This window comes from Streptomyces sp. NPDC110618, from assembly GCF_055657065.1.
Window position 1 is genome coordinate 118,770 of record NZ_JBVKBN010000020.1, and the last position, 42,233, is coordinate 161,002.

Annotated in this window: 42 protein-coding genes and 1 pseudogene (1 of these 43 only partly in view); 23 read left to right on the top strand and 20 right to left on the bottom strand. The window is 69.4% G+C overall.

What is annotated here, in order from left to right; all coding sequences use genetic code 11:
- Both ppgK and ACZ7L7_RS29240 read right to left on the bottom strand, forming a co-directional pair.
- On the bottom strand, positions 1–433 hold the 5' portion of the coding sequence (ppgK, locus tag ACZ7L7_RS29235; RefSeq protein WP_285510331.1) for a polyphosphate--glucose phosphotransferase. 311 nt of this gene lie to the left of the window's left edge; only the first 433 of its 744 coding nucleotides appear in the window; it begins with the start codon at positions 431–433; the stop codon falls past the left edge of the window.
- 29 nt (positions 434–462) lie between these two features.
- Complete coding sequence (locus tag ACZ7L7_RS29240; protein WP_471427808.1) at positions 463–1,464, bottom strand: 4-hydroxy-3-methylbut-2-enyl diphosphate reductase; 1,002 nt, start codon at positions 1,462–1,464, stop codon at positions 463–465.
- A 155-nt stretch (positions 1,465–1,619) separates the two neighbouring features.
- On the opposite strand from ACZ7L7_RS29240, the gene xseA reads away from it, so the two are divergent.
- The 3 genes from xseA to ACZ7L7_RS29255 all read left to right on the top strand — a co-directional run bounded on the left by xseA (position 1,620) and on the right by ACZ7L7_RS29255 (position 3,806).
- The gene (gene xseA, locus ACZ7L7_RS29245; protein ID WP_285510333.1) at positions 1,620–2,828 is read left to right on the top strand and encodes an exodeoxyribonuclease VII large subunit; all 1,209 of its coding nucleotides are present in this window, start codon (positions 1,620–1,622) and stop codon (positions 2,826–2,828) included.
- A 9-nt stretch (positions 2,829–2,837) separates the two neighbouring features.
- A complete protein-coding gene (locus tag ACZ7L7_RS29250; RefSeq protein WP_285510334.1) occupies positions 2,838–3,068 on the top strand; it encodes an exodeoxyribonuclease VII small subunit in 231 nt (76 codons plus the stop codon).
- A 147-nt stretch (positions 3,069–3,215) separates the two neighbouring features.
- Positions 3,216–3,806, top strand: a complete 591-nt coding sequence (locus ACZ7L7_RS29255; RefSeq protein ID WP_285510335.1) for a malonic semialdehyde reductase — start codon at positions 3,216–3,218, stop codon at positions 3,804–3,806.
- 152 nt (positions 3,807–3,958) lie between these two features.
- On the opposite strand, the gene ACZ7L7_RS29260 is transcribed toward ACZ7L7_RS29255, so the two are convergent.
- Positions 3,959–4,480 (bottom strand): DUF4245 domain-containing protein, encoded by a 522-nt coding sequence (locus tag ACZ7L7_RS29260; RefSeq protein WP_285510336.1) that lies wholly within the window; start codon positions 4,478–4,480, stop codon positions 3,959–3,961.
- 128 nt (positions 4,481–4,608) lie between these two features.
- Between ACZ7L7_RS29260 and glpX the strand changes: the two genes are divergently transcribed.
- Entirely contained in the window at positions 4,609–5,643 is a 1,035-nt protein-coding gene (gene glpX / locus ACZ7L7_RS29265; RefSeq protein WP_285510337.1) for a class II fructose-bisphosphatase, read from the top strand.
- A 99-nt stretch (positions 5,644–5,742) separates the two neighbouring features.
- Here glpX and ACZ7L7_RS29270 read toward each other — a convergent pair whose 3' ends face one another.
- On the bottom strand, positions 5,743–6,120 hold the full coding sequence (locus ACZ7L7_RS29270) for a WhiB family transcriptional regulator (protein ID WP_093721263.1): 378 nt from the start codon (positions 6,118–6,120) through the stop codon (positions 5,743–5,745).
- 170 nt (positions 6,121–6,290) lie between these two features.
- Positions 6,291–7,013 carry a DUF1707 SHOCT-like domain-containing protein gene (locus ACZ7L7_RS29275; RefSeq protein ID WP_472077620.1) on the bottom strand — a complete coding sequence of 241 codons (723 nt, stop codon included), beginning with the start codon at positions 7,011–7,013 and terminating at the stop codon, positions 6,291–6,293.
- Positions 7,014–7,181: 168 nt separating this feature from the next.
- Between ACZ7L7_RS29275 and ACZ7L7_RS29280 the strand changes: the two genes are divergently transcribed.
- Positions 7,182–8,861 carry a fumarate hydratase gene (locus tag ACZ7L7_RS29280; protein WP_285510339.1) on the top strand — a complete coding sequence of 560 codons (1,680 nt, stop codon included), beginning with the start codon at positions 7,182–7,184 and terminating at the stop codon, positions 8,859–8,861.
- Positions 8,862–9,432: 571 nt separating this feature from the next.
- Here the strand turns inward: ACZ7L7_RS29280 and ACZ7L7_RS29285 are convergent.
- Positions 9,433–9,909, bottom strand: a complete 477-nt coding sequence (locus ACZ7L7_RS29285; protein WP_285510340.1) for an allene oxide cyclase barrel-like domain-containing protein — start codon at positions 9,907–9,909, stop codon at positions 9,433–9,435.
- Positions 9,910–10,054: 145 nt separating this feature from the next.
- Between ACZ7L7_RS29285 and ACZ7L7_RS29290 the strand changes: the two genes are divergently transcribed.
- The 3 genes from ACZ7L7_RS29290 (at position 10,055) to ACZ7L7_RS29300 (ending at position 14,580) form a co-directional block, all read left to right on the top strand.
- Positions 10,055–11,452, top strand: coding sequence for a class II fumarate hydratase (locus ACZ7L7_RS29290; RefSeq protein WP_285510341.1), 1,398 nt, complete (start codon positions 10,055–10,057; stop codon positions 11,450–11,452).
- Positions 11,453–11,542: 90 nt separating this feature from the next.
- The gene (gene fomD, locus ACZ7L7_RS29295; protein ID WP_285510342.1) at positions 11,543–12,217 is read left to right on the top strand and encodes a cytidylyl-2-hydroxypropylphosphonate hydrolase; all 675 of its coding nucleotides are present in this window, start codon (positions 11,543–11,545) and stop codon (positions 12,215–12,217) included.
- A gap of 269 nt (positions 12,218–12,486) precedes the next feature.
- Positions 12,487–14,580 (top strand): SpoIIE family protein phosphatase, encoded by a 2,094-nt coding sequence (locus tag ACZ7L7_RS29300; RefSeq protein ID WP_285510343.1) that lies wholly within the window; start codon positions 12,487–12,489, stop codon positions 14,578–14,580.
- Between the two features lie 108 nt (positions 14,581–14,688).
- Here the strand turns inward: ACZ7L7_RS29300 and ACZ7L7_RS29305 are convergent, their stop codons facing one another.
- Positions 14,689–16,980, bottom strand: coding sequence for a transglycosylase domain-containing protein (locus ACZ7L7_RS29305; RefSeq protein ID WP_285510344.1), 2,292 nt, complete (start codon positions 16,978–16,980; stop codon positions 14,689–14,691).
- Positions 16,981–17,255: 275 nt separating this feature from the next.
- Between ACZ7L7_RS29305 and ACZ7L7_RS29310 the strand changes: the two genes are divergently transcribed.
- The 4 genes from ACZ7L7_RS29310 to ACZ7L7_RS29325 all read left to right on the top strand — a co-directional run bounded on the left by ACZ7L7_RS29310 (position 17,256) and on the right by ACZ7L7_RS29325 (position 21,652).
- On the top strand, positions 17,256–17,909 hold the full coding sequence (locus ACZ7L7_RS29310) for a Uma2 family endonuclease (protein ID WP_285510345.1): 654 nt from the start codon (positions 17,256–17,258) through the stop codon (positions 17,907–17,909).
- A gap of 208 nt (positions 17,910–18,117) precedes the next feature.
- The gene (locus tag ACZ7L7_RS29315; protein ID WP_471591960.1) at positions 18,118–18,642 is read left to right on the top strand and encodes a PadR family transcriptional regulator; all 525 of its coding nucleotides are present in this window, start codon (positions 18,118–18,120) and stop codon (positions 18,640–18,642) included.
- A 29-nt stretch (positions 18,643–18,671) separates the two neighbouring features.
- Positions 18,672–19,328 carry an ABC transporter ATP-binding protein gene (locus ACZ7L7_RS29320; RefSeq protein ID WP_471427866.1) on the top strand — a complete coding sequence of 219 codons (657 nt, stop codon included), beginning with the start codon at positions 18,672–18,674 and terminating at the stop codon, positions 19,326–19,328.
- Entirely contained in the window at positions 19,325–21,652 is a 2,328-nt protein-coding gene (locus ACZ7L7_RS29325; protein WP_472077621.1) for an ABC transporter permease, read from the top strand. Before ACZ7L7_RS29320 ends, ACZ7L7_RS29325 begins: the two co-directional genes overlap by 4 nt.
- Positions 21,653–21,709: 57 nt before the next feature.
- Here ACZ7L7_RS29325 and ACZ7L7_RS29330 read toward each other — a convergent pair whose 3' ends face one another.
- The 4 genes from ACZ7L7_RS29330 to ACZ7L7_RS29345 all read right to left on the bottom strand — a co-directional run bounded on the left by ACZ7L7_RS29330 (position 21,710) and on the right by ACZ7L7_RS29345 (position 24,681).
- The gene (locus tag ACZ7L7_RS29330; protein WP_261719352.1) at positions 21,710–22,138 is read right to left on the bottom strand and encodes a hypothetical protein; all 429 of its coding nucleotides are present in this window, start codon (positions 22,136–22,138) and stop codon (positions 21,710–21,712) included.
- Entirely contained in the window at positions 22,138–22,530 is a 393-nt protein-coding gene (locus tag ACZ7L7_RS29335) for a roadblock/LC7 domain-containing protein (protein ID WP_261720647.1), read from the bottom strand. The genes ACZ7L7_RS29330 and ACZ7L7_RS29335 overlap by 1 nt, the downstream gene beginning before the upstream one ends.
- A gap of 88 nt (positions 22,531–22,618) precedes the next feature.
- Positions 22,619–23,524: a MarR family transcriptional regulator gene (locus ACZ7L7_RS29340; protein ID WP_472077622.1), complete on the bottom strand. Its 906-nt coding sequence runs from the start codon at positions 23,522–23,524 to the stop codon at positions 22,619–22,621.
- 197 nt (positions 23,525–23,721) lie between these two features.
- Positions 23,722–24,681, bottom strand: coding sequence for a LysR substrate-binding domain-containing protein (locus ACZ7L7_RS29345; protein WP_453607210.1), 960 nt, complete (start codon positions 24,679–24,681; stop codon positions 23,722–23,724).
- Positions 24,682–24,814: 133 nt separating this feature from the next.
- Between ACZ7L7_RS29345 and ACZ7L7_RS29350 the strand changes: the two genes are divergently transcribed.
- Positions 24,815–25,369, top strand: a complete 555-nt coding sequence (locus tag ACZ7L7_RS29350; RefSeq protein WP_471427819.1) for a peroxiredoxin — start codon at positions 24,815–24,817, stop codon at positions 25,367–25,369.
- Between the two features lie 6 nt (positions 25,370–25,375).
- Positions 25,376–25,909 (top strand): alkyl hydroperoxide reductase, encoded by a 534-nt coding sequence (locus tag ACZ7L7_RS29355; RefSeq protein WP_093721278.1) that lies wholly within the window; start codon positions 25,376–25,378, stop codon positions 25,907–25,909.
- Between the two features lie 36 nt (positions 25,910–25,945).
- Here ACZ7L7_RS29355 and ACZ7L7_RS29360 read toward each other — a convergent pair whose 3' ends face one another.
- The 5 genes from ACZ7L7_RS29360 to ACZ7L7_RS29380 all read right to left on the bottom strand — a co-directional run bounded on the left by ACZ7L7_RS29360 (position 25,946) and on the right by ACZ7L7_RS29380 (position 31,621).
- A complete protein-coding gene (locus ACZ7L7_RS29360) occupies positions 25,946–27,259 on the bottom strand; it encodes an AI-2E family transporter (RefSeq protein WP_472077623.1) in 1,314 nt (437 codons plus the stop codon).
- A 129-nt stretch (positions 27,260–27,388) separates the two neighbouring features.
- Complete coding sequence (locus tag ACZ7L7_RS29365; protein ID WP_176711837.1) at positions 27,389–28,081, bottom strand: aggregation-promoting factor C-terminal-like domain-containing protein; 693 nt, start codon at positions 28,079–28,081, stop codon at positions 27,389–27,391.
- A 418-nt stretch (positions 28,082–28,499) separates the two neighbouring features.
- Positions 28,500–29,825, bottom strand: coding sequence for a PhoH family protein (locus tag ACZ7L7_RS29370; protein WP_453607217.1), 1,326 nt, complete (start codon positions 29,823–29,825; stop codon positions 28,500–28,502).
- Positions 29,826–30,150: 325 nt separating this feature from the next.
- Positions 30,151–30,924: an isoprenyl transferase gene (locus ACZ7L7_RS29375; RefSeq protein ID WP_472077624.1), complete on the bottom strand. Its 774-nt coding sequence runs from the start codon at positions 30,922–30,924 to the stop codon at positions 30,151–30,153.
- 121 nt (positions 30,925–31,045) lie between these two features.
- Positions 31,046–31,621 carry a hypothetical protein gene (locus ACZ7L7_RS29380; protein WP_472077625.1) on the bottom strand — a complete coding sequence of 192 codons (576 nt, stop codon included), beginning with the start codon at positions 31,619–31,621 and terminating at the stop codon, positions 31,046–31,048.
- A gap of 619 nt (positions 31,622–32,240) precedes the next feature.
- Here ACZ7L7_RS29380 and ACZ7L7_RS29385 point away from each other — a divergent pair.
- Entirely contained in the window at positions 32,241–33,383 is a 1,143-nt protein-coding gene (locus ACZ7L7_RS29385; RefSeq protein WP_471591964.1) for a winged helix DNA-binding domain-containing protein, read from the top strand.
- A gap of 12 nt (positions 33,384–33,395) precedes the next feature.
- Here ACZ7L7_RS29385 and ACZ7L7_RS29390 read toward each other — a convergent pair whose 3' ends face one another.
- A complete protein-coding gene (locus ACZ7L7_RS29390; RefSeq protein ID WP_261719346.1) occupies positions 33,396–34,184 on the bottom strand; it encodes a class I SAM-dependent methyltransferase in 789 nt (262 codons plus the stop codon).
- A 50-nt stretch (positions 34,185–34,234) separates the two neighbouring features.
- On the opposite strand from ACZ7L7_RS29390, the gene ACZ7L7_RS29395 reads away from it, so the two are divergent.
- On the top strand, positions 34,235–34,738 hold the full coding sequence (locus ACZ7L7_RS29395) for a DinB family protein (RefSeq protein WP_471591965.1): 504 nt from the start codon (positions 34,235–34,237) through the stop codon (positions 34,736–34,738).
- Positions 34,739–34,757: 19 nt separating this feature from the next.
- On the opposite strand, the gene ACZ7L7_RS29400 is transcribed toward ACZ7L7_RS29395, so the two are convergent.
- A complete protein-coding gene (locus ACZ7L7_RS29400; protein WP_471591966.1) occupies positions 34,758–35,636 on the bottom strand; it encodes an LLM class flavin-dependent oxidoreductase in 879 nt (292 codons plus the stop codon).
- Positions 35,637–35,861: 225 nt separating this feature from the next.
- On the opposite strand from ACZ7L7_RS29400, the gene ACZ7L7_RS29405 reads away from it, so the two are divergent.
- The 6 genes from ACZ7L7_RS29405 (at position 35,862) to ACZ7L7_RS29430 (ending at position 40,037) form a co-directional block, all read left to right on the top strand.
- Entirely contained in the window at positions 35,862–36,176 is a 315-nt protein-coding gene (locus tag ACZ7L7_RS29405) for a hypothetical protein (RefSeq protein ID WP_471427832.1), read from the top strand.
- 3 nt (positions 36,177–36,179) lie between these two features.
- On the top strand, positions 36,180–37,478 hold the full coding sequence (locus tag ACZ7L7_RS29410) for a putative T7SS-secreted protein (protein WP_471591967.1): 1,299 nt from the start codon (positions 36,180–36,182) through the stop codon (positions 37,476–37,478).
- Positions 37,479–37,580: 102 nt separating this feature from the next.
- The gene (locus tag ACZ7L7_RS29415; protein WP_471427836.1) at positions 37,581–37,928 is read left to right on the top strand and encodes a hypothetical protein; all 348 of its coding nucleotides are present in this window, start codon (positions 37,581–37,583) and stop codon (positions 37,926–37,928) included.
- Positions 37,925–38,587: a hypothetical protein gene (locus ACZ7L7_RS29420; RefSeq protein ID WP_471427837.1), complete on the top strand. Its 663-nt coding sequence runs from the start codon at positions 37,925–37,927 to the stop codon at positions 38,585–38,587. Before ACZ7L7_RS29415 ends, ACZ7L7_RS29420 begins: the two co-directional genes overlap by 4 nt.
- Positions 38,584–39,237, top strand: coding sequence for a hypothetical protein (locus ACZ7L7_RS29425; RefSeq protein WP_472077626.1), 654 nt, complete (start codon positions 38,584–38,586; stop codon positions 39,235–39,237). Before ACZ7L7_RS29420 ends, ACZ7L7_RS29425 begins: the two co-directional genes overlap by 4 nt.
- 14 nt (positions 39,238–39,251) lie before the next feature.
- Complete coding sequence (locus tag ACZ7L7_RS29430; protein WP_472077627.1) at positions 39,252–40,037, top strand: hypothetical protein; 786 nt, start codon at positions 39,252–39,254, stop codon at positions 40,035–40,037.
- Positions 40,038–40,095: 58 nt separating this feature from the next.
- Here ACZ7L7_RS29430 and ACZ7L7_RS29435 read toward each other — a convergent pair whose 3' ends face one another.
- A complete protein-coding gene (locus tag ACZ7L7_RS29435) occupies positions 40,096–40,668 on the bottom strand; it encodes a hypothetical protein (protein ID WP_472077628.1) in 573 nt (190 codons plus the stop codon).
- Between the two features lie 392 nt (positions 40,669–41,060).
- Positions 41,061–41,462 (bottom strand): hypothetical protein, encoded by a 402-nt coding sequence (locus ACZ7L7_RS29440; RefSeq protein ID WP_472077629.1) that lies wholly within the window; start codon positions 41,460–41,462, stop codon positions 41,061–41,063.
- A 417-nt stretch (positions 41,463–41,879) separates the two neighbouring features.
- On the opposite strand from ACZ7L7_RS29440, the pseudogene ACZ7L7_RS29445 reads away from it, so the two are divergent.
- Positions 41,880–42,233 (top strand): annotated as a pseudogene (locus tag ACZ7L7_RS29445) (hypothetical protein); the annotation flags it as partial.

Consider the following 42,233-nt stretch of genomic DNA (forward strand, 5'->3'; position numbering starts at 1 on the left):
CGTCGACGAACAGGGCGCTGCCGATGCCGGTGCCGAAGGTGAGCAGGATGACGGTGCCCTGCCGGTCCCGGCCGGCGCCGAAGGCCATCTCGGCGACTCCGGCGGCGTCGGCGTCGTTGACCACCGTCACCGGCAGGCCGCCCAGGCGCTCGCCGAACAGGGCGCGGGCGTCGGTGTCGATCCAGCCCTTGTCGACGTTGGCCGCCGTACGCACCGTGGAGCCGCCGGTCACCACGCCCGGGAAGGTCAGCCCGACCGGTCCCGTCCAGCCGAAGTGGTCGACGACCTCTTTGACGCCGTCGGCCACCGCGTCCGGCGTCGCCGGGTGCGGGGTGAGCACCTTCAGGCGCTCCTCGGCCAGGTCGCCCCTGTCCAGGTCCACAGGGGCGCCCTTGATTCCCGAGCCGCCGATGTCCACACCGAAGATCTGCATGGCTCTACGTTACGACGGACGACTGACCGTCACTCCCCGGAGCCGCCGGTACGCTCCGCGATCAGCGCGGCGGCCTCCTCGCGCAGGTCCCGGCGCAGCTCCTTGGGCAGCGAGAAGGTGATCGACTCCTCGGCGGCCTTGACCAGCTCCACGTCGCCGTAGCCCCGCTGGGCCAGCCACTCCAGGACCTCCTCGACGAGGACCTCGGGGACGGAGGCGCCGGAGGTGACGCCGACCGTGGTCACGCCCTCCAGCCAGGCCTCGTCGATCTCGCGGGCGAAGTCGACGAGGTGGGCGTCGCGGGCGCCGGCCAGCTTGGCGACCTCGACGAGGCGCTTGGAGTTGGAGGAGTTGCGCGAGCCGACGACGATCACCAGGTCGGCCTCGGCGCCCATCTGCTTCACGGCGAGCTGGCGGTTCTGCGTGGCGTAGCAGATGTCGTCGCTCGGGGGGGAGATGAGCTGCGGGAACTTCTCCTTCAGCGCGTCGACGGTCTCCATGGTCTCGTCGACGCTGAGGGTGGTCTGGGAGAGCCAGACGACCTTGGACTCGTCGCGGACCTCGACCTTGGCGACGTCCTCGGGGCCGTCGACGAGGGTGATGTGGTCGGGGGCCTCGCCGGAGGTGCCGATGACCTCCTCGTGGCCCTCGTGGCCGATCAGGAGGATGTCGTAGTCCTCCTTGGCGAAGCGGACGGCTTCCTTGTGCACCTTGGTGACCAGGGGGCAGGTCGCGTCGATGGTGGCCAGCTTGCCGCGGGCGGCCTCCTCGTGGACGACCGGGGCGACGCCGTGCGCGGAGAACATGACGATGTTGCCCGGCGGGACCTCTTCGGTCCGCTCGACGAAGATCGCGCCCTTCTTCTCCAGGGTCTGCACGACGTACTTGTTGTGCACGATCTCGTGGCGGACGTAGATCGGGGCCCCGTACTGCTCCAGGGCCTTCTCGACGGCGATCACGGCGCGGTCCACACCCGCGCAGTAGCCACGGGGGGCGGCGAGCAGGACACGGCGGCCAGACGAAGCAGTCATGCGTCCCATCGTAAGGCCGCGTCCACCGGCCCAATGATCGCGGCACTTGGGCTGGTTCCGGACAACTGGGGCAAGTCCGCCATTGGTACGGGGCGGTCTACGACCGGCCCCGGCGACACGGTTGGTTGTCAGTGGCTGTGGATACCCTCACCGGCATGGCTCTCAACACGTCCGCGGAAACGCCCCTGCCCGTCGGTGAGGTGTCGCGGCTCATCGGGGGGTGGATCGACCGGCTCGGGGCCGTGTGGGTGGAGGGGCAGATCACCCAGCTGTCGCGGCGGCCGGGGGCCGGGGTGGTGTTCCTGACGCTGCGGGATCCCTCGTACGACATCTCCGTGAGCGTCACCTGCTACCGGCAGGTCTTCGACGCCGTCGCGGACGTGGTCAGCGAGGGCGCGCGGGTGGTCGTACTGGCCAAGCCCGAGTGGTACGCCCCGCGCGGGCAGCTGTCGCTGCGGGCCGCCGAGATAAGGCCCGTCGGCGTCGGCGAGCTGCTCGCCCGGCTGGAGCGGCTGAAGAAGGCCCTCGCGAGCGAGGGGCTGTTCGCGCCCGAGCGCAAGAAGCCCCTGCCGTTCCTGCCCCAGCTCATCGGGCTGGTCTGCGGGCGCGCCTCCGCGGCCGAGCGGGACGTGCTGGAGAACGCCCGGCACCGCTGGCCCGCCGTCCGCTTCGAGGTGCGCAATGTCGCCGTGCAGGGCGTCCACGCGGTGTCGCAGGTCGTGCAGGCGGTGAAGGAGCTGGACGCGATCGACGACGTGGACGTGATCGTCGTGGCCCGCGGCGGCGGCAGCGTGGAGGACCTGCTGCCCTTCTCCGACGAGCAACTGGTGCGCACGGTCGCCGAGTGCCGTACGCCGGTGGTCTCCGCTATCGGCCACGAGCCCGACAACCCGCTGCTGGACCACGTCGCCGACCTGCGCGCCTCCACCCCCACCGACGCCGCCAAGAAGGTCGTGCCGGACGTGGGCGAGGAGTACGAGCGGGTGCGGATGCTGCGCGACCGTGCCCGGCGCTGTGTGCGGGCGATCGTCGACCGGGAGGAGCGCGGACTCGCCCACGCCCTGGCCCGGCCGGCGATGGAGGACCCGCACCGCATGATCGACGAGCGCGCCGACCATGTCGCCTCCCTGCTGGACCGCAGCCGCCGCACCCTCGGTCATCTCCTCGACCGAGCCGACTCGGAGCTGACGCACACGCACGCACGCGTGGTGGCCCTCTCCCCGGCGGCCACCCTGAAGCGCGGGTACGCCGTGCTGCAGAAGGCGGACGGGCATGTCGTCCGGGACCCGGACGAGGTCGGCGGCGACGAGGTGCTGCGGGCACGCGTGGCCGAGGGTGAGTTCACTGTCAGAGTCGATGCTTAGGGTGAGTGCATGACCAGCAAGGTGGATGAGGCGCTCGGCTACGAGCAGGCGCGGGACGAGCTGATCGAGGTCGTACGGCGCCTGGAGGCGGGCGGTACGACGCTGGAGGAGTCTCTGGCGCTGTGGGAGCGCGGGGAGGAGCTGGCCAAGGTGTGCCGCCGCTGGCTGGACGGCGCACGGGCCCGGCTGGACGCGGCCCTGGCGGAGGAGTCCGAGGCGGAGGAGCCCGAGGAGGACTAGCCCGACGGGCCGGTTCAGCGGTGTGAAGCGGGTCACCAAACCCCTTCTTTTGTTGAAGGTTGAACCTCTCTCCCCATATAGTTGACATGTCAGCTGATCCGGCGCACGGACCCGGATCCGACGTCACCCCCCGAGAAGGTTCACCGAATGTCTCTCGTTCTTGACCCCGCCGCCCAGGACCTGCTGTTCCGCGAGGCCCGCACCGCGAACACCTTCACCGACGAGCCGGTGACCGACGAGCAGGTCCAGGCGATCTACGACCTGGTCAAGTACGGCCCCACCGCCTTCAACCAGACCCCGCTGCGCATCACCCTGGTCCGCTCCCCCGAGGCCCGCGAGCGCCTGGTCCAGCACATGGCCGAGGGCAACCAGGCCAAGACCGCCACCGCCCCGCTGGTCGCGATCCTCTCCGCGGACAACGAGTTCCACGAGGAGCTGCCGCAGCTCTTCCCGGCCTTCCCGCAGGCGAAGGACGCCTTCTTCGGCGAGCGCCCGGTCCGCGAGCGCTCCGCCACCATGAACGCCGCCCTGCAGGCCGCGTACTTCATCATCGGCGTGCGTGCCGCGGGTCTGGCCGCGGGCCCGATGACCGGCCTGGACTTCGAGGGCGTCCGCAAGGAGTTCCTGGACGACGACCACACCCCGCTGATGGTGGTCAACATCGGCAAGCCGGGCGAGAACGCCTGGTACCCGCGCTCCCCGCGCCTGTCCTACGACGAGGTCGTCACCACCGTCTGAGCGATCCCGATCGCATGAGGAAGGCCCCCGGCATCATCCGCGCCGGGGGCCTTTCCTGTACGTCCTGAGCCCTTGTACGTCCCTGAGCCCCGTACGCCCCTGAGCCCTGTACATCCCTGAGCCCCGTACAGCGCCCTGTACGCCCTGAGCGCTCACTCGGTCTTCAGCGCGCCCGCCATCTCCCGGAGCCGGTCGAAGGAGCCGGTGCCCGCGACGACCGTCGTCGCGCCGTCCTCCCGCAGCACCAGGGCGTCGTAGCGGCCGCCCGTCCAGCGGGTCCACGTGCGGCCGGCGACCTCGTCGGTGGCCTTGGTCTCCTTCGCGCCCTGGGTGGCGTCGGCGATGAAGGTCTTCGGCTTCTGGGTCGACTGGCGGACCTGCACATACTCACCGTCGTCCGTGTGGAAGCCGAGGTGCCAGGCATCGCCCTGGTCGCCGCGGAACCACACCGAGGTCGGCTTCCACTCCTTGGCCAGCCCCTCGGGCGCGGCCACGGGGTACGAGGCGGCGCGGCGCGCGGTGAGCAGCTCGACGCGGTAGTCGACCCGCTTGAGGTCCGGAGTGGACTCCTCGTGCGGGATGAAGAGGTACACCACTCCCGCCGCGAGGATGGTCACCGCGAGGGAGTAGACCATGTTCCGGACCGACTTCTGCTTAGCGCTCGTACCTGCCACGCCCCCTATCGTCGCAGGTGCCCCGGTCCGCTCATCCGTGGGGGCCACTGCTCATTTTGTCGGCCTGACGATAGAGTCGACGGCATCACCCTCACCCGGCCGTCGCCGTATCAGAAAGGTGCGCTCCGATGACCGAACATCATCAGTTGCCGACCGAGCTCGATGTCCCGTCCGAGGCTCCCGACCGCAACCTCGCCCTGGAACTCGTCCGGGTGACCGAAGCAGCCGCGATGGCCGCGGGCCGCTGGGTCGGGCGCGGCGACAAGAACGGCGCCGACGGCGCCGCGGTGCGCGCCATGCGGACCCTCGTCTCCACCGTGTCGATGAACGGCGTCGTCGTCATCGGCGAGGGCGAGAAGGACGAGGCTCCGATGCTCTTCAACGGGGAGCGGGTCGGCGACGGCACCGGCCCCGAGGTGGACATCGCGGTCGACCCGATCGACGGCACCACGCTCACCGCCAAGGGCATGCCCAACGCCATCGCCGTCCTCGCCGCCACCGAGCGCGGGGCGATGTTCGACCCGTCCGCCGTGTTCTACATGGACAAACTGGTCACCGGCCCCGAGGCCGCCGACTTCGTCGACATCAACGCGCCGATCTCGGTGAACATCCGCCGGGTCGCCAAGGCCAAGCGCTCCACCCCCGAGGACGTCACCGTCGTCATCCTGGACCGGCCCCGCCACCAGGGGATCATCAAGGAGATCCGGGAGGCCGGGGCGCGCATCAAGCTGATCTCCGACGGTGACGTCGCCGGGTCGATCTACGCGCTGCGCGAGGGCACGGGCGTCGACATGCTGCTCGGCATCGGCGGTACGCCGGAGGGGATCATCTCCGCCTGTGCCGTGAAGTGCCTCGGCGGCACCATCCAGGGCAAGCTGTGGCCGAAGGACGACGAGGAGCGGCAGCGGGCGATCGACGCCGGGCACGACCTCGACCGCGTCCTGACCACCGAGGACCTGGTCCAGGGGGAGAACGTCTTCTTCGTCGCCACCGGCATCACCGACGGCGAGCTGCTGCGCGGGGTGCGCTACCGCTCGGAGACGGCCGTCACCGAGTCGATCGTGATGCGGTCCAAGTCGGGCACGGTCCGCCGGATCGACTCCGAGCACCGGCTGAGGAAGCTGCGGGCCTACAGCGCGATCGACTTCGACCGCGCCAAGTAGGGCCTTTCACACGGCGGTTCCGTCGCATGGACGCGGCAGTTCCGCCGAACGGAATCGGGCGCCCCCGGTGCGGAGGGGGCGCCCTTTTCCGTGCTCGGTTCAGCCCGCCTGCGCTATGCGGCCCGCCGCCCTGGCCGCCTTCTTCAGCTCCAGGTCGCGCCGCCTGCGGCGGGCCAGCACCACGCGGCGCTCCGCCGCGGTGAGGCCGCCCCACACGCCGTAGGGCTCGGGCTGGAGAAGGGCGTGTTCGCGGCATTCGACCATGACCGGGCAGCGTGCGCAGACCCGCTTGGCGGCCTCCTCGCGGGAGAGCCGGGCGGCGGTGGGCTCCTTGGAGGGAGCGAAGAACAGTCCGGCCTCGTCGCGCCGGCACACCGCCTCGGTGTGCCACGGGGCGTCCTGGTCCCTGTCTCGCGCTGGCACCCGCTGGGCCGGAACGGCAGCTACCTGCAGGGACGAATGCGGCGGTTGCAGCACGGTCTACTCCTGACGACGGCTTCGCGAGCGAGAGACGATGCAGCAAGGTCTACCCGTTGTGCGCGAGCCTATGCAGGGAGTTCCGAAGCGCTGGATTCCGGGGGTTGTTGGGCGCCGAAGCGAGCGGAATCACACATTACGTTTCCCGTCCGGCTTCGCGACCGTCAACGTCACAGGTGCTTGCGCAAATGCCGCTCGACCTTGGCGTGGACCCGGTCGAGGATGTCCGTGACCAGCCTGCCCCGTCTCGGCCTGCCCTCGACGCTGCCCAGTACGGCCCACCCGTCCACGTAGATGACGGGCGCCGCCGCGTCCTCCGCGTCCATCGACTCCACCTCGAAGCTGCCGAGGACACCGCCGCCGGTGCCACGCAGCGAGACGTTCTCCGGGACGCGCACCTCGACGCTGCCGAAGACGGCGAACGCCTTGATGACGACCTGCTGGTACTCGAAGAGCGCCTCGCTGAGGTCGATCTCGACGCTGCCGAAGATCGCGTACGCGTGGATACGGCGTCCGGGGCGCCAACGGCCCTTGCGGACGGCACTGCTGAAGACCGCGACCGCGGTGTCGTCCGGCTCTGCGGGCCCGCCGGCGGGGCGGTTCGGCGCCGGGGTGTACGCGGGTGCCGCGCGGCGGGCGTGGGCCGCGGGCAGGTCCTTGATGAAGACCTCCAGCTCGCCGACGGTCCGGGCGTTCAGCACCCCCTCCACCCGCTCACTGTGCTCCTCGGCGGTGAGGCGGCCCTCGGCCAGCGCCTCGCGCAGGATGTCCGCGATCCGGTCGCGGTCGGCGTCGGAGGCGCGCAGCTCGGAGGCGGGCAGCTCGGAGGCGGGCACGTCCTTGACGCGCGGCTCGGGGGCGGCGGTGGGCGCGGTCTGCTTCTCAAGGTCCACGACAGCAGCGTACCCAAACACGATAGATCGCGATAGTCCCTCTTTCGGGTCGGCCACGGCTGCCGTACCGCTCGAACTGAGCCTTACCTCACAAGCTCGCTTCGATCCGCAGGTTTTACGCTGGTGGACGCTGCCAATGGAGGCCAGCCGCTGTCTGTCGAGTGAGGAATGGGCGAGATGCCTGAGTTCGCGTACACCGATCTGCTCCCCATGGGAGAGGACACCACCCCGTACCGGCTGGTGACCTCCGAGGGTGTCTCCACCTTCGAGGCCGACGGGCGCACGTTCCTCAAGGTCGAGCCGGAGGCGCTGCGCAAGCTCGCCGAAGAGGCCATCCACGACATCCAGCACTACCTGCGCCCCGCCCACCTCGCCCAGCTGCGCCGGATCATCGACGACCCGGAGGCGTCCAGCAACGACAAGTTCGTCGCCCTGGACCTGCTGAAGAACGCGAACATCGCGGCGGCGGGCGTGCTGCCCATGTGCCAGGACACCGGCACCGCGATCGTCATGGGCAAGCGCGGGCAGAACGTGCTGACCGAGGGCCGCGATGAGGAGGCCCTCTCGCGCGGCATCTACGACGCCTACACCAAGCTCAACCTGCGCTACTCGCAGATGGCTCCGCTCACCATGTGGGAGGAGAAGAACACCGGCTCCAACCTGCCCGCGCAGATCGAGCTGTACGCCACCGACGGCGGCGCCTACAAGTTCCTCTTCATGGCCAAGGGCGGCGGCTCAGCCAACAAGTCCTTCCTGTACCAGGAGACGAAGGCCGTTCTGAACGAGGCCTCCATGATGAAGTTCCTGGAGGAGAAGATCCGTTCGCTCGGTACGGCCGCCTGCCCGCCGTACCACCTCGCGATCGTCGTCGGCGGCACGTCGGCGGAGTACGCGCTGAAGACCGCGAAGTACGCCTCCGCGCACTACCTGGACGAGATCCCGGCCGAGGGCTCGCCGCTCGGGCACGGGTTCCGGGACAAGGAGCTGGAGGAGAAGGTCTTCGAGCTGACCCAGAAGATCGGCATCGGGGCGCAGTTCGGCGGCAAGTACTTCTGCCACGACGTGCGCGTGGTGCGGCTGCCGCGGCACGGTGCGTCGTGCCCGGTGGCCATCGCCGTGTCCTGCTCGGCCGACCGGCAGGCCGTCGCGAAGATCACCGCCGAGGGTGTGTTCCTGGAGCAGCTGGAGACGGACCCGGCGCGGTTCCTGCCGGACACGACGGACGAGCAGCTGTCCGCCGGTGACGAGGACGTCGTCAAGATCGACCTCAACCAGCCGATGGACACGATCCTCGCCGAGCTGACCAAGTACCCGGTCAAGACCCGGCTCTCGCTCACCGGTCCGCTGGTCGTGGCCCGCGACATCGCGCACGCCAAGATCAAGGAGCGGCTGGACGCGGGGGAGGAGATGCCGCAGTACCTGAAGGACCACCCGGTGTACTACGCCGGGCCCGCGAAGACGCCCGAGGGGTACGCGTCCGGGTCCTTCGGTCCCACCACCGCCGGGCGGATGGACTCCTACGTGGAGCAGTTCCAGGCGGCGGGCGGGTCCAAGGTGATGCTGGCGAAGGGGAACCGGAGCAAGCAGGTCACCGACGCGTGTGCCGCGCACGGCGGGTTCTACCTGGGGTCGATCGGTGGGCCTGCGGCCCGGCTCGCGCAGGACTGCATCAAGAAGGTCGAGGTCGTCGAGTACGAGGAGCTCGGCATGGAGGCGGTCTGGAAGATCGAGGTCGAGGACTTCCCGGCGTTCATCGTCGTCGACGACAAGGGCAACGACTTCTTCCAGGACCCGGCGCCGGCGCCTACGTTCACGTCTATTCCGGTGCGGGGGCCTGGGCTGGCGTAGCCCTTGCCGGGCGGGGGCGGCGTGGGGTTTTCTCGCCCCCGCCGCCCCTTCCCATTCCCGTCCCCTGGGGGCTTCGCCCCCAGACCCCCATCGGCCCTGGACGGGCCTCGTCCTCAAACGCCGGACGGGCTGGAAGTGGCCGCGCTCGCGCAGCCAGCGCGGGTGGGTGGGGGCTCGGGGCAGTCGTGCCTCGTCCTCGAACACCGGACGAGCTGGAAGCGGCCGCGCTCGCACAGCCCCCGCGGGTGGGTGGGGGCTCGGGGCAGTCGTGCCTCGTCCTCGAACACCGGACGAGCTGGAAGTGGCCGCGCTCGCGCAGCCAGCGCGGGTGGGTGGGGGCTCGGGGCAGTCGTGCCTCGTCCTCGAACACCGGACGGGCTGGAAGCGGCCGCGCTCGCACAGCCCCCGCGGGTGGGTGGGGGCTCGGGGCAGTCGTGCCTCGTCCTCGAACACCGGACGAGCTGAAGGTGGCCGGGCTCGCGCAGCCCCCGCGGGTGGGTGGGGGCTCGGGGCAGTCGTGCCTCGTCCTCGAACACCGGACGAGCTCAAAAGACCGCCGGGCTGGGCTGATTCAGTCGTTGAAGTCGAAGTCCAGCTTCTGGTACTCCCCCTCGTCCGAGAAGTGGATCTGGCCGCTCGCGCCGCGGTAGTCGTCCGTGCCGCCCGTGATCGACGCGTCGAAGTCCGGTTGCTCCGCCGACTCCTCCAGCGGGACCGACATGAGGACCTGGGCGGTGATCTGGCCTCCGGAGAGGACGAAGGTGCCGACGCACTGGATGTCCAGGGGGTTGCCGGTGCGGACGACCGTGCAGGTGACTCCGTCGCGGCCCACCTTGTCGCCGCCCTTGTCCTCGTAGAGGTCGTCGGCGAAGGTGAAGCTGTCGCCGACCTTGGGGAGCTGTTGCGGCCCCTCCTCGTCGGACGGGACTTCCTTGGCGTAGAGGGTGAAGTCGTCCTGGGCCGACGCCGGGGTCGCCATGACGAGGGTGGTGGCCGCCGCCAGGCCCGCGCCGAGCGCGCCGAGCGTTCTGATGCTGCTGCGGAGCATGTGCTGCCTCCCGGGGTACGGGCCCCCCTTGCAGTCCTTTCTCATTGTCCGGCGGGGGCGGGGCGGGCGCGCGGCGTGAAGATCCGTGGCCGTCAGGGAACAGGTCACCTGTGCCGGGTGCTGTGACTGGTGGAGGTGATCGGCCGTGGCCGACGAAGAGCAGAGCTATCGCATCGAGCGCGACTCCATGGGCGAGGTGCGGGTTCCCGCGCACGCCAAGTGGCGGGCCCAGACCCAGCGCGCCGTGGAGAACTTCCCGGTGTCGGGGCAGCGGATCGAGCGGGCCCACATCGAGGCGCTCGCGCGGATCAAGGGCGCCGCCGCGAAGGTCAACGCGGAGCTGGGGGTGCTCGACAAGGACATCGCCGCCGCCATTCAGGAGGCCGCTGACGAGGTCGCCGAGGGGAGGTGGGACGAGCACTTCCCTGTTGATGTCTTTCAGACCGGGTCCGGGACCTCCTCCAACATGAATACGAATGAGGTCATCGCCACGCTGGCCAGTGAGCGGCTCGGCAAGGGCGTGCATCCCAATGATCACGTCAATGCTTCCCAGTCCTCCAACGATGTCTTTCCTTCCTCCATTCACATCGCCGCCACCGCCGCCGTCACCCGGGATCTGATTCCCGCACTCCAGCACCTCGCCGACTCGCTGGCGCGGAAGGCCGAGGAGTTCGCGGACGTGGTGAAGTCGGGGCGTACGCATCTGATGGACGCCACGCCGGTCACCCTCGGGCAGGAGTTCGGCGGGTACGCCGCGCAGGTCAGGTACGGGATCGAGCGGCTTCAGGCGTCGCTGCCGCGGCTCGCCGAGCTGCCGCTGGGCGGGACGGCCGTCGGCACCGGGATCAACACCCCGCCCGGGTTCTCGTCCGCCGTGATCGAGGAGGTGGCGCGGGCCACGGGGCTGCCGCTCACCGAGGCGCGCGACCACTTCGAGGCGCAGGGCGCCCGGGACGGCATCGTGGAGACCAGCGGGCAGCTGCGGACCATCGCCGTGGGGCTGACGAAGATCGCCAACGATCTGCGGTGGATGGCGTCCGGGCCGCGCACCGGGCTCGCGGAGATCGCGCTGCCCGATCTGCAGCCCGGTTCGTCGATCATGCCGGGGAAGGTCAATCCGGTCATCCCGGAGGCCGTGCTGATGGTCGCCGCGCAGGTCACCGGGAACGACGCGACCGTGGCCACCGCCGGGGCCGCCGGGAACTTCGAGCTGAATGTGATGCTCCCGGTGATCGCCAAGAACGTCCTCGAATCGATCCGGCTGCTCGCCAACGTCTCCCGACTGCTCGCGGACCGGACCGTGGACGGCATCGTCGCCGACCGGGAGCGAGCCCGCGAGTACGCCGAGTCGTCACCCTCCGTGGTCACCCCGCTGAACAAGTACATCGGCTACGAGGAGGCCGCCAAGGTCGCCAAGAAGGCGCTCGCGGAACGCCGGACCATCCGTCAAGTCGTACTTGAGGGCGGATACGTCGAACGCGGCGACCTCACCCTCGCCGAGCTGGACGAAGCCCTGGATGTCCTGCGTATGACGCGCCCGTGACGATGGGCGCACGCGGCGCGAACCGTGACGTTCGCCGCAGCGTCGTCAGTGGGTGACACCTAATATCTGTGCATGACGGACGGTGGAGCGATGACAACAGTGGAAGCGGGCGGATCGACGGCGTACTGGGAGCCCGGAAGTCACATCCTGTGGCGGTACCGGGAGAACGCCGGAAACCGCTTCCACATCGTGCGTCCCGTCACCGTCGTCCGTGACGACGCCGAGCTGCTGGCCGTATGGCTGGCGCCCGGCACGGAATGTCTCAAACCCGCCCTCGCCGACGGCACTCCCCTGCACCGCGAGCCGCTGAGGTCGCGCTACACCAAGCCGCGCACGGTCCAGCGGGGCCGCTGGCTGGGAACCGGGGTACTGAAACTGGCCAGACCCGGCGAGCCGTGGTCGGTGTGGCTGTTCTGGGAGCAGGGCTGGCGTTTCAAGAACTGGTACGTGAACCTGGAGCAGCCGCTGGCCCGTTGGGCGGGCGGGGTGGACTCCGAGGACCACTTCCTGGACATCTGCGTGTATCCGGACCGCAGTTGGGGCTGGCGCGACGAGGACGAGTTCGCCCAGGCCCAGCTGGACGGCCTGATGGACGCCGAGGTCGCCGAAGGGGTGCGGGCGGCCGGGCGGGCCGCCGAAGAGGCGATCCGCGCCTGGGCGCCGCCGTTCTCGGACGGCTGGCAGCACTGGCGCCCGGACCCGTCCTGGGCTGTACCGTCACTGCCGGAGGACTCGGACCGTACGCCCGCGCACGTGTCCTCATGAGACCCTTGATGCGCCCCCGGGCGTGAAACGTAGGATCGTCCTCCGCAAGGGCGCGCGGCGGCAACTACGGGAGCGCACAGCGGGCTTGACCGATCGTCACCGAGGGGCGGGCAGGACGTGAGCGAGGGGTACGAGGGCAACAACGTTACGGGCGGCGCACGATCCGCCCGTGACACAGGAACAGCCTCTGGCCACGCGGGAATCCCGTTCCTGGGGCACGTATTGCGGGTATCGGGACTTCGGCGGGACGAACGACGCGCCCCGGACGGATGGATGCGACACGCGTGACGGAGCAGCCGACCTCCTTCGAGCGCCCCCTGGGCGCCGACCCCGCGGACAGCCGCGGGGCGCTCCTGCGTACCCCGACCCCGCCCCACGCACCCTGTGCCGCCGCGTTACCCGCGCAGGCACGCACCGGCGAGCCGCCCTCCACCCCGGGCACGACCGCACCGTCCGGCAACGACAAGGTCCCCGTGAGCAACGGTTCCGAGCACGCGCAGCCCTCCGCCGCCGCGGAGGCCGACACCCATCGTCCCCGGCCGGTCCCGGAGGGGATCCCGGCCCAGCCGAGCAGCGAGGCGGCTGGGGAGGAACGCCGCACCGGGCAGGGCCTGCCGGCCGGCCGCCCCACGCCCATGCGGCGGGACGGCGACCGGCTGCGGTTCGTGGGCGCCGCCACCCGGCGGATCGCCCGCGGTATCGATCTCGACGAGATCGTGATGGGGCTGTGCCGGGCCACCGTGCCGACCTTCTCCGACGCGATCCTGGTCTACCTGCGCGATCCGCTGCCGGTCGGCGACGAGCGGCCCACCGGTCCGGTGGTGCTGCGGCTGCGCCGTACCGACCGGATCCCGGAGGACCGGGACACCGAGGGCTTCCTGCCCGTGCCGGGCGTGCCCGAGCCCACCGAGCTGGCCGAACTGTCCGCGGTGACCGCCGAGTTGTGCGAGGTGCAGCCCGGCGGCGCGCTCGCGGAGGTGCTGCGCGGGGTGCGTCCCGTCTTCGCGGACTCCCCCGCCGCCCGGGCCGCGCTGCCCGAACTCCTGGGCGACGACGGCGAACTGGTGGTGCCGACCGGGCAGCGCGCGATCCTCGCCCCGCTGCGCGGCCGGCGCCGGGTGATCGGCGCGGCGCTGTTCCTGCGCCGCCCGGAGCGCCTCGCCTTCGAGGCGGACGATCTGCTGGTCGCCGCGCAGCTCGCCACGCACAGCGCGCTCGGCATCGACAAGGCGGTGCTGTACGGGCGTGAGGCGTACATCGCCGACGAGCTGCAGCGCACCATGCTCCCCGAGACGCTGCCCCGCCCGACCGGCGTGCGGCTGGCCTCCCGCTACCTCCCGGCCGCCGAGACGGCGCGCGTGGGCGGCGACTGGTACGACGCGATCCCGCTGCCCGGCAGCAGGGTGGCGCTGGTCGTGGGCGACGTCATGGGCCACTCCATGACCTCGGCGGCGATCATGGGCCAGCTGAGGACGACGGCCCAGACCCTCGCCGGGCTGGACCTGCCGCCGCAGGAGGTGCTGCACCACCTCGACGAACAGGCCCAGCGCCTCGGCACGGACCGCATGGCGACCTGTCTGTACGCCGTGTACGACCCGGTCTCGCACCGCATCACCATCGCCAACGCCGGTCATCCGCCGCCCGTGCTGCTGCACCTGGGCGGGCGCGCCGAGGTGCTGCGGGTGCCGCCGGGGGCGCCGATCGGGGTCGGCGGTGTCGACTTCGAGGCCGTGGAGCTGGACGCGCCGGCCGGGGCGACCCTGCTGCTGTACACCGACGGCCTGGTGGAGTCGCGGCTGCGGGACGTGTGGACCGGTATAGAGCAGCTGCGCGAGAAGCTCGCCGCGACCGCGCAGCTCACCGGCCCGGACCATCCGCCGCCGCTGGAGGCGCTGTGCGACGAGGTGCTCGACATGCTCGGCCCGGGCGACCGGGACGACGACATCGCGCTGCTCGCCGCCCGCTTCGACGGGATCGCGCCCAGCGATGTGGCGTACTGGTTCCTGGAGCCGGAGGACGCGGCGCCGGGCCGGGCCCGCAGGCTGGCCCGGCGGGCGCTGTCGCGCTGGGGTCTTGAGGAACTCAGCGACTCCGTCGAGCTGTTGGTGAGCGAGGTCGTCACCAACGCGGTCCGCTACGCCTCGCGTCCGGTGACGCTGCGGCTGCTGCGCACCGATGTGCTGCGCTGCGAGGTCGGCGACGACGTGCCGCAGCTGCCGCGGCTGCGGCAGGCCCGCGCCACGGACGAGGGCGGGCGCGGGCTGTACCTGGTGAACAAGCTGGCCCGGCGCTGGGGCGCCACACGGCTCAGCACCGGGAAGGTCGTGTGGTTCGAGCTGAACCGGACACCGCCGTCGGGCTGAGCCGCGGCCGGCGGCAATCGGGCTGAGCCGCGGCCGGCGGCAATCGGGCTGAGCCGCGGCCGGCGGCAACGCGAAGGGGCCGGTCCCTGGTGGGACCGGCCCCTCGCGTTATCTCTCGGCGTCCGGATCGTCCGGATCCTCCGGTACCTCGTCCGTCGGCGGTGCCGTCGTCGGCTGCTGGGTCGGCGGCTCGGTCGTCGGCGCGTCCGTCGTCGGGGTGTCGGTGGGCTCCTCGGTCGGCGTCTGCGTCGGCGGCTCGGTCGTCGGGGCCTCGGTCGTCGGCTCCTCGCTCGGCGACTCGCTGGGCTCCTCGGACTCCGTCGGCGTCCAGGACGGCTCCACCGCGGCGCCCTGGTCGGTCTCCAGGTCGAACTCGGCGTCCGTGTCGGTCACGCCGAACATGTACGTCGCCCAGATCGAGGCCGGGATGCCACCACCGTTGACCCGGCCGGTGCCCGGCAGTTGGCCGGTGGCGCCCTTCATGTCGACCTGCTTGCCGGTCTTGTCGTCCTCGCCGAACAGGCCGACCGAGGTCACCAGGTCCGGTGTGTAGCCGGTGAACCAGGCCGAGCGGCCGAAGTCGGAGGTACCGGTCTTGCCCGCGACCTCCTGGCCCCGGCGGGTCGGGTTCTCGCGCACCGAGCGGCGGGCCGTACCGTCGTCGACCACGCCGGTGAGCACGGAGGTCACGGTGTCCGCGGCCGCGCGGCTGAGGACCTCGTCGCCGATCGGGTCGGGCATGGTGACCGTGCGGTTGCGCTGCTCGGCGGACTTGATCAGGGTCGGGGTGACCTTCTTGCCGTGGTTGTCGAGGGTGGCGTACACCCCGGCCATCTGCAGCGGGCTGGCGCCCATGGTGCCGAGGGTCTGCGCGGGCACCGCCTGGAGGTCCTCCGCCATGCCGAGGTCGGCGGCGGTGTCCATGACCTCCTCCATGCCGACGTCGACGCCCATCTGCGCGAACACCGAGTTGACGGACTGGTTCATGGCGGTCTGGACGGTGATGTCGCCGTAGTCGACGTCGTCCTCGTTGGGCGGCGCGAAGCCGACCTTGTTGCCGTTGGCGTCGACCACCGGGCGCCGGCTGTCACCGTCGTAGACCGTGTCCGCGCCGATCGGCTCGCCGTCCTGCGTCTCGGCCTCGTTCTCCAGGGCCGCGGCGAGGATGACCGGCTTGAACGTGGAGGCGGGCTGGTAGTCCTCGCGGGTGGCGTTGGAACGGTAGTGCTTGAAGTAGTTCTCGCCGCCGTACAGGGCGACGATCTTCCCCGTCTTGGGGTCGACGGAGACGGCGCCGGCCTGGATGTCGGCGTCGACCTTCCGCTTCTTCTTGTCGAGCTTGTCGGTGAGCTGGGTCTTGACCGCCTTCTCCAGCTGCGCCTGCTTCTTCGGGTCGATGTTGAGGGTGATCGTCCAGCCCTGGCCCGTGACCAGCTTGTCGGCCTCCTCGCGGGAGATGCCGTCCTCCTTCATCAGCTGCCGGGCGAGCTGGTCGTTGGCCAGGTCCACCAGGTAGCCCTTCTGGCCCTCCAGACCCGCGGCGGGCTTGGGCTTCTTGGGCACCGGGAACGTCATGTCGGCCCGCTCGGAGGAGTCGAGCCAGCCCTCCTCGACCATGTTGTCCAGGACGTAGTTCCAGCGGTTCTTGACGAGCTTCTTGCCGGTCTTGGAGGCGACCTCCCAGTCGTACTGGCTCGGCGCCTGGAGCAGCGCGGCGAGGTAGGCGCCCTGCTCGACCTTCAGGTCCTCGGCGTCGACCCGGTAGTAGGCCTGAGCGGCGGCCTGGATGCCGTAGGCGTTGCGGCCGAAGTAGCTGGTGTTGAGGTAGCCCGCGAGGATCTGGTCCTTCGACATCTGGCGGTCGACCTTGAGCGAGATGATCAGCTCGCGGAGCTTGCGGGTGACCGTCTGCTCCTGGGTGAGGTAGTAGTTCTTGACGTACTGCTGGGTGATCGTCGAACCGCCCTGCGCGCCCTTGCCGCTGAGGGTATTGATCAGACCGCGGGCGGTGCCCTTGAGGTCGACGCCGGAGTCCTTGTAGAAGGACTTGTTCTCGGCGGCGACGAAGGTGTTGCGGATGTCCTCGGGCACCTTGGACAGGTCCACGATCTCGCGGTTGACCTTGCCGTCGCGGGCGAGGACCGAGCCGTCGCTGAACTTGTAGATGTTGCTCTGGAGCTTGGCCGCGTCGTTGCCCTTGGGCACCTCGACCATCATGTACAGCACGATGAAGGCGCCGATGCCGAGCAGGCACACGCCCAGGAACGCGCCGAGCATCTTCTTCCAGGTGAAGAACCGACGTATGCCGCTCTTGCCGGCCGCGGGCGACGAGCGGCGGCGGCTGGGCGCCGCGCGGCGTCCACCGCGCTGCCGTGCTCGTCTCTCGTCCGCTCTTCCCATGACTCCGATCGCTCCGCTTCGCTCTGGTGTGCTTTGGCGCCACACAGGTTCGCCGCTCAGGTCAGCTCAGAAAGCTAACACCGGGACATGTGACAAAGGGCTGCCGATCCCGTCTTTTGCGGACGTGACAATGAGCACCCGTTTCAACGGAACCGACGACCAGGGGCGCCGAAAGGTTGCTTCACCCTCGTACGGGTGAAGCATCTCGCACCCGACGCCCCACGCATTCCCGGCCTACGATGATGCTCTCGACACCAGCCCACGGGAGGCACGAGATGTCCGCAGCATCCGTCGAGCAGCCTCGCGTTCCTGAGGGGTCGGACGCCTATCCCGAGCCGCCGCGAACCCTGCTCGATCAGGCCGACCGGCTCATGCAGCAGCTCCCCGGCCACCGCGTCGAGATCCTCGCGGGAGCGCTCACCGTGACACCGCCCCCGGATGCCGCCCACGCAAGGGTCCTGGCCCGTCTCAAGCGCCCCTTCGCCACCGCAGGTCTCGACGGGGGCGAAACGGAGGTACTGGAGGGCGTCGGCCTGTGGCTGCCCGACGGTCCCGAGGACTACGCCGTGCCGGACCTGTCCGTGGTCGACGCCGACATCGAAGAGCACCTCGTCGACTACAACTGCTACGACCCCGCGGCCTTCCGGCTGGTCCTGGAGGTGACGTCCGGCAACCACGGCACCGACCTGCGGACGAAGGTCAGGGCGTACGGCAACGCCAAGATCCCTGTCTATGTGATCGTCGACCGCCGGCACGACCGGCTCCATGTCCTGACCGACCTGGTCGAAGGCGGTTACGACACCCACCGGGTGCACGCCCGGGGAGAACACGTCACGCTCCCCGAGTCGATCGGAGCCGAGGTCACCCTCGACGTGTCCGCCATCCTCACGGCGGCCCAGCAGGCACCGGATCCCCGTATCCGCCGCTGAGACCGCGCCGCGGCCGCCCGTCAACCCCGCCGATCCTTCGGAGGAGACCAAGCCGATCCCGCGCCGCGGCCGGCCCCCCGCGAACCCGCCCGAGCCGCAGTAGCAGAACCGTGACAATCGGCCCTCACCTGGGCCGCCCCACCCACCGCCAGGGACTGCACACTGCGCGTATACATCCGGGGTATACACCCGGTGTACAGTCCTCGGCATGTCCATCGGTCACACCCTTCTGGGGCTCCTGGAATCGGGTCCGCGTCACGGCTACGACCTGAAGCGGGCCTTCGACGAGAAGTTCGGTCACGACCGGCCGCTGCACTACGGCCAGGTCTACTCGACGATGTCCCGGCTGCTGAAGAACGGCCTCGTGGAGGTCGAGGGCATCGAGCCCGGCGGCGGCCCCGAGCGCAAGCGGTACGCGATCACCGACGCCGGCGTCACCGACGTACAGCGGTGGCTGGCGACACCCGAGAAGCCCGAGCCGTACCTGCAGTCCACGCTGTACACCAAGGTCGTTCTCGCGCTGCTGACCCGGCGCGACGCCGCCGACATCCTCGACACCCAGCGCGCCGAGCACCTGCGCATGATGCGCATCCTCACCGACCGCAAGCGCAAGGGCGACCTCGCCGACCAGCTGATCTGCGACCACGCCCTGTTCCACCTGGAGGCCGACCTGCGCTGGCTGGAACTGACCGCCGCCCGTCTCGACAAGCTCGCGGAGGTGGTGGCCAAGTGAACGCGCCCGCAGGAGCCCTGCTCGCGGCCATGGAGCTGCGCAAGGCCTACGGTCCGACCGTCGCCCTCGACGGGGCCGAGTTCTCCGTCCACCCCGGCGAGGTCGTCGCCGTCATGGGGCCCTCCGGCTCCGGAAAGTCGACGCTGCTGCACTGCCTCGCCGGCATCGTGCCCCCGGACTCCGGTTCCATCCTGTACGCCGGACGCGAGCTGGCGACGATGAGCGACGCCGAGCGCAGTGCGCTGCGCCGCTCGGAGTTCGGCTTCGTCTTCCAGTTCGGCCAGTTGGTGCCCGAGCTGACCTGTGTGGAGAACGTCGCCCTGCCGCTCAGACTCAACGGCACCTCCCGCAAGGAGGCCGAACGCACCGCGCTGTCCTGGATGGAGCGCCTGGAGGTCGCCGACCTGGGCAGGAAGCGGCCCGGCGAGGTCTCCGGCGGCCAGGGGCAGCGGGTCGCGGTGGCCCGCGCACTGGTCACCAGCCCCCGCGTCCTGTTCGCGGACGAGCCGACCGGCGCGCTGGACTCGCTCAACGGCGAGCGCGTGATGGAACTGCTCACCGAGGCCGCGCGGTCCACCAACGCCGCCGTCGTCCTGGTCACCCACGAGGCACGGGTGGCCGCCTACTCCGACCGCGAGATCGTCGTACGGGACGGCAAGTCCCGCGACATGGAGCGGATCGTATGAGGGGGCGCTGGGCCAGGGACCTGGCCATGGGGGTGCGGTTCGCCTTCGCGGGCGGCCGTGAGGGCTGGACCCGGGCCCTGCTGACCGCGGTCGGCGTCGGGCTCGGTGTGGCACTGCTGCTGCTGACCACCGCGATCCCGAGCGCGCTTCAGGCCCGCGACGAGCGCGGCAACGCCCGCACCGACATCACCTACAGCGGCGAGAAGCTGCCCAAGGGCAAGGACACCCTGCTCGTCGCGGACGTCGACACCAAATTCCACGGCGAGGACATCCGGGGCCGCGTGCTGGAGCCCGAGGGCCCCGACGCACCGACGCCGCCCGGCGTGGAGAAGTTCCCCGCTGTCGGCGAGATGCTGGTCTCCCCCGCGCTCAAGCGGGTCCTGGAGTCCGACGACGGGAAGCTGCTGCGCGAGCGCCTGCCGGACAGGATCGTCGGCACCATCGGCCACGGCGGTCTGATCGGCTCGGCCGATCTCGCCTTCGTGCGGGGCGGGGAGGGTCTGGCGAAGCACGTCGACGGCTCCTACGTGGAACGCATCAAGCAGTACGGCGACCCGAACCCGTACAGCGACCCCATGGACCCGGTGCTGGTCCTGCTGATCCTCGTGGTGCTCGTGGCGCTGCTGATGCCGGTCGCGGTGTTCATCGCGGCGGCCGTACGGTTCGGCGGCGAGCGGCGCGACCGGCGGCTGGCGGCCCTGCGCCTGGTGGGCTCCGACAGCCGGATGACCCGCCGTATCGCGGCCGGCGAGGCCCTGGCGGGCTCGCTGCTCGGACTGGTCTTCGGCACCGCCTTCTTCCTGATGGGACGTCAGTTCGCGGGCTCGGTGGAGGTGTTCCGGCTCAGCGTCTTCCCCGAGGACCTCAACCCCTCCCCCGCGCTCGTCCTGCTGGTGGCCGTCGCGGTCCCGGCGGCGGCGGTGCTGGTGACGCTGCTGGCGCTGCGCGGGGTGGTCATCGAACCGCTCGGCGTGGTGCGCACGGCGAAGCCGGCCAGGCGCCGCCTGTGGTGGCGGCTGCTGCTGCCCCTGGGCGGACTGGCCATGCTCGCCCCGATGATCGGCCAGGGCAACGACGAGGAGTTCAACGAGTACCTCGTCATCGGCGGCGTGATGCTGCTGCTGGTCGGCGTGACCGCGCTGCTGCCCTGGGTGGTGGAGACGGTCGTGGCCCGGCTCGGCGGCGGCTCTGTCTCCTGGCAACTCGCGGTACGCCGCCTGCAGTTGAGCAGCGGTACGGCCGCCCGGCTGGTCAACGGCGTCGCCGTGGCGGTGGCCGGCGCCATCGCCCTGCAGATGTTGTTCTCCGGGACGGAGAACGCGTACACCGCGGACACCGGCTTCGACGTCTCCAAGGCGCAGATGGAGGTGTCGGTGGCGGGCGACACCGAACTGGCCACCGCGGTCGAGCGGTTGCGCGAGACCGAGGGCGTGCGTCAGGTGATCGCCAACCACATCGGGGACCTCGGCGACAAGCGGCTGGACCCCGAGCGCACCTCGACGGTGACCGTGGGTGACTGCGCGGCGCTGCGCGAGGTGGCGGACCTGCCCTCCTGCGAGGACGGCGATGTCTTCGCGGTGCGCGGCGCCGAGTACGACACGGACACCCCGAAGCTGGCCGTTCCCGGCACGAAGCTGTACATCGACCCGAGCTACGAGGGCGACACCCGGGGCAAGGAGGTCGTCTGGCAGGTGCCGGAGGACATCCGGCAGGCGGAGTCGCTGAAGGACCTCACCGGTTCCGAGCGCGGCGGCTTCCTGTTCACGCCGAAGGCGGCGCCCGAGGCGGCGCTCCCGGCGCTGCTCGGACGGGCCTACATCGCACTCGACGAGTCGGTGCCCGACGTCCGGGAGCACGTCCGCAACACCGCCGCCGCGCTCGGCCCGTTCGTCTACGCCAGCGACTGGTCGGCGACGAAGGAGTCCAACCGCTTCGCCTCCATCCGTACCGGTCTGTTCGTCGGCGCGGTATGCGTACTGGTGCTGATCGGGGCAAGTCTGCTGGTGTCGCAACTGGAGCAGTTGCGCGAGCGCAAGAAGCTGCTGTCGGCGCTGGTCGCCTTCGGCACCCGGCGGCGCACGCTGAGCCTGTCGGTGCTGTGGCAGACGGCGATCCCGATCACGCTGGGACTGGCGCTGGCCTCGACGGTCGGTCTCACCCTCGGCGCGGTGCTGCTGAAGATGACGAACACCGCGATCCGGGTGGACTGGGCGAGCCTGCTGTCGATGACCGGCGCCGCCGCCGGCGTGGTCCTCGCGGTGACCCTGCTCAGCCTGCCGCCACTGCTGCGGCTGATGCGGCCGGACGGGCTGCGCACGGAGTGACCCCGCGGCAGCGGGAAGGGGCCCCTGTCCGGCGTACCGGGCAGGGGCCCGGCCCGTTCACAGGCCGTACTCCCGCACCACCCTCCGGACCTGGGCGAACAGCATGCCCACGTTGACCGACTTACGGCACACGACGACAGCGACCACGTCCTGCTGCTCGCTCATCCGGATGAACAGGTGCGTGAGGTTTTCGCTGTTGACGAGGATCTCCTGGAAGAAGTGCTGGTCGCTGTCGATGCCACGGCGTTCCTTGAAGATGTCCTCGATCATCACGACCGTACGGCCCTGGAACAGATCGAGGGTGGCGCCCGCCAGCAGGTCCAGCACCTCCGGCGGGTGGTTGTCGACCGTCTCGTACGACAGGAGCATGCCGGTGCTCATGTCGACCACGCCCGAGGCCACGCAGTCGGGGGCGTCGTTGCGCAGGGCCTTCACCAGCCCCATCACCTGGTCGGAGAAGCCGGGAGTCATGCGTTTGGTGGCCATCAGACACCTTCCGTTGCTTTGTGCGGGCTGGTCAGAATCGTTTCGATACGGCGCACGGCGCCCGTGGCCGCGCGGTGCAGCTGGTCGAGGTCCATGCCCTCGTCGCCGAGGACGACCATCAGTGCGGAGTCGCCGACCGCGTACAGGGCGGTGACGCCCTGGCTGCCGTAGGCGACGGTCCGGCGCAGGGTGCCGCGCCTGGCGGCGTGCGCGGTGCGCCGGGCCAGGCCGAGGCCGGCCGCGGCGAGGGCGGCGAGGCCCTCCGGCTCGATGCAGTCGGCGGTGTCCGCGGCGATGAGCAGCCCGTCCGCGGTGCCGACCGCCGTGTCGGTCAGGCCGGTCACCTGGTCGCGCAGCCCACGCATCTCGCGGGCCAGCGCTTCGTGGTCCATGTGCTTCAACTCTCCTATTGCTGTGCTCATGTGGTTCTGCGCGCCTTGTCCGACGGACGCGTTGTTGACCGGCCGCCGGATGCGTTGCTCATCCGGCGGATCCGTTGCGCAGGCGGAAGAACCATTTCCAGCCCGCCGCCGACCGTTCCGGGGCGAGCACATCGGCGATGCCGCTGGCGCCGGGTTCCCGGCGGGGCAGCGTGTCGGGCGTGGGGGGAGTCTCGGGGGGCGCCGGGGGCGCGGGGGCGGGTGCGGGCGGTCGGGGCCGTTCCTGGACACGGGGGCGGACGCCCGCGGGTGGGGTGCGGATGCGGACGGGTGGGGGTTCGGGGGCGCATTCCAGCAGTCCGTCGGCGAGCATCCGGGCCACTTCGACGGTGACCGTGTAGACGCTGCGTCCGGTGCGGAAGGCGAGGTCGCGGGCGGTGCTGCGGCCGTCGGCGTGGGTGAGCAGGTCGTACTGGAGCGGGGTGAGCGGGCTTTCGGGCTTGCCGACGGGCAGGGGGCGTTCGCGGTCGGGGTGGACGGGGTGGGGCAGCCGTTCGACGGCGGCGATCCGGCGGGCGGTGTCCTGAAGGAGCCGTTCGGTGGTCTCGGTGACCGCGACCGGGGCGAACGGGTCGCTGTCGCCGAGGGTGCGCCGCCAGTCCTCCACGTCTCCGGCGGACATGGCGAACACGGCGTCGTGCAACGCCATCACGCACACCACCCGCAAGGTGGCGTCGCCGGCGTGCCCGTGGGCGACGAGTTCGGCGACCGGCCACTGCGCGCCGCCGGCCTCCTCCACCAGCCCGGCCCACTGTTCCGCGCTGATCCGCCCGGAGCGCAGCAGCAGCGCCTCGGGGCCGGGCGCGCCGGGGGATTCGGCGGCGACGACGAGTCCGTCGCGGAAGTGGACGGTGCCGCCCGGGGTTCCGGTGACGCGCAGCGCTCCGGTGAATCCGTCCTGTCCGCAACCGGCCAGGGCCGGTGCCAGGTGGCTGTAGCCCGACATCACTCCCCTTGGCCTCTCGCACATACGCCTGACGCGTAGCGCTGAGGGGGGAATTCCTATCAGCCGATGAGCGGCGTACGGCCGGGGATTTCCGACCTGGCGCCAGTTGACGGAAGTTGATATTCCCGACGGCCCAACTCGCTTGTTTGAAAGCCTGCTTGAGTTTCGAATTGACCGAACGGAATGTGTTCCTTCCGTCAGTCGCCGTCCCCCAGAACCCGCACCGGAAGGGGCCGCAGCGCCTCCCTGAGGGCGGCGGCCAGTTCCCGGTACTCGGCACGGCGGGCGGCGCCGGTGCGCATGGCGAGGGCGATCCGGCGGGTGGGGGCGGGGTCGGCGAAGTAGCCGGTGGTGAGCTGGTCGCTGCGGCTGGTCTCGACCTTGACGGCGGTGCGCGGCAGCAGGGTGACGCCCAGTCCGCCCGCGACGAGCTGCACCAGCGTGGCGAGCCCGGCGGCGGTGGTGGTGACCGGTGCGTCCTCGCGCCCGGCTTCCCGGCAGATGTCGAGCGCCTGGTCGCGCAGGCAGTGGCCCTCGTCCAGGAGCAGCAGGTTCAGTTCCTTCAGCGCCTCGCGCGGGATGCCCTCACGGCCGCCGAGCCAGTGGTCCAGCGGGGTGACGAGCACGAAGTCCTCGTCGAACAGCGGGATCTCGGTGACGGTCGGCACCCCGAGCGGCACGGCGAGCAGCAGCAGATCCAGCCGGCCGCTGTTCAGCCCGTCGAGGAGGCTCGCGGTCTGCTCCTCGTGGACCTGGAGGTCGAGGGCCGGGTAGCGCTCGTGGACCAGCCGCAGCACGGTCGGCAGCAGATACGGCGCCACGGTCGGGATGACGCCGAGCCGGAGCACTCCGGTGAAGGGGGCGCGTACCGCCTCCGCCTCCTCCATCAGGGCGCCGACCTCGTCCAGGACGGCCTTGGCGCGCACCGCGAGCCGTTCACCGGCCGGGGAGAGCAGCACTTTGCGGGTCGTACGCTCAAGGAGGGTGACCCCGAGTGTCTCCTCCAGCGCGGCGACGGCGCCGGAGAGCGCGGGCTGGCTCATGCCGATGGCGGCGGCCGCGTCCCGGAAGTGCAGATGTTCCGCCACGGCCGCGAAGGCCCGCAGCTGCGCCAGACTTGGCGGCCGCCGCCGGGCCCCACCATTACCCACGGTCACTGATAAACGCCTCCGATCAACACGAGTCAGTGTAGCGATTTCTCTAATCAATGCACCGTGTGCCAGCATCGGCCTCGTCCAACCCATGGGAAACGTCCGCGATCCGGACGCTTCTTCGCTGCAAGGAGAGCCTGTGCTCACTGTTGGTGACAAGTTCCCCGAGTTCGAACTCACCGCCTGTGTCTCGCTGGAGAAGGGCAAGGAGTTCGAGCAGATCCACCACAAGTCCTACGAGGGCAAGTGGCTCGTGGTCTTCGCGTGGCCGAAGGACTTCACCTTCGTGTGCCCGACCGAGATCGCCGCGTTCGGCAAGCTGAACGACGAGTTCGCCGACCGTGACGCGCAGATCCTCGGCTTCTCCGGTGACTCCGAGTTCGTCCACCACGCCTGGCGCAAGGACCACCCGGACCTGACCGACCTGCCGTTCCCGATGATGGCCGACTCCAAGCACGAGCTGATGCGCGACCTCGGCATCGAGGGCGAGGACGGCTTCGCGCAGCGCGCCGTGTTCATCGTGGACCCCAACCGGGAGATCCAGTTCACGATGGTCACCGCCGGCTCGGTCGGCCGTAACCCCAAGGAGGTCCTGCGGGTCCTCGACGCCCTCCAGACCGACGAGCTGTGCCCGTGCAACTGGACCAAGGGCGAGGACACCCTGGACCCGGTCAAGCTGCTGGCCGGGGAGTGACCTGAGATGTCGCTCGACTCCCTGAAGTCCGCCGTCCCGGACTACGCCAAGGACCTGAAGCTCAACCTGGGCTCGGTCATCGGCAACTCCGACCTCCCGGCGCAGCAGCTGTGGGGCACCGTGCTGGCGACCGCCATCGCCTCGCGCTCCCCGATCGTGCTGCGCGAGCTGGAGCCGGAGGCGAAGGCGAACCTGACGCCGGAGGCGTACACCGCCGCCAAGGCGGCCGCCGCGATCATGGCGATGAACAACGTCTTCTACCGCACCCGCCATCTGCTGTCGGACCACGAGTACGGCAACCTGCGCGCGGGCCTGCGGATGAACGTCATCGGCAACCCCGGTGTCGACAAGGTCGACTTCGAGCTGTGGTCCTTCGCGGTCTCCGCGGTCAACGGCTGCGGCATGTGCCTGGACTCGCACGAGCAGGTGCTGCGCAAGGCGGGCATCGAGCGTGAGGTCATCCAGGAGGCGTTCAAGATCGCCTCGGTGATCCAGGCGGTCGGTGTGACCCTGGAGACCGAAGCGGTGCTGTCCGCGTAACTCCGGCTGTCCCCCTGGGCCCCGTTCACTCCTGGTTCACTCCGGGTGAGCGGGGCCCTCGGCGTTCTCCACGGGCGTTTCCGGCTCCGCTTTGTCTTCCTGCACCGCGGGCCCGGCCGCCACCGGCTGCTGGTTGTACGAACGCAGGTAGCCCACCACCGTGTTGGTCACCGCCACCAGCGGCACCGCCACCACCGCGCCGCCGATGCCCGCCACCATGCCGCCGGAGGCGACCGCGAGGACCACCGCCAGCGGATGGACACGCACCGCGCGGCCCAGGATGAACGGCTGCAGGATGTGCCCCTCGATCTGCTGCACCGCCAGCACGACCACCAGCGTCATGACGGCCGTGAACACGCCCTGGGTGACCAGCGCGACGACGACCGCCAGCGCGCCGGAGGCCACGGCACCCACGAGCGGGATGAAGGAGAACAGGAAGATGAACACGGCCAGCGGCACGGCCATCGGCACATCGAGGAAGTAGATGCCGATGCCGATGAAGACCGCGTCGATGAGAGCCACTATCACCGTGCCGCGCACATAGGCGGTGAGCGTCCGCCAGGCGGCCGGACCGGCGCCCGCGACACCCGGCCGGGCGGCGGCCGGCACCAGCCTCAGCGACCACTCCCAGATCCGCTTGCCGTCGTAGAGCAGGAAGAGCGTGGAGAAGGCCGCGAGCAGGATGCCGGTCAGCGCCTCCACGATGACGGTGACGCCCTCCAGGCCCGCCGAGGTGATCTCGTCGGTGTTGGCGCCGATGGTGTCGCGCAGGTTCTCCGCGATGTCGTTGATCTGCTTGTCGGTGACGTGGAAGGGGCTGTCCAGCAGCCAGTTGCGCAGTTCGTCGATGCCGTCCTGGACCTGGTCGGAGAGGTTGTCGATGTTCTCCATCACCTGCCAGGTGACGAACCACCCCATCAGGCCCATGACGACGAAGCCGAGGATCGCAGTGAGCGCGGTCGCCAGGCCCCTGGGCACACCGTGGCGGCGCAGCCGGGCCACCGTGGGCTCCAGCAGCGCGGTGATCAGCAGGGCGGCCACGAAGGCCAGGACGACCAGTTGGACGGCGCTGATGACCCGCATCAGCACCCAGACGGTGCCGGCCAGCACCAGCAGCCGCCAGCCGGCCTCCGCGGCGACCCGGACGCCCCAGGGCACGGCCAGCGCGGGATCGGGCCGCTCGGGGGGCGGGGTCGCGGCGGGCAGCGGGGCCCGGTCGACGGGCGGCGGCGGGGGTGGCGCCGCCTCGGCGCTCTCCCGCTCCACCTCGGCGCGGCGCTGGTCCAACCGCTCACCCATGTGCGTCAGACCGGCGCCGAGCCGTCCGAGCCACTTCGGCACTCGCGACATGATCCGTCCTCTTCCCCCGTCCTTGCCCACCACTCCCCCCTGGAGTCGTCGGCTCCGACCGTACATGGCGAAGCCCCTCACCGTAGGACGGTGAGGGGCTGGCCAAGGTTGAGAGGTACGGCGTGGTGCCTAGTACCAGTGGTTCGCCTGCCAGAAGGCCCAGGCGTCACACGGGCTGCCGTAGCGCTCGTTCATGTAGTTGAGGCCCCACTTGATCTGCGTGGCGGGGTTGGTCTGCCAGTCGGCACCGGCGGAGGCGTACTTGCCCGCCGGCAGGGCCTGGAAGAGACCGTAGGCGCCCGAGGAGGGGTTGACGGCCTTGTAGTTCCAGCTGGACTCGTGGTCCACGATGTTGCTGAAGCACTGGTACTGGCCGGAAGGCACCATCTGCTGCGCCATCGCCTGGATCTGCGCGATGGTGTAGGAGCTCTGGACCGCGAAGCTGGTGGAGGAACGGGACGCCTTGGTCTCGGCCTCTTCGCGCTCCTTGGCCTCCTCGGCGGCCTTCGCCGCCTTCTCCGCGGCTTCCTTCTTGTCGATCGCGGTCTGGGCGGCGGCGCGACGGGCCGCTTCCTCCGCGTCCTTCTTGGCGCTCGCGTCCGCGGCGATGGCCTGGACGTTCGCCTGCTGAGTCAGGGACGCGGTCTGCACCTGGGCCTGCTGACCCGTGGGTATGTCCGCGAGGAGCGTCGCGTCGGCTGCCGTCGCTTCGGCGTCGTTGTTCTGCGCGGTGCTGCCCGAGGCAACGCCGACGACGCTTCCGACAGCGGTGACCGCGGTGGCCGAGGCCACTGCGAATCCCCGGACCGAAATCCGGCTCACACGGTTTCCTTCCAGCATCGCCCGCTTCGGTGACCCTGGCGGACGCAATCGTGCCCCTGACACTGGCCTCCCAACTGCGGGGTCACGGGAGGCGCGGGCCCGGTGGGCAACTCCCACGAGGGGAGCGCCGCTTGGTGCTCGGGCGGCATACGACGACGCTATGGAGTTAGCGGTGGTTCTCAAGTTGTGCCGTACCGCTGGGGGTACAGGTGTGTCGTATGCGGGGCCTGACAGGAGTGAGACTCTGCCGTAACCCGACGCCGCAAGGCAATTCTGTGTTGCGTGTGAAAGCTCACATCCCGTTTGAGCCAGCGAGTTCGCGCGAAACGGCCACACGCGAAGGCGCCGCCCCACTAGGCTCTAGCCTTTGTCGGACGGCGCCAACTGGCGGGTAGCTACCCGAAGTTCAATACTCCGGTCAGACCTGCCCATCCTCCAGCATTTCGGTCACAAGGGCCGCGATCTGGGACCTCTCGGACCGGGTCAGCGTGACATGCGCGAAGAGCGGATGCCCCTTCAGCTTCTCCACGACGGCGACGACACCGTCGTAGCGCCCCACCCGCAGGTTGTCCCGCTGGGCCACGTCGTGCGTGAGCACCACCCGGGAATTCGCCCCGACCCGGGACAGAACGGTCAACAGGACGTTCCGCTCCAGGGACTGCGCCTCGTCCACGATCACGAACGCGTCGTGCAGTGAACGGCCGCGGATGTGGGTGAGCGGCAGGACCTCCAGCATCCCGCGCGCGGTGACCTCCTCGATGACCTCGCGGCTGGTGACCGCGGACAGCGTGTCGAAGACCGCCTGCGCCCACGGGCTCATCTTCTCGGCCTCGGTGCCCGGCAGATAGCCCAGCTCCTGCCCGCCCACCGCGTACAGCGGACGGAAGACCATCACCTTCTGGTGCTGACGGCGCTCCAGCACCGCCTCCAGACCCGCGCACAGCGCCAGCGCCGACTTGCCGGTGCCGGCCCGGCCGCCCATCGAGACGATCCCGATGTCCGGGTCGAGCAGCAGGTCCAGCGCGATGCGCTGCTCGGCGCTGCGCCCCTTGATGCCGAAGACCTCGCGGTCGCCGCGCACCAGACGGACGTTGCCGTCGGCCGTCACCCGGCCCAGCGCCTTGCCGCGCTCGGACTGGATGGTCAGCCCGGTGTGCACGGGCAGGTCCGCCACCTCGGGCACATAGGCGTGCCCGACCTCGAAGAGCACGTCCACCTGCTCGCCGGAGAGCGTCAGTTCGGACATTCCGGTCCAGCCGGACGAATCCGTGATCGCGAGTTCGGCGCGGTACTCCTCGGCGAGGAGTCCGACGGAGGAGGCCTTGATCCTCAGCGGGAGGTCCTTCGACACCACGGTGACGTCGAACCCCTCGGCCTGCAGATTGCGGGCCACCGCGAGGATGCGGGAGTCGTTGTCCCCCAGGCGGTAGCCGGTCGGCAGAACGCTGGGGTCCGAGTGGTTGAGCTCGACACGCACCGTGCCGCCCAGGTCCCCGATGGGGAGCGGGGCGTCCAGACGGCCGTAGCGGACCCGGAACTCGTCCAGCAGGCGCAGCGCCTGGCGGGCGAAGTACCCGAGTTCGGGATGGTGCCGCTTGGCCTCCAGCTCCGTGACCACGACGATGGGGAGCACGACCTCGTGCTCGTCGAAGCGGCTCAGGGCGTTGGGGTCGGCCAGCAGGACGCTGGTGTCGAGAACATAGGTGCGCCGGTCGGGCTTGCGGCGCTTTGTGCTGGTCACCACGGAAGGACGTACCCCCTCGGAAGAGGTCGGGGAGCGACGGAGTGGAGCTGGACCGGTCGACGGCCCCTGTGCACGGGCCGAAAACCGGCCCTCCGCGCTTGCGTCCGTACGGTGTCCGCACGATCGGGCTGGTGCAAAGGGCCTCCCGGGCGGACGGCCCCGTGCCGTCCGCTGAGGATCCGACACCCGTGGTTCGGGCGTCGACCTGACTGGCTTATGCCCTCGAACATGCGCTGCCATGCCACGGCATATGACGGCGCGGAAGTGAACTCCCCGTTACTTCTGCCCGGAAAGGGGGTACTTCGGGAGCCTGTCGGCCCCCGGGTCAGGCGCCGTAGCGGCGGTGGCGGGCCGCGTAGTCGCGCAGCGCCCGCAGGAAGTCGACCTTGCGGAAGGCCGGCCAGAACACATCGCAGAAGTAGTACTCGGAGTGCGCCGTCTGCCACAGCATGAATCCGGACAACCGCTGTTCACCGCTGGTGCGGATGACCAGGTCCGGGTCGGGCTGGTCGCCGGTGTAGAGGTGGCGGCCGATCATCTCGATGTCGACGGAGTCGGCGAGCTTCTCCAGCGAGGTGCCGCGCTCGGCCGCGTCGAGCAGCATCGAGCGCACCGCGTCGGCGATCTCCTGCCGGCCGCCGTAGCCAATGGCGACGTTGACGACTATTCCGTCGACGTGCTCGGTGCGCTCCTCGGCCGCCTTGAGCGTGCTCTGCATCCGCGGGGGCAGCAGGTCCCGGGTGCCGACGTGGTGCACCCGCCAGCGGCCGTCGGCGGCGAGGCTGCGCACGACGTCCTCGATGATGCCGAGCAGCGGGACGAGCTCCTCCTGCGGCCGGTCGAAGTTGTCCGTCGACAGCAGCCAGAGGGTGACGACCTTCACGTCCGTCTCGGAGCACCAGCCGAGGAACTCCTCGATCTTGTCCGCCCCGGCCCGGTGCCCGTGCACGGTCGTGGAACCGGCCGCCTTCGCCCAGCGGCGGTTGCCGTCCATGATGACGCCGATGTGCTGGGGCACCTGAGCGTGGTCCAGGTGACCCTCCACCCGGCGCGCGTACAGCCTGACCAGCAGGCCGCGCAGCTTGTCGCGCAGGTTCACGTGAATGTCAGCCCCTCCGTGCGGATCCGGCCCGGCGGCGGTCCAGGGCCGAAGCCTACCCCCGCCGGCTGTCCGGACCGCCCATGGGTGTCAGGGCGTGCGGGGCCACGGCCCACGGGTGTCAGGGCGTGCGGGACCGGGCGAACCAGGCCCTGGCGTCGTCCCGGCGCAGCAGGACGAAGACGGTGAGGGCGGCGCCGAAGGGGATGATGCCGAGCAGTACCTGCATCCTCGACAGCGCGGCGACGGCGAAGACCATCTGAATGACGGCCAGCACCGTGGAGGCGCCACGGACGCCGCTGCGGCGGCTCGCGTAGAAGGAGGCGAGCAGCGCCATGATCCACAGCATCAGGTAGCCGCCGGTGACGTACCCCGCCGCGTACGCGCTCCCGGCCGCGGCGGCGTGGAGCACGGAGGCTCCCACGGTGACCCAGAGCACGATGCGCGCCGCGCGCACGGAGTCGGGCATGACGGTGGGGTCGTACCCGGCGTGCGGGGCGTACCCGGCGTACGGGTCGTGCCCGGCGTGCGGGTCGTTCGCGTGCGGGGGGTAGGGGTACGGGGGGTGCGGGTACGGAGGCTGCTGGCCGTAGGGCGGTTGCTGCGGCGGCTGCTGGGAGTACGGCTGCTGCTGCGGTGGCTGCGGCGGCGGCTGCTGCTGGGCGTACGGCGGCTGCTGCGGTGGTCCGAATGACATGTACCGGACTCTAGTGGGGGCACGAAAAACGGGCCGGTCCGTGGGGGGGAGACGGACCGGCCCGAGGGGGGGTTTCCACCATAACCCTTCGTAAGTGATCCTGCGTGCATCGGCGTGCCACAACTACTCTCCGAAATCGGACGGCGACGCGTCGAGGTCTCCGAAGGGCCCTTTCCGGCGGGCGCTCATGGCCGGAACACGGCGGTTCACCAGGGGAATCGGGCGGAACACGGAGGGCTCGGGCCGGTTCGGGCGACATCCGTGACACACGGGGCGCGCCGGACACCCTTCCCTCCCCCGGGTGAACCGGGCGGCGAACGCCGGCTTGACGGGGTGCGCGGCACCGCGCAGCCCCCTCCACTGCGCGGTGCCGCCCGCGCAGCTTTGCTGACGCGAATTACCTTGGTCCGAACCTACGCGAGATGTGCATGAGGCGCGAGCGACAAGCGATAACAATGTGGATAAGCCGTGAATCCTTGGAAGCGAAGGCGGCAAGGTGAAGCAGGTCACATTTACCCGATTTGCTAGTTTTGCCCGCGCCGGGATGACGGGTGGGAGCGAACGGAAACCGGGGCCACAGCGGACAGAAGCTGACCTATACGGCCCCTAATGTCGCCCCATGACGCTGACCATCTCCTGGCAAGAGGCGAGCGCACGGCGGCTCGAACGGCAGTTCCTGGCCACTCCGGCGACGGGGGCCGCGGCCGTACCCACCGTCGTGTCGGGCATGCTCGGCGCCCACGCCCAGGTGCTGTCCGCCGCCGAGCTGTCGATCGGCGTCCGCACCACCGGCGCGACCCGCACCGACGTACGCGCCGCGCTCTGGCAGGACCGCACCCTGGTGAAGACCCACGGCCCGCGCGGCACGGTGCATCTGCTCCCCACCCGGGACCTCCCCCTGTGGACCTCGGCCCTGCCCGCGATCCCGTCCGGCGCGAGCCCGTTCGCCCCCGAGGCACGCGTCACGGAGGAACAGGCGCGGGAGATCGTGGCGGCGATCGCAGACGCCCTCGACGGCGCCTGCCTCACCATCGACGAGCTGAGCGAAGAGGTCGTAGCCCGCACCGGCCCCTGGGCGGGCGACCTGGTGATGCCCGCCTTCCAGGGCATGTGGCCGCGCTGGCGTCAGGTCATTCACCGCGCGGGCCAGTCCGGCGCGCTCTGCTTCGGCCCCGACCGCGGCCGCAAGGTCACGTACACCCGTCCACCCCGCTTCGCCCCCCTCCCCGCCACGGAGGCGGTCCCCGAACTGCTCCACCGCTATCTGCACGCCTACGGCCCCTCGCCCCCGGCGTACTTCGCCAAATGGCTGGCGGCGCCGGAGGGTTGGACGCGCCGGCTCTTCGAGGAGCAGGCCGAGCGCGGCGCGATCGAGGAGGTCGCCTTCGAGGGCACGCCGGCGTGGGTGGCCGCGGGCGACACGGAGTTCCCGTCGCAGGGGTGGCGGGGGGTGCGGCTGCTGCCGTACTTCGACGCGTACGGCATCGCCGCGCAGCCCAGGGAGTCGCTGTTCCCCGGGGAGGCGTACGGCAGAGCGCTGGCGCGCGGGCAGGCCGGGAACTATCCGGTGCTGCTGGTGGACGGGGTCGTGGCCGGGGTGTGGCATCAGCGGCGGCAGGGGAAGCGGGTGGTGGAGGCGCTGGGGTCGCTGAGCGCCCGGCAGGAGGGAGCCCTGGCGGAACAGGTGAAGCGGCTGGGCGAAGTACTGGAGGCGCGGCCGGAGTTGGTACGGGGCAAGGTGACCGTGGGCCCGCACGCGTGAGGGCGTGGCGCCTCAACGGGGCTTGCGGGCCTCGACGAGGTGGCGGGTGCTGTGGGCGACGAAGGCACCGTCGCGCTGGATCCGCTCGTGCAGGGCACGGAGTTGGGGCTCGTACGCCTCGACGGTGAAGCCGGGCACCATCCAGATCACCTTGCGCAGGAAGTGGACGACCGCGGCGATGTCGTAGAACTCCATGCGTAGTTCCTCGACGCGCAGGTCCTCGATCTCCAGCCCGGCGGCTTCGGCGGCGGCGCGTTCGCGCTCGGGATGCCGTGCGTCGCGTACGTCCTGGTCCTGCGGCCCGAGAAAGTGCTCGACGAGCTCGAAGGCACTATGCGGCCCGACGTGTTGGGCGAAGTAGACCCCACCGGGCCGGAGCACCCGCACGATCTCCTCCCAGTGGGCCCGGACCGGGTGCCGGCTGCTGACCAGGTCGAAGGTGCTGTCGGCGAACGGGAGCGGATCGGGCTCGGGCGAGGCGACGACGGCGACACCGCGCGGGGCGAGCAGGGCGGTGGCCTTGGCGACGTTGGGCGGCCAGCCCTCGGTGGCGACGGTGAGCACGGGGGCCTTGGCCGCCCGTCCGAGGGCGAAGTCGAGCACTTCCCCTCCCCCGGTCTGCAGATCGAGCGCGGCACGGGCGCAGGCGAGCCGCGCACCGAGAGAGACGGCGTACCCCCAGCTGGGCCGCGCCTCGGTGGCCCGCCCGCGGAACCAGGAGAAGTCCCACCCCTCCGTGGGCACGGCGGCACCCTCGGCGACGAGGTCCTCGAACGTACGGCTGGAGTGGTCGTGGCCCATGCGGCAATGATCGCAAGGGAGTGTCAGAGGCCGCTGCTAATTTTCGGGGCATGGGGACCCCTGAGAGCACGCAGTCGGACCCGTCGTACACGGCGGGCGACAAGGAGACACTGCACGCGAGCCTGAACAGGATGCGGGACGCGGTGCTGTCGAAGCTGGAGGGCCTGGACAACGAGCAACTACGCCGCCCGCTCACCCCCTCCGGCACGAACCTGCTGGGCCTGGTCAAGCACCTGGGTTCGGTGGAGTACGGCTGGTTCGTCTCGACCTTCGGCGGCAAGGTGGAGCCGCTGTGGTTCGACCCGTACAGCGACCAGGACATGCGCGCCGACCAGGGCGAGACGACCCAGCAGATCATCGACTTCTACGGCCGCGCCCGCGCCGCCGCCGACCGCACGATCGACGAACGGTCACTGGACGACGTGGGCCGGCCGGACTGGCGGGACCACGATGTGTCCCTGCGCTGGGTCCTGGTCCACATGATCGAGGAGACGGCTCGGCACGCGGGGCACATGGACATCGTGCGGGAGTTGATCGACGGGGCGGTGGGGTAGGGGGGCTTGTGGAGAGGTTCTACGGCGATACGAGCGGCCGTACGTCCTCGGCGGCGAACCGCACGAACCCGGCGGGGTCCGGCTCGTCCCCGGTGGGCTGGAGCACGACAGTGTCGGCACCGGCTTCCGCCATCCGCTGTACGGCCTCGGCGACGGCGTGGGCGTCCCCGGCGACCCCGATCCCGGGCACGTCGGCGAGCCCTTCCTCGGCGAGCTCCTTGTGCAGCCGGTCGGCGGCGCCAGGACCGGTGGCGGCCAGCAGGTAGACGGTGAGGGGATGGGGCTCGGCGGTACGCGAGGCGGCCTCCCGCCCCTGCTGGATGAGTTCCTTCGCTTGCCGCACACGGTCCACCGAATGGGAGGCGGTGAGCAGCGTCCCGTCGGCGGCCTCACCGGAGAGCCGGAGCGAACGGGGCCCGGTGACTCCGGCGAGCACGGGGACGGGGTGGGCGGGCGGCCAGTCGAGAGCGACGTCGTCGAGCCGGACGTACCGCCCTTGCGTACTGACCTGCTCCCCGCGCAACAGGGCACGCAGCGCGTCCAGATGCTCCCGCAGGAGGGTGAGCGGCGACTCGACGCGGGCGCCCACCTGCTCCATCCACTCCTGCACTCCGTGCCCGACGGTGATGACGGCACGGCCGGGGAACATCCGCTCCAGCGTGGCGACTTCCATCGCGGTCACGGCAACGTTCCGCAACGGCACGGGCAACAGCCCGATCCCGACCTTCACCCGCTCGGTCCAGGCCAACACGGCAGCGGCCGAGGAAACCCCACCCTCCCGGAAACAGTCCTCCCACACCCACAGCTCCTCAAGCCCGCAGGCATCGGCGAGCCGGGCGATGGGGCGGAGGTCTTCTGGGGGGAGTTGGGGGCGGAGGATTGCGCCTAGGTGGGTCATGGGGGTGTTCCTACCCGCGGGAAACGGCAGGCAACGCTGCTGCCCACCTTCTCGAAACCGAACCGCGGTGCGCCAGGCGTGCGGCGGCCGGATCTGTTCGGTGGTTCGCGGATCACGCGACCTCGGTTGCACTGGCAACGCGGGAATGGACGAGAATGCAGCGGCAGCCCAGCGGCCACGCGCCCAACGGTTGCACTGTCCACGTAAGTGCAAACGGGAGGTCCCATGGGGGAGCACGACCGCCTGGTAGCCGACTTCGAGCTTCTGGATTCTTCCAGGACGAACCTCCGAGACATCAAGACGGCTCTCAAGAACATTGAGAAGCACCGCGACGACATCGACGACATCTGGGGTCACAGCAAGATCGCAGGCAAAATGGATGAATTCGTCAACAACTGGGACAACTACCGGAGAGAACTCCTTGAGAACGTGAAGGACTTGGGCGAGCAAGTCGAAACCGCACTCAAGAGCTTCGAAAAGCTGGACCTCGACCTCAAGAACGCGACCAAGCCCAAGCGCGGCAAGAGCGGGGGAAAGTAACCGATGGGTAAGGGCAGGCGCCGTCCAGTCGACTGGCATCCGCTGACGGAGAAGGACCCGATCCCCGGAGATCCGGAGGACATCCGAGAAGAGGTCACCAGGATGACCGACCTCGCGGTGACCCTCCGCGACCAAGCCGGAATCCTACGTAAGGCCGCTGCCGGCGACGCACTGAAGGGCAAGTACGCCGACAAGATCCGCGAGAAGTCCGACGAGCTCGAAAAACGCTTCCGCGAAACGGCGGCACGCTACGAACGCGTCGTCGGAGACCTCGGCAAGTGGGCCACTGAGTTGGAGGGCTTCCAGGAGCGGGCGGACGGCGTCCTTCGATCCGCGCAGCGGGCCGACGAGGAACACGCCGCCGAGGTGAAGAAGAAGGAGATCGAGGCCAAGAAGGGCGACAAGGGCAGCGCTGAGCAGCCGAGGGAGGAAGCCGACCCCGACAGCCACCTGGAGCCCTTCCGCAAACAACTCAACCAGATCATCTCCGAGCGGAACTCCCGCGCCGAGCACTTCGCGGTGGCCATCGGTCAGGACATCTCGGACATCATCAAGGACAGCGGATGGGAGAACTTCAAGGACGGGGTCCACAAGTATGCGGACACGATCAAGAGCGTCGTGGAGATCCTGAGTTGGGCTGCAACCATCATCGGGGTCATCGCTCTCCTCTTCACACCGGTCGGATGGCTGGCGACTTTCATCACCGTGACCACCATCAGCCTCACAGGACTCGTTGGTGCGGGCCACGCCCTGCTGGCCCTCTCTGGTGACGGGAACTGGGCGGACGTCGCCATGGACGTCTTCGCTCTGGCGACGCTGGGATTCGGCAGCATCGCGCTGAAGGGAGTGAAGGTCGCGACGACAGCGCTCAAGGCCTCCAGCAGGGCGCCCCGGTTCCAGAGATATACAAACCTGCGCAAACTGCTCGACAGGACCATCGCTCGATACGGCCCGAATTCTGAACGCGGCGCGAAAGCTGTACGCGCGAAGATCGCGCTACGCCAGATCGGCGCCAAGGAGACACGCCCCCCGGCAACCCGCCTTGACCGGCTACTGGGCGGTGACAAGGAGGTCGTCAGCGCAAGCAAGTTCGCGAAGGCTATGCGGGCCGAGTTCAGCGGGGATCCCAATGTGGTGCGGGCGGCGGATGCGGTGGAGAAGGCTTCACTGAAGTTCAAGCTGAACTACGGAGCCGCTACCGCCGTGGACGTTGGCGACAAGCTCGGGGAAAAGGGCCCCTATGCGGACCAGTACGGCGATGCCAAGGATGTCCTGACGCGCGAAGTCGGGAGTCGCTGGTGATCGCTCGGCCATGAGTTCGACCGACGACAACCCAAACCTAAATCGGAGGAAGTGGAGACAGTGGCGACAATCCCGGCGAAAAGCCCACAGGAATCACGGGCCATGAAGTTCCTCGCCGTCTACACACTGGGGCCAATCCTCTGCTTCGCCTTCCAGGACCTCGGCAGCAAATACGGCGACATGGACTGGCTCACGTACGGTTACGTAGCGTGGCCGTTGATGGTCGCTCCCGTACTCATGCTGCTCCTGTTCTTCCGGAACCGAGAACTCGTCCGCAACACGCGGATGGGCTCCAACTTCTCCCAGACGATCAAGATCGTTGCCGCTATGTATCTGCTCTGGAACATCATCGGAGCCATCGGCTACAGCTTTCTGGCTGTGATCCCCGTGCTCTGCTGTCTGACGATCCTGGTGGCCGACCGGCAGATCAAGAAGAAGGCCCACGCGTGAGCGCGTCAGAGCTGGAGCAAGAGCCATCCCCCGTTGGGGCGACCGCTCCTCACCGCTATGAGCTCATCCTGCCGCCCGGCTGGGTCCGCATCCCCCTGCGTGAGGGCACGAAGGAAGCACTGGAGAAGATCCTCTTCTCCCACATGGGACAAGTCCCGGAGGGTATTCCTCGGGACGACGCGATGCGCTTCCGACTCGACATGCGCCGCCAGTTGGAGAAGCAGGCCCGTGCGGCCAGAAGAAATGGCGGTCTTGACCTCTATCTACCGGTGCTTCCGCGCGGAGGCATCTTCCTCATGGCCTCCTTCATCGTTGCCGAGATGCCGCTCGGCCATCACCATGCAATCCCCCCACAGGCGGTCATCGACCAACTGGCCAACGAAGACGTGAGAGGCGGAATCGCGACAAAAGTGGACGTGGCGGGGGCGGCCGCAGTTCGTCGCGCTTACAACTCCACCCTCTGCGAGGAGACGTCAAGCACTGCCGCCGAGCAGGACCCGCTGCCGACTCGGCGGGTCGATTACGTGATCCCCGTGCCGGGCAACCCCGGCCACTGGATCAGTATCAACTTCTCCACACCCGGAGACGGCGAACTCACCGACGTGCTGGTGGAGCTGTTCGACGCGGTGGTCTCCACGTTCAAATGGAGTTACGGATGAGCTGGCTCAACGTCAAGCCCGCGATGGACCTGTCCTCGTGGATTCGCATCCCTCTTATGTGGCCGGAGCCGGGTCTTGAGGATGTTGCCGAGGCTCAGACGCCTGAAGCGTGGGCGCGCTACTTCGCCAAGGGACTCTGGGAGGACTTCGCGCCGGAGAAGCCAGCACCGGGTGAAGTCGACCTGCTGACCGACATCCTGAGGATGTACGCCGTGAAGGCCCCTGCGGCCTTTCCGGACTTCGAGGTATTCCTCCACGTCCCACACCCACGGGAGATCCCCCTGCCCGCGTATGTCGACCTGGTGGAGATCGAAGAGGGCGAGGACCGGGAAACGGCACTGCGAGCGCTGACCCACGCCGATGCGAGCTACACCGTCGAGCCCCCGATCGTCGAGGACTTCACCTCCCCGCATCTGGGAAGCGGCCTGCGTGTACTGCGCTACTACCAGGACGACGAAAGCAACGAGGTACACGTCGGCCTCCGTTACGCATGGCGCTACGAGAAGGGCACGGAGGCCGCAGACGTCCTGATCATCCTGGCCGATCCGGACGCAGGCCGAATCCTCCGCGCTCTCGACGACATCGCCGAATTCGCCCGCACCATCCGGATCAGCCCGGATGAGGAGGCAGATACCTGGCACTCCTCGTGACCCTGGTGTGTGCGGTGGTCGTGACTGCCGTTGTCGCTCTGGTTCCGGTTCTGGTGGTCGACGCTGCCACGGCAGAGAACAGCGACTCCACGGACGTGGCTGTCACGGCCGTGCTGGCCTGTGTGCTCCTGGCGGTCTTCGCCCTTCCGGCGTTGGGCGTGCTGCGCTCGCTGCGGGTGCGAGGTGCTCAGCGCAGGGACTCGATGCGCCAGTGGGCGGCCGTCGACCGCGGGCACGACTCCGGATTCCCCACGGGATACGGGTCGGGTGGCTATCCGCATTCCCGCTTCTTCAATGCGGCCCTCGTCCTCGCGGTGGCAGTGATTCTGGCCGTGGCCGTGCTGGCCGATGTGTCCGACGCGAGCGTTCTCGCGATGCTGCCGGGCCTGATCGTGGCGGGGCTCTTCGCCTGGGCCGTGATCCGGAAGTACACCGACCGATACTCCTGGGCCGCGCGGGAGCAGGTAATCCGGGGCCGCGAGCGAAGGCGGCAGCAGCTCCGAGGTCAGTTGGCAGGGACGACGCCGGCTCTGCAGCCGAGCGCCCATCCTGCCCTGGTCTACCTGGGCCTGTTCGCCCCCGCGGCCATCGTCGTTCTTGTCTTCGTCATCGCCAGGCCCAGCAACGCACTCGGTCTTGCCGCAGCAGGACTCATCGCCCTGGCCGTGCTGCTGCTCGGTCTGCCCAAGGTCGCACCGAGGCTCTATTCGAACCAGGGCGGTTCATGGAATGTCGTGAAAGATCTCCGGCATCACCCAGCGCACATGGAGGTCATCCGGACGTCCGACAGAGTGGACTGACCGCAGTGCATTGGATTCGGGCTGGGACGAGACGGTATCACCAAGTCGGGTGCGCCGGTCACTCAGGATCATCGCTTTCAGGAAGGGGCAGTTCGGGCGCGTCGGGGAAGAACTTCCGGGACGAGGCGTACATGCCGTAGTACGGATATGCGGCCGGTATGTCAGCCCCTCCACGTCGAGCAATTCCAGCGATTTCCCGATATCTGCGCGCCCTGATGCGTACGTTACGCAGAGACGGGTCGCGCAGGCTCGGCCGACGCCACAGATACACACCTACCAGCATCGCCAGGACGAGGAAAGCGTCAGTGCAGATAAATGCGACCTGGAAGGTTCGGGATTTCTGCGAGGCCATCAGATCCCAGAACGGCCAAGCGCCAGCTACGAAGATGAACAGCGGGATACTCGCCAGGCACCCGCGCCCCCGCCATTTCCTATTGTCTTCCCAGCGGTGGTACAACAGCCCGTGCACAGACTTGTCATCGAGAAAGTCGAAGCGTAGCTCACGGCCGAACCGCTCTGCCGCCGCCTTGGCGGCGGGGACAGAGGCGATGACAGAGGAGGGGACCATGTCATGAGTCCCCCCGTCATCACCCATGAATTGCCCGAACTGCAAACCGCTTTGATAGCTCACGGAAGTCTTCTCCTAACCTGCCCGGACCAAGGCACCACGGAACGAAACTGACGACGGACTCGGCTGTGGCGCCGGAGATCGTGTGCCGTGGCCGCTAGGAGCGCTCGACTCGTATCTGCCGACGGAATGAGGCGGGCATCACCAAGGGGAGACGACGGCGGTTCGGCCGGGTCGTCGTAGCGCTCCACAGGCGAGCCCGATCTCCCGACCGCCCGTCCGGGCCGGAGCCGATCGTAGCCTCGGGCATGGAGCCACCCTCACCTCAGGGGTGCGTCACCTCACGAAGCTGCGTCCAATTCGCGCGTTCGGGGCTGCACACCCCATTTCACTCACCTATTGACGGCCTGTATTCCGGTGCCGGTCCGGATCTCTCACATGATCGTCGCTGCGCGTCAGGGCTGGCACTTCTCGCTGCCCCTCTGCGCGGTGAGGGTCTCGGTGACCCATACGCCGTTCTTGTTCTTGCGCAACGTGCCTGCGTAGACGACGTAACTGTTCTTCGTCACCGGCGTGACGTCGACCTTGCCCGTCTCCAGGAACTTGTTGTACGCCTTGCTCTGGTCCTCGCAGTACACGAGGGCAGCGGTGCCGTCGTCCCTGATCGTCAGGCTCTCGTTGTAGTAACGAGTCATCCCAGTCGTACGGGCCTTGTGGTCGATGAAGTCCTGGATGTACGACTGGCTTCCGGCCGCCGCCGTTCCCTCGGAGTAGAAGCGGTACGCCTCGTGCAGGGCATCCTGCTCGGCGATGGCCATGTCGACGGCTCTGATGCGCTGTTCGGCATCATTGAGCACGGCGTCCTTCTCCTGGTCGCCAGTCCTCTTCCACTGAAAGTCGTACGTGACGTCCTTCGGCAGCTCGATCGTCGGACGGTCCGTCGCCGGACGTTCTTGCTCGGGGAGGCCGAAGACTCGTTGCCTGTGTCTGCTCCTGCAATCTTGTCCTTGCCTTCGGGGATGTCGTCTTCGCCCCCGCACGCGGACAGCGTCAGAGTCTCTGCGGTCGTCAGAGTGAGTGCTGTGGGGAGGGCGGGACGGCGGCGGATCACGGGCGGCTTCTGGTGCTGAGTGCAGGGGTTGGGGGTCAGCGTCTCAAGTGAGGTACCCGTGGGTGGAATTGGGGGTACTTCCTTCGAGCGGTTGCTACTCCCCCGTGAGGCGGAGGTCGTTCGGCGCCATGGGCGATGCCTCGTCGGGGTTCTCGGCGACAGCATGGGTCCTATGACGACAGCTACCGCTCCGGTCCTTGCGCCCAGCCCCGCGCCTGCCTGGGCCCGTCGTGCCGCTCACGGCATCGCCCTGTGCGCCCTGCCCTCTGGGCTTTGGCGTATCGCCATGGCGTCCGGGGCGTACGTGGGGTACAGCGATCAAGTCCTGCGTGACGTCTTCGACATCCCTGGGTGGGGGATCGTCTACGTCGTCGGGCTTTCCGTGCTGACCGAACTGGCCGCGCTGCTGCCGTTGTTGCTCATCAGTGGGCTCTACGTTCTTGATCGGGTTGATCGAGCCATTCGTAGGGTTGGGTCGCCCAGGGGTGCTGGGTGTGGCTATCAGTGGGCTGCCATC

Bases quoted from the DNA above. Each gene is read 5' to 3' on its own strand.
- ACZ7L7_RS29425 (WP_472077626.1), top strand. From the start codon at position 38,584: ATGAGCTGGCTCAACGTCAAGCCCGCGATGGACCTGTCCTCGTGGATT.
- fomD (WP_285510342.1), top strand. From the start codon at position 11,543: ATGACAACAGTGGAAGCGGGCGGATCGACGGCGTACTGGGAGCCCGGA.
- ACZ7L7_RS29305 (WP_285510344.1), bottom strand. From the start codon at position 16,980: ATGGGAAGAGCGGACGAGAGACGAGCACGGCAGCGCGGTGGACGCCGC.
- ACZ7L7_RS29355 (WP_093721278.1), top strand. From the start codon at position 25,376: ATGTCGCTCGACTCCCTGAAGTCCGCCGTCCCGGACTACGCCAAGGAC.
- glpX (WP_285510337.1), top strand. From the start codon at position 4,609: ATGACCGAACATCATCAGTTGCCGACCGAGCTCGATGTCCCGTCCGAG.
- ACZ7L7_RS29330 (WP_261719352.1), bottom strand. From the start codon at position 22,138: ATGGCCACCAAACGCATGACTCCCGGCTTCTCCGACCAGGTGATGGGG.
- ACZ7L7_RS29415 (WP_471427836.1), top strand. From the start codon at position 37,581: ATGAAGTTCCTCGCCGTCTACACACTGGGGCCAATCCTCTGCTTCGCC.
- ACZ7L7_RS29280 (WP_285510339.1), top strand. From the start codon at position 7,182: ATGGGCGAGATGCCTGAGTTCGCGTACACCGATCTGCTCCCCATGGGA.
- ACZ7L7_RS29250 (WP_285510334.1), top strand. From the start codon at position 2,838: ATGACCAGCAAGGTGGATGAGGCGCTCGGCTACGAGCAGGCGCGGGAC.
- ACZ7L7_RS29405 (WP_471427832.1), top strand. From the start codon at position 35,862: ATGGGGGAGCACGACCGCCTGGTAGCCGACTTCGAGCTTCTGGATTCT.
- ACZ7L7_RS29340 (WP_472077622.1), bottom strand. From the start codon at position 23,524: ATGTCGGGCTACAGCCACCTGGCACCGGCCCTGGCCGGTTGCGGACAG.
- ACZ7L7_RS29395 (WP_471591965.1), top strand. From the start codon at position 34,235: ATGGGGACCCCTGAGAGCACGCAGTCGGACCCGTCGTACACGGCGGGC.
- xseA (WP_285510333.1), top strand. From the start codon at position 1,620: ATGGCTCTCAACACGTCCGCGGAAACGCCCCTGCCCGTCGGTGAGGTG.
- ACZ7L7_RS29385 (WP_471591964.1), top strand. From the start codon at position 32,241: ATGACGCTGACCATCTCCTGGCAAGAGGCGAGCGCACGGCGGCTCGAA.
- ACZ7L7_RS29300 (WP_285510343.1), top strand. From the start codon at position 12,487: ATGGATGCGACACGCGTGACGGAGCAGCCGACCTCCTTCGAGCGCCCC.
- ACZ7L7_RS29390 (WP_261719346.1), bottom strand. From the start codon at position 34,184: ATGGGCCACGACCACTCCAGCCGTACGTTCGAGGACCTCGTCGCCGAG.
- ACZ7L7_RS29380 (WP_472077625.1), bottom strand. From the start codon at position 31,621: ATGTCATTCGGACCACCGCAGCAGCCGCCGTACGCCCAGCAGCAGCCG.
- ACZ7L7_RS29285 (WP_285510340.1), bottom strand. From the start codon at position 9,909: ATGCTCCGCAGCAGCATCAGAACGCTCGGCGCGCTCGGCGCGGGCCTG.
- ACZ7L7_RS29320 (WP_471427866.1), top strand. From the start codon at position 18,672: ATGGAGCTGCGCAAGGCCTACGGTCCGACCGTCGCCCTCGACGGGGCC.
- ACZ7L7_RS29335 (WP_261720647.1), bottom strand. From the start codon at position 22,530: ATGGACCACGAAGCGCTGGCCCGCGAGATGCGTGGGCTGCGCGACCAG.
- ACZ7L7_RS29410 (WP_471591967.1), top strand. From the start codon at position 36,180: ATGGGTAAGGGCAGGCGCCGTCCAGTCGACTGGCATCCGCTGACGGAG.
- ACZ7L7_RS29400 (WP_471591966.1), bottom strand. From the start codon at position 35,636: ATGACCCACCTAGGCGCAATCCTCCGCCCCCAACTCCCCCCAGAAGAC.
- ACZ7L7_RS29310 (WP_285510345.1), top strand. From the start codon at position 17,256: ATGTCCGCAGCATCCGTCGAGCAGCCTCGCGTTCCTGAGGGGTCGGAC.
- ACZ7L7_RS29240 (WP_471427808.1), bottom strand. From the start codon at position 1,464: ATGACTGCTTCGTCTGGCCGCCGTGTCCTGCTCGCCGCCCCCCGTGGC.
- ACZ7L7_RS29315 (WP_471591960.1), top strand. From the start codon at position 18,118: ATGTCCATCGGTCACACCCTTCTGGGGCTCCTGGAATCGGGTCCGCGT.
- ACZ7L7_RS29360 (WP_472077623.1), bottom strand. From the start codon at position 27,259: ATGTCGCGAGTGCCGAAGTGGCTCGGACGGCTCGGCGCCGGTCTGACG.
- ACZ7L7_RS29255 (WP_285510335.1), top strand. From the start codon at position 3,216: ATGTCTCTCGTTCTTGACCCCGCCGCCCAGGACCTGCTGTTCCGCGAG.
- ACZ7L7_RS29325 (WP_472077621.1), top strand. From the start codon at position 19,325: ATGAGGGGGCGCTGGGCCAGGGACCTGGCCATGGGGGTGCGGTTCGCC.